Genomic DNA, 54,511 nt, shown 5'->3' with positions numbered 1-54,511 from the left:
GCATGGGCCGGAGCGGCAGGGCCGGCGAGAGTGTTGCCGGCGATGGCCGCCACACCCACACCCACGCCGGCGACGCCGGCGGCGGTGAAGAAGTTGCGACGGTCGAGGCCGTTCTCGGCGCTCCTGGAGATGGCGGATGTGATGAATCGCTTGTCGAACATCGATGTTCCCTTTCTGGGTACTGCGACGCAGGCGGCGCGCTTTGTGAACGGAGTCGACCCCAGATATCGACCCCACGCGTCGGGAGGGAGGAATCCCCCTCTCGCCGCTGACGTTAGACCCCCGGGGGCCTCCCGGCATAGGGCATTGCGCGAATTGGCTCGATTGCTACGCGCTGTTTACCCTGGGGCATGCTCACTCGCCGCGACGCCGCCCTCCGCCTCGACATCCCGCTCGAGATGGCGACGCGCCACGGCATCCCGTCGCGCCTGACCGAAGACGAGCTGGCGGCGATCGAGAGCGATCCGCCGCAGTGGCTCGTGCAGTCGCGTGCGAACCGCACGGGTGCCAAGAAGGTGTGGGTGCACCTGGACTGCGTCGTGTGCGGATTCGCCGAGGACGCTCGTCCGAAGAAGTGGTGGCCCGACTGGACCTACCTGATGTGCGACTACCACTCGCCGTTCCAGGCGCCGGAGCCCACGGCCGGCTTCGCGCGGACAGAGGTCGAGGGCGTCGGCAGCCGCTTCATCGCACTGGTCGACGAGCGGTCGTAGCGCCTCAGGCCTCGGAGCCGGCCTTCGAATCCTTCGCCTCGGCCCTGGCCTGCGCTTTGGCCTCGGCCTTCGCCTCGGCTGCCTTGCGGGCGGCGATGAACTCCCGCTCCTTTGTCAGCGACTCGATGGTCGCCGCGTCGAGGAAGTCGATGAAGGGGTTCGTCTGACCGGTCTTCTGCTCGACGATCATCGCGTAGGCGGTCGCCGCGCTTCGAAGCTCGGCGGCGGCGCGGCCGGCCTTCTTGAGCGGGATGGGCTTCAGCCCGACGATCTGCGCGTGCTTCTCGAGAGCGTGCGTGAGGTCTTTCAGGGCGGTGTCGATCTTCTTGGTCACGGGGCCATTGTGGCGGGTCAAGGTGAACAGGCAAACCGGCCTCGGGATCTTTTCGGTATCGCACACCTGTCGGGCGGTCCGAGTGCGTGGAATCTGCGGGGTCCGGGCCCGCATCCTGCTGATTCCACGCACCCGCCGGGTCGCTCGGTGGCGCGGGTCCGCTAGAACGCCGCGGGGCCGCTCCGGTCGATGAAGGTGCCGGTGGGGCCGCCGACCGGGAGCGTCGCGAGCGTGACGATCGCGTCGGTGCCCTCGGTCACCGTCTGGTGACCCGAGTTGCCGTTCAGGTCGGTGGCCGTGTAGCCCGGGTCGGCCGCGTTGACCTTGATGCCGTCGAGCGCGCGGGCGTACTGCACGGTGAGCATGGTGACCGCCGACTTCGACGAGTTGTAGATCGGCGCGACGACCTTCGACTCGATGCGGTTCGCGTCGTGGACGGAGTCGAACGAGCCGAGACCGCTCGTGACGTTGACGATCGTCGGGTTGGCCGACGCCTGCAGCAGCGGTAGGAACGCGTGGATGGCCCGCACGATGCCGAACACGTTGACGGCGTAGACGCCCTCGAAGTCGGCGCCGGTCAGCTCGGCGGCGGGCTTCGACTGAGGGCCGGTGACGCCGGCGTTGTTCACGAGAACGTCGAGGCCGCCGGCGGCTGCGACCGTCGCGGCGGCCGCGTCGACCGATGCCTGGTCGGTCACGTCGAGCTGCACGAACGTCGCGCCGAGCTCGTCGGCGGCCTTCTGGCCGCGCTCGGCGTCGCGGGCGCCGATCCACACGCTGTGCCCGGCCTCGATGAGGCGGCGGGCGGTCTCGTAGCCGAGACCCTTGTTGGCTCCTGTGATGAGTGTCGTTGTCATGGCTCCATGGTGCTCGTCGTGCCTCGGAGTGCCCAGGCCCCCGTCGACGGTAGGACTCGCGATACCAGCCGCGGTCCCGAGTTCCTGCGCACAATAGAGGGGTGCAAGATCCTCACGGCGAACTCGCCTCGCTCCTGAAGTCGTGGCGCGAGCGCCTGTCGCCGGGTGCGGTGGGCCTCCCCGCAGGAACGGGCCGCCGTGCGACGGGCCTCCGCCGCGAAGAGCTGGCGGCGCTCGCCGGGCTCAGCGTCGACTACGTCGTGCGGCTGGAGCAGGGGCGAGCGCGCAACCCGTCCGACCAGGTCGCGGCCTCCCTCGCGCGGGCGCTGCAGCTCACCGATCACGAGCGCGACCACCTGTACCGCGTCGTCGGCCTCCTGCCTCCCGGCGACGGCATCGTGTCGAACCACATCCCGCCGAGCGTCCAGCGCCTGATCGCGCGGCTCGGCGAGACGCCGGTCGCCGTCTTCTCGGCGACGTGGGACCTCCTGACCTGGAGCCCGCTCTGGGCGGCGCTGCTGGGCGACCCGTCTCTGGCCCCGGCGCGGGAGCGCAACCTGGTGCGAGCCGTGTTCGCAGGCTCCGACCTGGCAGGCGGAGCGGGCTTCCGGGTCCGGCAGGAGCTCGGCACGGAGCACTTCCAGGGCTCGCTCGTCTGCGATCTGCGCGAGGTGCAGGGCAGGTACCCCGGCGACCCGGCCGTCCGGTCGCTGATCGACGGCCTGATGGAGACGAGCGAGCTGTTCCGCACGATGTGGGCGTCGGGCTCCGTCGGCACCCACGTCTCCGAGCACAAGTACGTGACGCACCCGCTCGTCGGCGAGATCGAGCTCGACTGCGACGTGTTCTCGGTCGCGGGGTCGGACCTCCGTATCGTCGCCTACACGGTGCCCGCAGGCAGCCCCGAGGAGTCGAAGCTCGACCTGGTGCGCGTCGCCGGGCTCACCGCCGCCGCCCGTCCCTAGCCCCGTGCCGCCCCAGAATTTCAAGGAGATTTTCGCAGAACTGCCCCGGATCGCACCTGACTGGCGCCATCCGGGGCATTTCTCCTTGAATTTCTGAACCGGGTCAGCGCACCGACTTGATCCGCGTGATCGTGAACGCGCCCAGCACGGCCATCGCGATCGAGATCGGGAAGATGAACGTGTACGACCCGGTGGCGACGGCGATCGACGAGGTGATGATCGGGCCCAGGGTCTGGCCGAGAGTCGTGGCCAGGTTGAGGATGCCGAGGTCCTTGCCGGCCTCTTCCTTGCTCGGCAGCACGTCGACGTTCAGCGCCTGGTCGACCGACGAGTAGACGCCGTAGCCGAGGCCAGCGATGCCGGCGTACAGGAACATGCCCATCGTCGTCGGCCAGATCCACGGCATGGCCACTCCGACGGCGAACAGCACCGATGCGACGACGACCGGTACCTTGCGGCGGCCGATGCGGTCCGAGATCGGCCCGGAGCCGAGCGAGGCGACGAGGCCGACGACGAGCGTGATGATCGACATGACCGAGATCGTGGCGGCCGACTCGGCGACGGTCTGGCCGATGTACTGCTGCACGATGTAGAGCTGGTAGGCCGCGATCATCTGGTAGCTGATGAGCATGAAGAGCCGGCCGACGAAGGCCTTGTAGAAGTCGGGGGCGTGGCGGGGCGGGCGGAACGACTTTCCGAGCTCCTTGAAGCCTCCGGCCTTGGCGGGCAGGTCGAGCGCCGACTTCTCACGCGGCCAGACGATCACGGCCAGCACGCCGGCGAGCAGCATGAGCGCGCCGCCCAGGAAGTAGCCGGGCACCGTCACGGTGATGAACGCCGCTCCGACCAGGGCGCCGATCGGGTACCCGATGGTGACGCCGGCACCCCAGAACGCCGACATCGTCCCGCGAGCGGAGAGCGGCACGCGGTCCGAGATCACGGCGACGGCGGGGGCCAGCATCATGTTCAGGCCGACGAGCGCGAACGAGTAGACGACCGTGATGCCGACCGGGTCGTCGATGACTCCGACGGCGGCGAGCGCGACTCCGCCGAGCACTGCGCCGCCGACGATCCACGGCGTGCGACGGCCGAAGCGGGTGCGGACGCGGTCCGAGAGATTGCCGAACACGAGGTTCGAGACCAGCGAGACGACGGCGGTGATGGCGTTGATCGTGCCGAACCAGGCCTCGGGCGACGCGACCCCGATGTCGGTGAGGCGCTGCGGCAGCAGCACGTTCGCGACCATGGCGAGGCCGACCGCCCAGAACAGCCCGATGATGATGAAGCCCGCGCCGAAGCGGACGAGACGGGGGCGAGTCGGGATGGCCGTCGTCTCAGGCGCTTCGGTCGCGGTCGGCGACGGCCGTGACGCGGACTCCGGGATGGTCGGGTGGGAGCTCATGAGAGTGCCTTCTAGGGTCGATTCGACGTGCAGGGGGGAGGAGGAGAGCGGGGCGGGTCAGACGCCGGTGGCGTCGTACCCGTCGAACGCGACGGTGCCGGCAGTGGCGTACAGGCCGATCACGCGGCCGGTGAAGGAGGCGGCCGTCTCGGCGGTCAGGTAGCGGCCGTCGACGGACGCGAGGCGGAGCTCCTGATAGGCACCGCCCGGCACCCCGGACGACGCCCAGAGCGACACGAAGTCGCTGGTCATCATGTCGGGGCCGAACCCGTCGGCCTCGGGTGCGGCCGAGTCGAGGTGGAGCGTGACGGGCCCGGCGGGCAGGCGGCCGGACCACTCCCGGCTGAAGCTCGGCACGGAGGCGCGGGCTGTCACGACGACCTCGTCGCCGTCGGTGCGGGCCTCGATCTCGTAGTGGGCCTGCTGGTCGTAGCGCACGCCGAGGCCGCCGGTGCCGTTCGAGACGTCGACCGTGGTCTGCGACGTGACCGACCAGGTCAGCTGGCGGCGACCGACGAAGACGGGGTGCGCGTCGTCGAGGGTCGATCCGTCGCCGGTCAGGGTGAGCACGCCGCGCTCGGCGTCGATGGCGGCGATCTCGGCGGGGGTGCGGCGGACGGCCATCCAGCGGTCGTCGAGCGGAGCGTCGAAGCGCACGGAGTCGGCGATCGGCCTCTGCTCGGAGAGGAGGACCGGCTGGGCGACGGGCCAGTCGTCGATCCAGTCGACGGTCGACACGAAGGTCTCGCGGCCGAGCGGTGAGAACGCGCGGGTGCCGCCGCCGGGGCGGACGCCGAGCAGGACGATCAGAGTCTGGCCAGCGGGGCCCTCGACGAGGTCGCCGTGGCCGGTGTTCTGTACGGGTCGGATCGTGCTCCGCGCCGTCAGGAAGGGGTTGGCGTCGTAGGCGGTGAACGGACCCTCGGGCGAGGTGCCGCGGGCGATCGAGACGCCGTGGCCGCGCTCGGTGCCGCCCTCGGCGATCATCAGGTACCAGTACTCGCCGCGGTGGTAGAGGTGCGGCGCCTCGGGGAACATGAAGCCCGAGCCCGACCAGAGCGAGCGGGGCTCCTCGAGGATCGCGCCGGTGGCGAGGTCGACCTTGACCTGCTGGATGCCCAGGTGCGTGCCGAGCTCGTCGCCGCTCATGACGAGGCCCGAGTAGGTGACGTAGGCGGTGCCCTCGTCGTCCCAGGCGAGGTCGGGGTCGATGCCGTTCAAGCCCTCGACGACGGTGCCGTCGCTCCACTCGCCCGCGGGGTCGGTGGCGGTGAAGACGACGCAGCCGCGCCCGGCGGGGATCACGACGATGACGTAGAAGACGCCGTCGCGGTAGCGGATGGTCGGGGCCCAGACGCCGAGGCCGGTCGGAACCTCGGTGACGGCCAGCTGGCCGAGGCGCGTGCCGACGTTGCCGACCTGCTCCCAGGTCACGAAGTCGTGGCTGCGGTAGACGGGCAGGCCCGGGTAGTACTCGAAGGTCGAGGTGACGATGTAGTACGCCCCGTCGGCCGCGACCACGCTGGGGTCGGGGTTGAATCCGGGCAGGATCGGGTTGGGGTAGATGGCGCTGCTGGTGTCGTCGTCGTTCACGGCATGCTTCCTTGCACTAGGGCTTCGTTGCGCTCCGAGCGGTGGCGGCGCGGTCGTTGCGACGCTGCATCGTCATTGCGACACGGCACTGCGCGAAACATTTTCGTCTTGTTTCGCTCAAAAGCGACTCTAGGTCGGTTTTGAAGCCGCGTCAACACGGCTACGAGCCCTCACATCCGCTTCGGAAAAAGGGCAAGCCTACGCAGGAACTGGCGAAACCTTTTCGCTACTATGGACCCCATGCCCGAAGCCCCCCGCCGCCGCGCCACCCTCGACAGCGTCGCCGAGGTCGTCGGCGTCTCGAAGGCCACCGTCTCGAAGGTCCTGAACGACCGGCCCGGGGTCTCGGAGGCCACCCGCCTGCGCGTCCACGACGCCGTCCGGCTCCTCGACTACGCCCCGACGACGCGAGCGCCGGAGTCGGGCGGACGTCGTCGCATCCTCGTGCTCTTCGACACGCTCGCGAACCTGTACTCGCTGCGGATGCTCGACGCGCTGCTCGCCGGGGGCCACGCCGCCGGCGTCGAGATCGTCGCCGACGTCATTGCGCCGCTCGACCCGGGGCCCGCGTCGCGCCTCGAGCCGCACCGGATCCGTGCGCTCTGGCAGCGCGGCTACGCCGGGCTCCTCGTCGTGACGACCCAGCTCTCGCGCGACGCGCTCCGGGTGTGCGCCGAGCTGGACCTCCCGGTGGTCTCGATCGACCCGCCCAACGCGCTCGATCCCGACGTCGCAAGCGTCGGCTCCAACAACTGGTCGGGAGCCATGCAGGCCACCGAGCATCTGCTGGGCCTGGGGCACCGCCGGATCGGCTTCGTCGGAGGCCTGGCCACGCACGCCGGGCTCCGCGAGCGGCGCGCCGGCTACCGGTCGGCGCTCGAGGCGGCGGGGCTCGACGAAGACTCGGCGCTCGTCTCGGAGGACGGCATGGTCAGCGCCGGGCCCGAGGCGGTGCGGATGATGGACCTCGTCGACCCGCCGACCGCGTTCTTCGTGTCGAGCGATCCGGGCGCGCTCGCCGTGATGCGCGAGCTCGCGCGCGCCGGACTCCGCGTGCCCGACGACGTCAGCGTCGTCGGCTACGACGACACGTACGCGGCCTTGCCGGCGCCGGTCCTGCTCACGACCGTGCACACGCCGCTCGACGAGATCGGCCGGACGGCCCTGTCGACGGTCCTCGCCATGATCGAGGGCTCGGCGCCGCTCTCCCACCACCTGCAGCTGGCCACGTCGCTCGTGGTGCGCGAGTCGACGGCGGCGCCCCGGGGCTAGTCTCTGCAACGCTGGGGAGGGTCGCGGCCCCGCGGGGCGGCGGCGGCTCTAGCCGACGACCGGCACTGGCAGGTTGGCCTCGACGAGGGCGACGAACTCGTCGGCGGCCGGGCTCTCCTGCGGGCGGACGCGCGCGACGACTCCGCCGCCGGGCGCGACGAGGTACTTCTCGAAGTTCCACTTCACGTCACCGGCCTCGCCCGAGGCGTCCTCGACGGCGGTGAGCTCGTCGTAGATCGCGTGCCGGTCGTCGCCGTTCACGTCGACCTTCGCGAACACCGGGAAGTCGACGCCGTAGGTGGCGACGCAGAATTCCTGGATCTCCTCGTTCGAGCCGGGCTCCTGCCCGTTGAACTGGTTGCACGGGAAGCCGACGACCTGGAGGCCCTGGTCGCGGTACTTCTCCTGGAGCTGCTGGAGGTCGCCGTACTGAGGGGTGAGGCCGCAGCGGCTGGCGACGTTGACGACGAGCAGCAGCTTGTCGCTGTACTCGGCGAGGGAGGTGGTGGTACCGGACGCGGTCTCGACGGGGATGTCGTACAAGCTCATGCGCCAGATTCTACGTCCGACAGCCGTCGTTTTGGCGGGTCGGCTCGGCGCGTGCACCCTGGGGTGTCGAGCGAGACCTCTCGGACGTACGCGAGATGGCCGCCGCCGTCGCCTCCGGGCGGGGAGGCGACGGCGGCGGCCATCTCGGGGAGCGGACGCTACGCGTCGCGGCGCTTGACCAGGATCACGGCGAGGATGCCGGTGACGACGACCCAGCCGATCATGACCAGGAACCCCAGGCCCTGGTCGAGCGAGACGATTCCGTCCGTGATGCCGGCCTTGCCAGCGCCGTAGCCGTACATGAGCCCGCCGGCGTTCGAGGGCGTGAAGGCGGCCACGTTGGCGGCCCACTTGGCGTTCGTCAGGCCGGTGAAGATCGACAGCACGATCGGGACGACGAACAGGAGTCCGATGCCGGCGGCGATGCCGCCGGCGCTCGAGCGGATGATCGCGCCCAGGAAGTACGAGATCAGCCCGGCCAGGGCGAGGAAGCCCGCGCCGCCGACGAGGGCGAGCCAGAACGTGCCGTCCGACCAGTCGATCGAGATGTTGCTCGACGAGTCGAGGAGCGGTGTCGCGACCAGCGAGGCGACGATCAGGGAGACGAGCCCGACGATGAACGTGACGACGCCGAACACCAGGGCCTTGCCGAGGAGCGCTCCGAGTCGTCGCGGGTCGGCCGTGAAGGTCGACTTGATCATCCCGGTGCCGTACTCGCCGGTGATGACGAGCGCACCGAGGACGGCGGCGATCAGGACCGTGAAGTTGATGCCGAGCGTCACGGCCGTGGTCGCCGCGCTCATGCCGGCTTCGCCCGCAGCCGCATCGGCGGGGCCCTGGGAGGCGCCGCCGGTGAGGTCCTGCGCGGCGATGAGGGCAGCGAACCCGATGTTGAGCACGAAGATCAGCGCGAAGCACCAGAACGTCGAGCGGAGGCTGCGGAGCTTGATCCACTCCGAGCGGAGGAGCCCGGCGAAGGTGAGGTGCGAGAGGCTCGCGTGGCTGGTGAGACGGGCGGGTGCGGTCGCGGTACTCATCGGACTGCCTCCTTCTGGGTGTCGGTGGAGACGGCGGCGGCGTCAGGCACCGAGGTGTCGCGGTACTCCACCTCGTCCTGGGTGAGGCTCATGTAGGCGTCCTCGAGGGAGCCGGAGAGGGGGGTCAGCTCGTGCAGGACGACGCCGGAGGAGGCGGCGAGCTCGCCGATGCGGGAGGCCGGCAGGCCGTGGACCTCGAGGAGGTCGGCCGCGGTCCCGGTGACCGTGATGCCCTGGCCCTGGAGGAGTGGGGTGAGGGACGAGGCGTGCGGGGTGCGGACGCGGACTCCGTCGCCTTTGGCTCGGGCGAGGATCGTCTCGACCGACTCGTCGGCGATGACCCGGCCGCGGCCGAGCACGATGATGTGGTCGGCGGTCTGGGCCATCTCGCTCATCAGGTGCGACGAGAGAAAGACGGTGCGGCCCTCGCGGGCCAGGTGCCGTGCCAGGGTGCGGACCCAGACGACGCCCTCGGGGTCGAGGCCGTTGACCGGCTCGTCGAGGATCAGGGTGGCCGGGTCGCCGAGCAGGGCGGCGGCGATTCCGAGGCGCTGGCCCATGCCGAGCGAGAAGCCGCCGACGCGCTTCTTCGCGACCGACTCGAGGCCCGTGAGGGCGATGACCTCCTTGACGCGCTTGGCGCCGATACCGTGGGTGGCGCCCATGGCGAGGAGGTGGTCGTAGGCGCTGCGGCCGCGGTGCACGGCCTTCGCGTCGAGGAGCACGCCGACCTCGCGGAGCGGGGCGCGGTGATCGGCGTAGCGCTTGCCGTTGACCGTGACGCCCCCCTCGGAGGCGCGGTCGAGACCGACGATGAGGCGCATCGTGGTCGACTTGCCGGCGCCGTTCGGGCCGAGGAAGCCGGTCACCATGCCGGGCTGGACTTCGAACGACACGTGGTCGAGAGCCACGCGCTCGCCGTACCGCTTGGTGAGGCCGTCTGCGATGATCATGCTGTCTTCTCCGTGCTCTCTGATTCCATGCTCACGAAGCTACGCAGAGCCCGGCCGCCCGGCATCGTCCCGGGGTACCACGGGGGTACGCCGGGAGGACTCACCTGGGCCACGCCCGGACGGCACCGGGGGAGCGCTACCGCTTCGGCTTGGTGAACTCGCCGTCGGCGAAGTCGCGCGTCGAGCGGTCCTGCATCACGAAGTGCTGCTTCTTGCCGGTGGCGGTGTACGGCAGCTCGTCGACGAACGCGTAGAAGCGCGGGCGCTTGAAGTCGGCGAGCTCGGCCGACGCGCGGCAGTACGCCTCGAGCTCATCGGCAGCGGCCTGGTCGTCGGCGGGGAGGCCGTCTCGGCGGACGACGTAGGCCACGACGATCTGGCCCCACTCGGTGTCGGGCAGGCCGCAGACGATCGAGTCGGCGACGCCGCCGTGCTGCGCGAGGAGCTCCTCGACCTGCACCGGGTGGACGTTCTCGCCGCCCGAGATGATCATGTCGTCTTTGCGGCCGACGACGGTGATCACCTCGTCGTCGTTCCAGGTGGCGAGGTCGCCGGCGAAGAACCAGCCGTCGCGGAACTTCTTGGCGTCCTCCTCGGGGTTGTTTCGGTAGGCGTAGCCCGACTTCACGCTCCGGACGGCGACCTCCCCGATCTCCTTGCCGTCGGTCGCGACCTGGTCGGCCGGGTCGCCGAGCCCGGTGCTGCGGACGGCCACGACCACGACGTCGTCGTCGATCGACGCGCGACCGGCGGCGCCCGCGTAGGTGGTCAGCTCGTCGCCCGGCAGGAAGGTGTTCCAGAACGCCTCGGTCGTGCCGTAGCCGTTCGAGATGTTCGGCGTCAGAACCTTCTGGTAGCGGAGGGCGGCGTTCCGCTCGAAGGGGGCGCCCATCGTGACGATCCCCTTGAGGGTCGAGAGATCGCGGGGCGTGGCCTCCTGCTCGTCGGCGAGCCGCTCGAGGTTGGTGGGGGCGCCGATCACGTACGTGACGCCCTGCTGCTCGACGAGGTCCATGACCAGCCCGGCATCGAAGCGCGGCAGCGTCACGGCCTCGGCGCCCACGTAGAAGACCGTGTTCGGGCCAGCGCAGTAGGTGCCGCCGCGGTGGAACCACGGCGACATGTTCATCGTCTTGTCCTTGGGCGTCAGCGACATGTTGATGATCACGTCGTGCGCCGTCAGCACCTCGTTGAGGCTCGACAGCGGGACGGCCTTCGGGCGGCCGGTCGTGCCCGACGTGTAGAGGCGGGTGGTCTCGTCCCAGGTCGAGCCGTCGGCGGGGGCGGTGAACGACGGCGCCCCCTCGACGAGCAGCTCGTCGAAGCCGATCGCGCCCTCGACCGCGCTGACGTCGGCGTCGCCCACGGCGACCAGCACGCTCGGCCGGTGCGAGGCGAGCTCGAGCGCCTGCGCGATGAGTGCGGCGTCGGCCGCCTCGAACACGAAGACCAGCGGCTTCGAGTCGTCGAGGATGAAGGCGGTCTCGCCTGGGGCGAGCCGGAAGTTCATGGGCGACCCGACCGCCCGGAGGCCCTGCGTCGCGACGTACAGGAAGGCGAACTCGGGCCGGTTCATGAGCTGGTAGCAGACCACGTCGCCCGTGCCGACGCCGCGGTCCGCGAGGCCCGCGGCGAGCTGGCCGGTGACCTCGCCGAGCTCGGCGTAGGTCCAGCTCTGCCCCGTCTCGGAGTCGGTGAGAGCCGTGCGGCTCGCATAGCGGTGGACGTTGCGCTCGACACCCGCTGCGTACGTGAACCGGCTCTCGAACACCCCCTTCAGGACGGAGGGGTCGTAGTCGCTGTTCGACGTCGTGGTCATGGCGTGCCTTTCTGTGCGGGCGCCACCCGGCGCGGCCGCCTCGCTCGATGCCGACATCGTGTTGCGTCGTGCACCGACATGTCTACCCTGGCCTACCGTCGAGGGCCCGTCGAGGGCTCAGCCGGTCGTGCTCAGCCGGTCCTGTCGGGGACTTCGCCGCCGGTCTCGTCAGGCTCGAGGAAGTCCTCGTAGCTGGGCCCCGGATCGGGAGCCGGCGCCGCAGTGGGCAGGCCGACCGGTCCGTGAGGCGTCGACCGATGGTGCTTGCCGAGATGCTCGACACGCACGGGCGGGACGCGGGGATCACTCGAGTAGCTGCTGGTCATGAGCGTTCCGAACCGATCCCCCGAGGGTTCTCGTAGCGCTTCATACCAGGCATAGTGGCAGACCGACCCGTCCATGCCAAGTCGGAGGCGCGGGGATTGACCGGCGGCGGTGGGAGCCGCTAGACGCTGCGCGGGTGGAGGAACGCACCCGCAGCGAGCGAGAGCGAGAGGAGGTCGTCGACCCCGGCCAGCTCGCGAGCCGAGTGCATCGACAGCAGGGGAGCGCCGACGTCGATCGTGCGGATGCCCAGGAGGGTCGCGGTGAGCGGTCCGATGGTCGACCCGCAGGGCACGGCGTTGTTCGAGACGAACGGCTGGAACGGCACGCCCGCCTGCTCGCAGGCTCGCGCCCACTCGGCCGAGCCGACGCCGTCGGTCGCGTAGCGCTGCTTCGCGTTGATCTTGAGCAGCGGCCCGCCGTTCGGCACCGGCAGGTTGCCGGGGTCGTGTCGCTCCGGGTAGTTCGGGTGCACCGCGTGGCCGGCGTCGCTCGACAGGCACCACGACGCCGAGAACGCGCGGAATCGATCGCTGTCGGTGGCACCGAGGCCGGCGGAGATGCGCGTGAGCACGTCGGCCAGGATCGGGCCGCTCGCACCGCTCGTGCTGGCCGACCCCACCTCCTCGTGGTCGAAGGCGGCCAGGACGGAGATGGAGGCGGCGGCGGCGAGTTCCTGCGCCCCCTCGATCAGGGCGGTCAGCCCCGCGTGCACGCTCGAGAGGTTGTCCATGCGGCCGGCCGCGAGCAGCTCGCCGTCGAAGCCGATGCGCGCCGGTGCCGCCGTGTCGGCGACGAGCACGTCGTGGCCCAGCACCTCGTCGGCTCGGACCCCCGCGATGTCGGCGAGGGCGCCGAGGATGTCGCCGCCGCGCCCGCCCGACGAGTCGAGGCCGACGATCGGGTGCAGGTGACGCTGCGGGTCGAGCTTCAGCCCGTCGTTGACCCCGCGGTCGAGATGGATCGCCAGCTGCGGGAAGCGCAGGACCGGCCCCGTGCGCACCAGGTGGACGGCGCCGTCGCGGGTGACGAGGCGGCCGGCGAACTCCAGGTCTCGGTCGAGCCACGAGTTCGAGAGCGGACCGCCGTAGACCTCCACGCCCGCCTGCTGCCAGCCGAAGCTGCCCGTGTCGGGGTTCGGCTTGAGCTTGAACGAGGGCGAGTCGGTGTGCGCGCCGACGATCCGGAACGGCGTCGTCGCGGTCGCCCCCTCCGGCTGCACCCAGGCGATCACGGCGCCGTCGCGCACGACGAAGCGCCGACCGGCCGACGTCGGCCAGGCGTCGCCCTCGGCCAGGCGCTCGAAGCCGGCCGCCGTGAGACGCGCCGCGGCCTCCTCGGCCGCGTGGTACGACGACGGCGATGCCGAGATGAACGCGGAGAACGAGTCGATGTGGTCGGTGAGAGAAGTCATCCCGACCAGAATGCCGCATCGTAGGCTGAGAGGCATGCGCCTGCTCCTCATCCGCCACGGTCAGACCACTGCGAACGTCGGGGGGATCCTCGACACGAAGGCGCCCGGGCCGAGCCTGACCGAGCTGGGGCGCGAGCAGGCGGCGGCGCTCCCGTCGGCGCTTCAGGACGCCGGCATCGAGGCGCTCTTCGTGTCGACTCTTGTGCGCACCCACCAGACGATGGCGCCGTTGGCCGCCGCCCTCGGCATCCAGCCGATGCCGCTCGACGGACTCCGCGAGGTCGAGGCCGGCGACCTCGAAGACCGAGCCGACCAGGAGGCGTACGAGGGCTACATCGACCCGGTCCACCGCTGGGCGGAGGGCCATCTCGACGTGCGGCTGCCCGGCGGTCCGAGCGGACACGAGTTCTTCGCCCGGTACGACGACGCCGTGGCCGAGATCGCCGCGAGCGGCGTCGCCGTCGCGGCCGCCGTCAGCCACGGTGCCGCCATCCGCGTGTGGGCGACGACGCGCGGGCTGTCGGACGACGGCTCCTTCTTGCGCGAGCACGAGCTCGGCAACACCGGCGTCGTCACGCTCGACGGCTCGCCCGACGCGGGCTGGGCCCTGGTCTCATGGGCCGGATCGCCCGTCGGCGGCGTCGGCGCTGGCGTGGCCGCCGACCCTACCGGCCGCGGCTGAGCTGCGGCTTCAGAGCGGCCTGATCGGCCGCCGCCGTCCCGGGCCGTGCCGATGACGTGCGCATCGGGCTTCGACGCCGGTCGGCGTCGGCCCTAGGGCACCTGCGAACGCTGCACCTCGACGTACGTGCGGATCAGGTCCGAGACCTCGTCGACCGGCAGCAGCGACGAGCTGTGGTCCTGCTCGACCAGGTCGAAGAACGCGGCGCTCGGCATGCGCTTCGCCGCCGCCTGCGACTGCTCGTAGCGGGGGTGGTCGTGCGTGCCGGCGATCAGGAGGCTCGGCACCGTTATCCGCTCAGTCTCGACGTCGGTGATCTCGGGCTGCTCCTCGACGGCCTCGAAGAAGGCGCGCAGCGCCAGCGGGTCGTTGGCCCGGAACGCCTGAGCGGTCGCCGGGTCGACCTCGCGCCCGCGGAACGCGCCCCATCGCGTCAGGAACTCGTCCATCCCTCCGCTGTCGAGCGCATCGCGCCACGTCGGGAAGAACGTCGACGAGATGCGACCGTGCATGTCGCCGAACGAGCCGCCGATGGTGGTCAGAGTCAGGAAGCGCGCCGGCTCGTCGAGCGCGAGCCGCAGGCCGATGCGCGCGCCGATGGAGTAGCCGACGTAATGCACCGGTCCGAGCGCGGCCGCGTCGAGCACTGCGTCGACGTCCGAGGCGAACGCCGCGGGCACGTACGCGCTCGCGTCGTGCGGCTTGCCGCTGCGGCCGTGGCCCCGCAGGTCGAGCGCGATCACCGTGAAGTCGCTCTCGAGGTCGCGCAGGTAGCCGAGGCCCCGCCACGTGCCTTTCGAGAGCCCCGACCCGTGCACGAGCAGGAGCGGCTCGCCCGCCCCCGAGACCTCGTATGCGATCTCGGTGCCGTCGAAGGGGCTCGGAGTCGTTGCGCGCATCCGGCCATTCTCGCAACTCCCGAGGGTCCGCCGTGCCACCATGGCCGCATGACGACTCCGGGATACAGCGCCGAGCAGGTCCGTCGGGCCGAGGCGCCCCTGCTCGAGGCGGGCGAACCCCTGATGAGGCGTGCCGCTGCCGCGCTCGCCGACGAGGTGCGCGCCGTCCTGAGCACCCGCGGATCCGTACCCGGCGTGGTCCTGGTGCTCGCAGGAACGGGAGACAACGGCGGCGATGCGCTCTTCGCCGCGGCGTCCATCGCTGCCGACGGCACGGACGTGCGGATCCTCACCACGGGCTCGCGCGTCCACGACGCCGGGCTCGCCGCCGCCGTCGCTGCGGGCGCGTCGGCCGACGCGCGCGAGGCCATGCCCGGCTCGGCCGAGTTCGACGGGCTGCTCGAGGGGGTGGACGTCGTGGTGGACGGGATCCTCGGCATCGGGTCCGGAGGAGATCCTGCGCTCCGTGGTCGGGCCGAGGAGGTCGTCGAGGCTGTGCGCCCGCGCGTGATCACGCGGATGATGGGCGCGCCGTCGGTCGTCGCGGTGGATCTGCCCTCGGGCGTCGGGTGCGACGACGGGTCGGTGCCCGAGCCCGGAGCCGTGCTTCCTGCGCTGGTGACCGTGACGTTCGGCGCCGTGAAGGCCGGGCTGCTGCTGGCGCCCGCGTCGGGCCTCGCCGGGCGGGTCGTGCTCGTCGACCTCGGCCTCGACCTCGCGGGAGAGAAGCCGCTGGTGCCGGCTCAGGCCCGCGAAAACGGCTCAGCCCCCCAGGAACTCCCGAGGGGCTGAGCCGAAGCGGCGGGTTCGGCGCTACTTGCGCACCACCGACAGGGGCTCGGTGATCGACTCCAGGCCCTGTCGCTCGGCGTTGACCCCGAAGATCAGGGCGATGACGCCTCCGATGATCATGATGGCCGCGCCCAGGTAGTAGCCCGCGGTGAGCGGCCCCCGGTCGGTGCCGTCGCCGACGAGCACGCCGTAGATGAGCGGCGCAAGGGCGCCGAAGATCTGGGCGAGCGCGAAGAAGTACGAGATCGCCTGGCTGCGGATCTCGAGGGGGAAGATCTCGGACACGGTCAGGTACGCGCTGGACGCACCGGCGGACGCGAAGAAGAACGCCACGCACCAGAAGATCGTCTGCGTCGTCGCGGTCAGGAGGTCGGCGCTGAAGAGGGCCGCCGACACCGCGAGCACTGCTCCAGAGATCACGTACGTGCTGAAGATCATCTTGCGGCGGCCGATGGTGTCGAAGAGCGGCCCGAGCACGAGGGGCCCGACCAGGTTGCCGATCGCGAACGGGAAGAAGTACACCTGGGCGCCGCTGTCGCTGAGGCCGTAGAAGTTCGTGAGCACGAGCGCGTAGGTGAAGAAGATCGCGTTGTAGAGGAACGACTGCGTGATCATCATGGTCGCGCCGACGAGCGTGCGGGTCGGGTACTGCTTGAACAGGACCCGAGCGATCGTCCGGAACGGGATGCTGCCCGTCGCCTTGACCTCCATCGCGAGCTTCGGGTCGACGTCTTCGAGGTGGCCGCCCTCGTGCTTCACCCGCGACTCGATGTCGTCGACCGTCGCCTCGGCCTCTTTTTGGAAGCCGTGAGTCATCAGCCACCGGGGGCTCTCGGGGATGTTGCGGCGGAGGAAGATGATCAGGATTCCGAGGACCGGCCCGATGAAGAACGCCAGGCGCCAGCCGACGTTGACCGCGAAGATGTCGTGGTTCAGGAAGAAGTAGTTGGTCGCCGCTCCGAGAGCCGCACCGCCCCAGTAGGTGCCGTTGATGGCGATGTCGACGCGACCGCGGTACTTGGCCGGGATCAGCTCGTCGATCGCCGAGTTGATGGCGGCGTACTCGCCGCCGATGCCGAGGCCGGCGACGAATCGGAAGACGAACAGGAACCAGACGGCGGGCGAGAGGCCCGCGACACCCGATCCGACCAGGTAGATCACCAGCGTCAGGATGAAGAGCTTCTTGCGCCCCAGGCGGTCGGAGAGCCGGCCGAAGACGATGGCTCCGACGACCTGGCCGATCAGGTACGTCGTACCGAGTGCGCCGACCTGCCCGGAGGACATGTTGAATTCCTGGGCGAAGCCGTTCGACGCCACGATCTGGATCTCGAGACCGTCGAGCACCCACGAGATGCCGAGGCCGACGATGATCGACCAGTGGAACCTGGTCCAGGGGAGTCGGTCCATCCGGGCGGCGACGAGGCTCGTCACCGGACCCTTGCTCTGGCTTGCCGTCGTGCTCGACATGTCTGCTCCTTCGCGCATTGCACCTCGGGTGTTGCGTGGAGCAACGCGGTGCACGGTAGACCCGCGGAGGCGTCGTGTCCGCCCGGGGCGAAAAGCGCGTCGGTTTGTGGATCTAGAGCGCGGCGCACTCCATGCACACCGGTCCGAGCTTCGTCTCGTGGTCGAGCTGGATGCGCGGACGGACGAGGAAGCACTCGACGCAGGTGAACTCGTGCTCCTGGATCGGCAGCACGATGACGTCGAGCGCCTCGTCGACGATGGAGGCCTCGAGCTCGAAGCCGTCGGCCGAGTCGCCGTCGTCGAGGTCGGCCGTCAGGCCGGTCGGCTTGGTTGCTCGGGCGTCGATGGAGACGACGTTGTCGTCGGTGTCGGGGGCGTTGCGTGGGGCGTCGTAGTCGGCAGCCATCGGGATCTCCTGTGGGTCTGGGGGAAGCGGTCGGGCGGTCAGCCCGCCGCTACTATAGGCGGCATCAGCTGGTTGTCGCGCCATGTTCGCCGACGGCTGGCGTGCATGTCGGCGATCGGCTCTCGACGACGAGAAGAATCAGGAGCGCGCGGTCTCGATCATCGCGACCACGTGCGGCGTGCTCCAGCGCAGGAGAGCGTCCGAGGGCGGCTTCTCGAGGTCCTCTCCCCAGATCGCCACGGCCGCACCCGACATCGGAGCAGGAAGAAGCGAACCGGAGTCGCCGTCCCATGTCCGGAGCGACCAGTTCGTGCGGAGATCGGCGACGGTGTACGCGCTGTCGGCCTCGTCGAGATCGCTCGGCACCTCGTAGAGGTAGTACGAGTTGTAGTTGAGCAGGTCGATCCCCGCCGCCGAGAGATCGTTCGCGCTCGCCCGGTGCTTTCTCCGTTCAAGGCGCTCCGCCTCGTCTTCGGTATCTCCATCGAAGCTCCAGTAGGTGACGCGGACGCGCGGATCCAATCGCTTCACCGCCGTCCGGTCGATCCCGTCGTTCCAGGCCCACACCTGACGATTGCCGACAGCGGCCGCCATCGCATTCAGCCATCTGACGCGTTGATCGGCGGTGACGCCGCCTCCCCATTCGTCTCCGCCGATGTGCACGGTGCGACTGGACGGGAAGGTCCGCGTCACCTCCGTGTACAGCTCGGTCGCTAGCGCCAGACTTCCCGGCGCCGAGGTGTCGAGCTCGCTTTCACCCGAACGAATGCGATCGACCCACTTGGTGCCGTGTCGAGCCTCGAGAAGGGCGAATGCGGCAGCCATGTGACCGGGAGTGTCGATCTCGGGCACGAGCGCGATGCCTCGCTTCGCTGAGTAGTCGGAGATCTCGCGAGCCTGCGCGGCGCTCAGAAAGGGACGGCCGGTCACTCGACTCGTGTAGACGCCGTCGTCGAGATCGGCATTCGCGGGGGTCTGGCCGAGGACTCTGCTCTCGATTCCGACGTTCTGGTCGTCGGTGAGGTGCAGGTGCAGAAAGCGGCCGCCGTTCTCGGCGAGGAGGTCGATGTACTTCTTGATCAGCGCCACCGGGTAGTAGGCCCGAGCGACATCGAGCATCACACCCGTGTCGGGACGTGCCCGTGTCGCGGGCGAGGTCCTGACACTGGCCGCCGACGCGCGGCAGTTCTGCGTCGAGTACACGCCAGTGCAGGCGAGGACCGCGTACTTCCCTTTCGCCGCGCGGGCAGGAGCACGGTGGATCGCGCGGACCGTCGCGTTCGCGCCCCCCGCGAGTGACTTCACGGTGACCTGGCCGAGCGTGTACTTCTCGGTGCCTGCGGCCAGGTAGAGCCAGGCGCGGAGAGCCGGCTTCCGCACGGAGGAGCTGTTCGTGATCTTCAGGGTGGTGCGCACGGACGTGCCGGTCGAGGTGGCGGTGACCTTGGTGATCTTCAGCGGTGACGCCTTCGAGCTGAGGGCGGCGAGCGTCACGGCAGAGGCGTCAGGCGTCGCGGTCTTCGCTGATCCTGCGAATGCGCCGATGCCGACCAGCGCCGCAGCCGACATCGAAATCGCCACTCCGGCAGCGATGATCCGGCGGGCGTGACGAGGCGCAGGCGCTCCGTCCGCTACGAATCGATCTCTCTTCCGACGCACCACGACGCTCCCCCTCAGCATGACCATCGTTCGCCCGAGCCGCGACATTCCCCTCAGAGAGATCGAGACACCGCGCGCGACGGACCGAATTCCCATCGTAGAGCTGTCCCATCGTCAGTCGGCATCAGCACACGAAGCTGCGATCGCGACGTGGCGTGCGCGCGCCGCGCTCCGCCTGGCAGCACGACTGAACGAGAGCGCCTCTGCGGATCGCCGCCATCATCTCGATTCCACCGTGCGGCCACTCCGCGTCGCCTGAGTGCGACTGCGGTCACGATCGCGCTGCCGCCTTCGCTCGGGCCCTCGTCCATCGGAGCCCTAGGCTCCTGCCATGGTCATGATCGAGCCCGTTTCCCCCGATGCGCCTGCGGCATCGACGATCGTGCGGGCCTACATGCTCGACGTCGCGTCTCGATGGTTCAATCGGCCGGCAACGGCTCGGGAGGTCGATCAAGCCCTGCTCGACGAGCCCTGCGACGACCTCGACGGAGACGCGGGGGTGCTCTTCCTCGCTACTGAGGACGACCAGCCGATCGGCTGTGTCGGCGTGCGGTTCACGGCCGGAGTGGCGGAATTGACGAAGGTCTTCACGCTGCCGGCTCACCGGGGGAGAGGAGTCGGCTCACGTCTCCTGCGAGCTGCCGAGGAGGCGTGCAGGGAACGGGGGATAAGCACTGTCCGGCTCGATACCCGCGCCGAACTCGGAGAGGCGTGCGCCCTGTACGAACGCCTCGGCTTCGAGTCCGTCGACGCGTTCAACGACGAGCCGTACTCCGACCGTTGGTACAGCAAAGGCTCTCGACCGTGGGGCACGTCAGTCGATGACCGAGCAGCCCGTGGCAGGCTACGGCCATGACTGACTCGCCTGTCTCCCGATCGACGCTGATGGAACAGGACCTCGGTTCTGTGATGAGCGTCTCGCGCGTCGAGGTGCGACGCATATCGATCGAGGCCTTCACTGCCGGCGGAGCTCACATGCATAACGGGCCGGTCTTCGGCACGATCGAGAGCGGCTCTGTCACCTTCCAGATCGGTTCCGAGCCGGAGTCGGTCCTGCGGGCCGGCGATGTCTTCTACGAACCCGCCGGGACCGTGGTCTCGAAGTTCGACACCCGGAACGAGCCCGTGGTGTTCCTGGGCTACTTCCTGCTTGCCGACGGCATTGCGCCTGAGATCGAATTCGTCTCGCAGAGCTGACCCTCAGTCGATCCGATGAGCAGCTCGGAGATGACCGGCTGACACGCAGTCGCGGCAATCGCCACGCCGATCGGCGTCAGTGCCGCTCCAGGATGGCCAGGAACTCGTCTGCCCATTCGAGGTTTCGCTGGAGATTGGCCCGTCGGAGTCTCGTATCGGCGATGTAGGCATTGAGCTCAGCCTGAATCGCCGCTCGTGTCTCCGGTGTCCGTGCGGCGGTGATCCGATCGATGACGTCGAGAACGTCCGCCATCTCCTCGAGTGCGAATCCGAGGGGTTTCATGCGCCGGATGATCAGGAGCCGCTCGAGGTCGTCGGCGGTGTAGAGCCGGAATCCTCCGTCGCTGCGGCCCGTGGGATGGAGCAGGCCGACATCGTCGTAGTGACGGACCGTCCTCGTGGAGAGGCCGGTGCGTTCGGCGAGTTCGCCGATGTGCATCGTCGAACCGGCGTCGGCGTCGTCCACATGTCCTCCTCTGCACCGTGCGGTCGTGCGGGACTGATCGTAGTTCCCCCGACTTCCCGTGCACTGCTCGGTCGATTCGCTGCGACCTCGACCCGGTGGACACCAACCTTTCCGCGACGGTAAGGTTGGCCGCAGACCGACCCTTCCGTCGCGGAAGGGTTGCACGCCGGCTGCCTGAGGCCGGTCTCTGAGTTTCCGCACCTCTCGGTGCGGGGTGCGCGTAGACGCGCGCCACGCGAACGACACCATCGCGGGCGCAGCGCCCGCACCCCATCGCAAGGAGAGACTCCCTTTGACCACGACCGCGTCCGTGCCCGTGCCCGCGCACACCAGTCCCAGCGTCCTCAGCGCGTTGAAGAATCCGCGTCTTCTGACACGCGAAGCCCTGGCGGGTCTCGTCGTCGCCCTGGCCTTGATCCCGGAGGCGATCTCGTTCTCGATCATCGCGGGCGTCGATCCGCGCGTGGGGTTGTTCTCCGCGTTCGTGATGGCGGTCGTCATCTCGATCGTCGGCGGGCGCGCCGCCATGATCTCCGGCGCCACGGGAGCGATCGCCCTCGTCGTCGCCCCGGTGATGAACCACCACGGTCTGGACTACCTCATCGCGACGGTCATCCTGGGCGGCGTCTTCCAACTCGTCCTCGGCGGCCTGGGAGCAGCGAAGCTCATGCGCTTCGTACCGCGCTCCGTGATGGTCGGATTCGTCAATGCGCTGGCCATCCTCATCTTCACCGCGCAGCTTCCGAACATCATCGGAGTGTCGTGGATCGTGTGGCCGATGACCGCCGCCGGGATCGCGGTCATCGTTCTCCTGCCCCGCCTGACGAAGGCGATCCCCGCGCCGCTGGTCGCGATCGTCCTCGTTACCGTCGTCACGGTTCTCGCATCGATCGCGATCCCGCGCGTGGGCGATGAAGGGAAGCTCCCGGACAGTCTCCCGACCCTGTTCGTCCCGCACGTCCCCCTCACCTTCGAGACGTTGACGATCATCGCCCCCTACGCGTTCGCGATGGCCCTCGTGGGGCTCCTCGAATCGCTGATGACCGCGAAACTCGTCGACGAGGTCACCGACACGGGATCCCGGAAGACCCGTGAAGCACTCGGGCAGGGCATCGCGAACATCTGCTCCGGATTCCTGGGCGGAATGGGCGGCTGCGCGATGATCGGCCAGACGATGATCAACGTCAAGGCCTCGGGTGCCCGCACCCGCATCTCCACCTTCCTCGCCGGCGTCTTCCTCCTGGTTCTCGTCGTCGGATTGGGTGACGTCGTTGCCGTCATTCCGATGGCCGCTCTGGTCGCCGTCATGGTGATGGTCTCGGTCGGCACCTTCGACTGGCACAGCGTGAAGCCGTCGACCCTGAGGCGGATGCCCGTCGGCGAGACCATCGTCATGGTCCTCACGGTGGTGGTCGTCGTCGCCACCGAGAACCTCGCGATCGGCGTCGTCGTCGGAGTGATCGCAGCCATGGTCGTCTTCGCGAAACGGGTCTCGCGCTTCGCGAGCGTCACCCGCAGCATCGAGACTCACGCCGACGGCACCCGGCGCGCCATCTACACCGTCGACGGGGAGCTCTTCTTCGCCTCCAGCAACGACCTCACGACCCAGTTCGACTACGACGGGGATCCAGACGGGATCGTCATCGACATGGCCCGTTCTCACGTGTGGGACGCCTCCACCGTCGCTGCCCTCGACGCCATCGAGACCAAGTACCGGGCGCACGCGAAGACGGTCGAGATCCGCGGTATGAACGACGCCTCCCGGGCGTTCCACGGTCGCCTTGCCGGCAACCTCGGCGCCGGCCACTGACCCCCTCCTGCGCAGGAACTCCCGTGCAGCCCAACCGCCGTCCAAGCAATCACCCCCGACGCCGCATGGCCCCTGCGGCGGAGCCGCCAGAGGGCACCACTTGTTCCGCCGACGCCGCATGGCCCCCGCGCGGAGCACGAGGGCCATCCGGTGAGAGACGGAGCCCGCGGCGCAGCCGCCGTAAGGCACCACTAGCTCCGCCGACGCCGCATGGCCCCCGCGCGGAGCACGAGGGCCATCCGGTGAGAGACGGAGCTAGTCGGCCAGAATCGTATAGAGCGCCCGGCGCAGCTCGTCGAGCTTGTCCTTGCCGGCGCTGCGCTGCTCGGGGGTGGCGTCGAAGGCGAACTGCTTGATGACGCCGGCGAGCTTGATGGCCGAGCCGATGAACTCGTCGTGGCGGGGGTCGGCCTCGGTGGCCTCGCCCCACGCCTTGGCGATCTCGTCGCCGTGCTCGGCGACGTAGGCGGTGCCTTCGTCGGTGAGCTGGTACATCGACTGACGGCCCTCGCCGGTGACGGCGATGAGGCCCTCGTCGACGAGCTGCTGCAGGGTCGGGTAGACCGAGCCCGGGCTGGGACGCCAGGCGCCTTCGGTGCGCTCGGCGATGGACTTCATCAGTCCGTAGCCGTTCGCGGGGGCGTCACCGAGGAGCGACAGGATCGCGAGCCGGACGTCGCCCTTGCGAGCGCGGCCGCGGCCGCCGCGGCCCGGGCCAAAGCCCATGCCGGGGCCGCCGAACGGGAAGCCGGGGCCCATGGCGCCGGCTGCGGCACCGAAGCCGCCCATGCCGGGGCCGAAGCCGCGGCCGCGGCCTCGGAAGGGACCGAACTCGGGACGCTCGTGGTGGGTACGGGTTGTGTCTTTCTCAAAGAAATCGTGCGTGTTCATGGAGTACTTCTTTCGGTAGGTGCAGAGGGCGACGCTGTCGGGCTCTGCAAGTTCGGTGGACCGCCGGGCGTTCCTGCCGGGCGATAGCTCAAAGATATATCGTGATAGTTCGTTAAGCAAGCCCCGACTGAAACTTTCTTCCAGGCGCTGGCAGACTGGCCCGATGGTCAAGGGATCCGACACCACCGTCAGCGTCACGCGCGTCCAAGCCGGCGACGTCTACGTGCGCGTGTCGTCGATCGGCGACAAGGGGGTCCGGCCGTTCGTGCTGGTCCCGGGTATCGGCGTCGCGAGCAACTACTTCGAGAGGCTCGCCCCGAACCTGAATGAGTTCGGCCCTGTCTACGCGGTCGACCTTCCGGGCTTCGCGGGCGTTCCGCACCCGGAAGACGCCATGACGATCCGCCAGTACGCCGACCTCGTCGGAAAGGTCATCGACGAGCTCGAGCTCGTCGATCCGGTGATCGTGGGCCACTCCATGGGCACGCAGGTGGTGACCGATCTCGTCGCGAGGCGTCCTGAGATCTCGACCGTCGTCCTGATCGGGCCGGTCATCAACCCGGCTGAGCGCGTCCTCCTCAAGCAGGGCCTCCGATTCGCCCAGGCCGCTGTCCACGAGCCCGGCCGCGTGAAGGCGCTCGCGTTCTCGGCCTACCTGTTCTGCGGCGTGAAGTGGTTCTCGCGGATCCTGCCGAAGATGATGACATTCCCGATGGAGCGCGCGCTCCCGCACGTGAAGGCCGACACGCTAGTGATCCGCGGCGAGTTCGACGCGGTCGCTCCGAGCGACTGGGTGCGCCGGGTCGGCGAGCTCCTGCCGTCGTCGCGTCTGTGGGAGATCCCCGGGGCCGCCCACTCGGTCATGTACGCCCACGCCGAGGAGGTCGCGAAGCTGTGCGTGGAGCACGCCGAGCAGCCCATCGAGTACGACGAGGGCGGCGTGCTCAGGGTGTTCCGTCACGAGGGCGAAGGCGAGGCCGGCGAGATGTTCGACCCCTCGGCCGCCGACGTGGTCGCGTCGGTCCGAGGCCGGGTGCGCGAGTCGATCGGCATGGTGACCGGCGACGACGATCTGATCGCCGAGGGCAAGACGGAGCACGGCGAGGCGATGCAGCGCGCGCACGCTCGCGCCGAGGGCGAGCACGAGGCAGAGGGCGGCGCGAAGGACGCCGCCGGGGCGGGGGAGCCCGCCTAGCGGTAGTTGCCCGGCCAGTCGAAGGCCGGAGCGGGCTGCGCGCGGGTTCCTGCCGCGTGGATGACGAGGTCGATGTCGTCGAGGTTCCGCAGCACGATCGACGAGGGATCGCCGGCCCGCCGATGGCCGTCGACGAACACCGTCAGGATCTCGCCGATGTCGCCGCCCTCGGAGCCGATGTGGCGGGCGTCAAGCCGGACGTCCCACTCGGTGAAGAACTGACCGAGGGTGAAGTCGCGGCGCTCGGGCGACTCGACGTGGATGATGCCCGACGTGTCGTGCGTGTGGAGCGACGTCGCGTAGCCGTGGCTCTCGTCGAGCCCGATCTGCGCGGCGACGGCCAGGGGCACGCCGTCGACGGTGATCGTGAGGTGCGTGTGGACGTGCTCGGCCAGCTTCGCGCCGTAGACGTTCTGCAGGTCGGCGGCGGCGCTGAGTTCCTGCTGGCGATCACCCGTCGGGGCCGGCCACGGCGGCGAGCTCGCGGCCCCGTGCGACAGCTGCGTCGAAGTGGCCCGGTCGTGCGTGACGCCGATGGCGGCGACGATGCCGACCACCGCGAGGATCACGAGCAGGAACTCGAGGCGGTACCGCGGGCGGGCCGATGCCACTCCGATCAGCTCCCCACGACGAGCGGGACGAGGAGTCCGGCGATCCACGCCGCGAAGAAGACGGCCACTCCGACGAACAGGAAGGCGAAGCGGCGGCGCGACGGGTGGCCCGGGCCAGAACCCCAGATCGCCGCACGCTGCATGACCCGGTGCGCCTCGTAGACGACCTTGTCGACGGCCGACTCGCTCCGGTCGAGCGTGCCGTCGCGGTCGAGGGCGACGATGCGCTCGGCCTCATCGAGCGTCATGCGGGTGACGCTGCGGCGGGGGCGGGAGGTCATGGGTCAAGCGTGCCACCTGCGGGGCTCGCTGGGGCGCCTAGTTCGGCTGCACTCCGAATGCGCGCGCGAGCCGGTCGATCTTCTGGGCACGGCCGAGGCGGGGCAGGTCGCTGCCGTCGCGGATGATCCGGCCCCGGCCCTCGAAGTCGGCGAGGAAGTCGCGGGCCCACGCCGTGTCGGACGGCGTCGGCGAGATCACCTCGTTGATGACCGGGAGCTGGTCGACGTCGAGGCACAGCTTGCCCGTCAGGCCGAGGTTGACCGCGATGGTCGACTGCTCGCGGAGCACGCCGTGGCTCGAGCCGACCGTGGGGCCGTCGATGGGGCCGGGCAGGTTGCCGATGCGCGAGGCCACGACGAGGCGGGAGCGCGGGTAGGCCATGGCCATGTCGTCGGCGCTGGTGCCGGTGTCACGGCGGTAGTCGCCCGAGCCGAACGCCAGGCGGAACGCGCCGCGCGCGCTGGCGATGCTCGGCGAGAGCTCGATGCCGAGGGCCGACTCGACCAGCGCCAGCACCGGTGTGACGCCGTGCAGGCGGTCGAAGGTCTCGGTGACGTGCTCGCCGGCCTCGGTCTTGGCGAGCATCACGCCCTGCAGGCCGGGGAGCCCGACGAGGGCGTCGACGTCGTCCGACCAGAAGTCGCTCGACCGGTCGTTGATCCGCACCCAGGCTCGACCGCCGTTCGACAGCCAGGCGACCACGTCGTCGCGGGCGGCCGGCTTGCGCTTCGGGTCGACGGCGTCCTCGATGTCGAGCACGATCTGGTCGGCGCGCGACGAGCCGGCGGAATCGAACGACTCCGGCCGCGTTCCCGGCACGAGCAGCCAGGAGCGGGCGATCTCGGGGTCGGGGCGCGAGCGGCCCGTCGCGGGCTGCGAAGTGGTGTCGGTCATGGTGCCTCGTCGTTCGTCGTCGATCGGTGCCCCCACGCTAGCGGGCGGCGGCGGCATCGGCCGGTTCGTGACGCGGGCGCGCGGGAAAGGGCCGGGGGCGGCCCGGGACGGCGCCGGCGCGGGTTCGGCGGCAGGCGGCGGGGGAGAGCGGCGGGCGGCGCGGGGCGGGGTAGCGTCCCCGGAGACCGATCACGAGGAGCGATCATGACGGATCCGAACACGCCGGCCGGCGCCCCGCACGGCGAGGCCGAAGAGCAGAGCAGAACAGCGCAGGGCGGTGCCCCTTCGCAGGACGATGCCTCCGCGCAGGACGGTGCCCTCGCGCAGGACGGTGCCCTCGCGCAGGAACGTAGCGCCGACCCCGACGACACGTCCTTCGCCGCGCCCGCCCCCGCGTGGACCGCCACCCGCGCCCCGGAGGCCTCCGCCGAGACGGAGCGGCCCGCCGCCGAGCAGTCGGCAGCCGAGGCGGAGTCCGAGCCCGTCGGTCCGAGCCAGTCGGAGCCCGCCGGCGGGCAGCCCGCGTCCGAGCAGCCGGTGGATGAACCGGTGCACGCTGCCGAGCAGCCGGTCGACGAGCCCGTGCGCACCCCTGAGCAGCCCGTCGACGAGCCCGCCCGTTCCGCCGACGAGGCCGTTTCCGAGCCCATCGCCGTCGGCTCCGCGCCCGGCTCGTCGCCGGAGCCTGCCGCAGCCGAGCGAGCCTCGACGCCCGAGCCCACCTCGACGCCCGAGCCCACCTCGACCCGCGAGCCCACCTCGACGCCTGAGCCGGACGCCGCTCCCGCGGCGCCGAGCGTGCCGCCGCTCGCGCAGCCGACGTCGGCGGCTCCCGCCGCAGCCTCGGCCACCGGCGCGCTGCACGACGACAGCGCGCTCCGGGCCGCCGAGGCGGCCCGCTCGGGGGAGGCCGGAGTTCCTGCGCTCGCATCATCGGCATCCACCCCCGCAGGCGCCGATGCGAACGACGACCTCGACGACACGCGCATCACGGCGCCGAACGGCGCCCGCGCCTCGTCGTGGACCCCGCCGCCTGCGCCCGTCTCGCCGTCGGAGGGCGCCGCTCCCGCGCCGGTGACGACGCCGACGCCGTACGCGCCGCCGACCCAGACGGTTCCGGCCGTGACCAGCACCACGCCGATCTCGAGCCTCGGCACCTCGCCGGCCGAGAGCCTCGGGTTCGCCGACGGGATCGCCTCGGACGACGACTTCACCCCCGAGGAGCTCGCGCAGCGGCGCGCGTTCCACGGCGAGATGGTGTTCCGGCAGAAGCAGGAGTTCTCGGGCTTCAACTTCGGCGCCGCGTTCTTCGGATGGCTCGCCGCGACGGGCCTGGCAGTCCTGCTCGGCGGGATCGCCGGCGGCATCGCGCAGGCCTCGGGCTTCGTGCAGAAGCCGCTCCTCGACGGAAGCGTCGACACGATCTCGTCGTCGGGCACGACCCTGAGCGTCCAGACGCTGCAGATCGTCGCGCTCGGAATAGCGCTGTTCGTGATGCTGATCTCGTACTTCGTCGGCGGTTTCGTCGCAGCGCGGATGGCCCGGTTCTCGGGTATCAAGCAGGGCTTCGCGGTGTGGCTGTGGGGCGTGTTCCTCGCCATCATCTTCTCGGTCGTGGCCGTCGTGATCGGCAGCCAGAACTCGATGATCGCCGACTACCGCGACCAGCTCGGGCCGCTGACCATCGACGACTTCATCACCGTGCCGGCACTGATCGTCGAAGGTCTCATCATCGTGCTGTCGATCGGCGGCGCCCTGCTGGGCGGCCTGACCGGAACCGTGTTCCACCGCCGGGTCGACCGGTTCGGCATCGAAGAGGTCTGACGCCCGCAGGGCTGGGTCAGACGGACAGGACTACGGACTAGAGGTACGTGATGCTGGCGGGTGCGTCGAGGCCCGCCAGCAGGTGCACGTGCGCCTGCCACAGGTCGTCGAACAGCAGCTCGCGGAAGATGTGCTGGTCGTACGTCTGAGCGGCGTCGCCCGTCTCGAACGGCTCGCCGACCCGTGTGCCCACATGCACGGACACGACGTGCGAGCTCGGCGTCGTCGTCCGCGGCAGGCTCGTGTCGCGGCCGTTGGCCGCGTCGGCGACGGCGCGCTCGGCCGACCCGCGGATCAGATCGCGGTGCGAGTGCAGCAGGAAGGCCGCGTCGCGCATCCAGGTCTCGAGCCGGGCCAGCTCGGCGGAGTCGAATGCGTCGGCGGGGAACGACGTGGCCGAGAAGATCCCGATCTCAGGAAGCGTCTCCCACTCGAGCAGGAGCCTCGTGAAGGTCCCCGCGCGCGGCATCAGGAGAAGGCGGCTCGACTCGGCCGTCGCGGTGTAGTGGAGATCGGGCTCGACCAGGAGGCCGTCGATGTCGATCGCGGCGCCGAAGGCCGCATCGGGCAGCGACAGCCCGACCGTCAGGTCGCGCCAGAGCGGGGTGGCCGCCGTCACGCTGAGCCCCCCACGTCAGGCCCGCAGGATCGCAGGCAGCACGAACACGGCGAAGATCAGGAAGGCCGCCGAAGCCCCGAACACGATCCACGTGGTGGCGGGAAGGCTCGCCTGACCGGCGTCGGCCCGCTTCTGCAGACGGCGGTGGCGCGCGACGGTCTGCACCACGATGAGGAGCACGATGCAGGCGACGAGGAGCGAGACGATCAGGACGGTCACGCCGACCATTGTCCCAGGTGTCGCCTGCGGGAAGCACCGGGATCGAGGCGGCTCACCCCAGATCGGGAGGCATTCCGAGACAAAAGACACCCGTGGCCCCGAGGAGTTCGCTATGGTGTGCAAGCGACTCGGCTGGTTACCGGGCGCCCAGCGTCGATGGGGACGGTGCGTTCGTCCTTCTCCTGATCCGAGTGGCGGCCGCGCCGAGCATTCCCTTCGACCTCCGTGTGCCCTCGGCTTCGTGCCGGGGGCACACGTGCGTCCGGAGTCCTCTCGTCCATCCCGGCTGCCATGTCGGTGGCTCGGAGTACACCGGACCCATGACCGACGCGACCGATCCACTCGCCCACCTCGACCTCGTCACCCTGCCCGGCAGCGAGCGCGCCCCCGCGCCCGGCGTCCAGCCGGCGGCCGCGACCCTCGACGACTCGGCGCTCGTCGAGGCCACGCTCATCCTGCGGCGGGCCAACCCCGTCGATCCCGCTGTCGTCGAGGCCGGCGCCGTCGATCGAGACGCGTACCTGCGCGACCACGGCGCCGCCCCGGCCGACGTCGACCTGCTGCGAAGCACCCTCGAGTCGCTCGGCGTCACGGTCATCGCCGTCGACGCGGCGAGCCGACGGGTCCGGGTCTCGGGGAGCGTGCGGGTGATGTCGGCCGTCTTCGGCACCTCGCTCGACGAGGTCGCGAGCGAGGCGCCGGTCGCAGGTGATGGCCCGGTCGCGGGTGACGGCCCGGTCGGAGGTGACGCGCCGGTCGGAGGTGACGCGCCGGTCACGGACGACGCCGGGCCCGACAGCGCCTCGCCTCGCGCCGTCCACCGGCACCGCACCGGAACACTCAGCGTTCCGAGCGCCCTCGACGGCGTCGTCACCGCCGTCCTCGGGCTGGACGACCGCCCCCAGGCGCGCGCCCAGTTTCGGGTAGCCCCCGCGACGGCGGGGGCCGCCTCCTTCACGCCCGTCGAGCTCGGCGAGCTCTACGCGTTCCCGGCGGGCACCGACGGCGAGGGCCAGACCATCGCCATCGTCGAGCTCGGCGGCGGCTTCGGGCAGGCCGATCTCGACGCGTACTTCGGCGGGCTGGGCATCGCGACGCCGTCCGTGACTGCGGTCGGCGTCGACGGCGGCTCCAACGCGCCGGGCGCTGACCCGTCGGGCGCCGACGGCGAGGTGCTGCTCGACATCGAGGTGGTCGGCGCGCTGGCGCCCGAGGCCGCGATAGTCGTCTACTTCGCGCCCAACACCGATGACGGCTTCGTCGACGCTGTCGCGACGGCGGCGCACGCGACGCCGACTCCGGCGGCGATCAGCATCAGCTGGGGTCAGAGCGAAGACCGCTGGACCGCACAGGCGCGCTCGTCGTTCGACGACGCCCTCGTCGATGCGGCCGCGCTCGGAGTCACGGTCACGGCTGCGGCGGGCGACAACGGCTCGAGCGACGGGCAGACCGACGGCGCCGACCACGTCGACTTCCCCGCGTCGAGCCCGAACGTGCTCGCGTGCGGGGGCACGAGCGTGAGAGCGACCGGCGGCGCCATCGCCGCCGAGACCGTCTGGAACAACGGCGCCGGCCGCGGCGCCACCGGCGGCGGGGTCAGCCGTGCCTTCGCGCGGCCCGGCTACCAGTCGTCGAGCGGCGTGCCCGCGTCGACCCAGCCCGGCGGCGGCCGCGGCGTCCCCGACGTCTCGGGCAACGCCGACCCGGCCACGGGCTACGAGGTGCTGGTCGACGGCACGCGCTCGGTCATCGGCGGCACCAGCGCCGTGGCTCCGCTGTGGGCGGCGCTGGCCGCGAGGCTCACGCAGGCGCTCGGGGCACCGCTCGGGCTCGCCCAGCCGAAGCTGTACGCAGCGGCCTCCGCGTTCCGCGACGTGACCGAGGGCGACAACGGCAGCTTCTCGGCCGGTCCGGGGTGGGACGCCTGCACCGGCCTCGGGTCGCCGAACGGCGAGGCGCTACTCGCGGCACTCCGCGGCTGAGCCGGGTCTCCCCGGGCGCCGGTCGTCCTGCACGTCTAGCATCCGAGGCATGGCCCCCTCGAAGACCTCGACCCTCCTCATCCTCGGCGCCTCGGGCGACCTCGCTGCACGGCTCCTCATGCCCGGCCTCGGGACGCTCCTGACGCACGACCGCGACCGCCGCGTGCAGCTGATCGGCTCGGGCGTCGAAGACCTCAGCCCCGAGGAGTGGAAGCAGCGGGTCGCCGACTCCTTCGCGAGCGAGGGGGCGAAGGGGGCCGCCGTGCAGGCGGCGCTGCGCTCGACGACGTACATCAAGGCGGATGTCACTTCGGAGGAGGGGCTGGCGGGGCTGCTGAGTTCCTGCGCCTCACCGCCCGCGATCTACTTCGCCCTGCCGCCGGCGATCACCGAGAAGGCCTGCGCGGCGCTCCAGAAGATGGGGGTGCCCGAGGGCACGTCGCTCGCGCTCGAGAAGCCGTTCGGCACCGACGAGCGGTCGGCGAAGAAGCTGAACGCGCAGCTGCTGAAGATCGTGCCCGAGAACCGGATCCACCGGGTCGATCACTTCCTCGGCCGGTCGACGGTGCTGAACCTGCTGGGACTCCGGTTCGCGAACCGCCTGATCGAGCCAATGCTGTCGAGCCGCGATGTCGAGAGCATCGAGATCGTCTACGACGAGCAGCTCGGCCTCGAGAACCGCGCGCGCTACTACGACCACGCCGGGGCGCTCGTCGACATGATCCAGAGCCACCTGCTGCAGGTGATGGCCGTCCTCGTGATGGAGGCGCCCGCCACTCTCGGGGCGGCCGACGTGCGCGACCAGAAGCAGCTCGTGCTCCGGGCCACGCACCTGTGGAACGACGACGCGACCACCAGCCGCCGAGCGCGGTACGGCACGGGCACGATCGAGGGGCGCAAGCTGCCCGCTTACAAGAAGGAGCCCGGGGTCGACCCCGATCTCGGGACGGAGACGCTCGCCGAGATGACCGTCGAGGTGCGCAACATGCGGTGGGCCGGCGTGCCGATCCTGCTGCGCTCGGGCAAGGCCCTCCTGACTCACCGGCGCGAGATCATGATCACGTTCAAGGCGCCGACGCACGTGCCGCCGGAGTTCCACACCCGCACCACCGCCGATCGCCTCCGCATCGCGATCTCGCCCGACACGATGAGCCTCGAGCTGAACGTCAACGGGCCCGGCGACCCCTACACGATCGACCGTGCCAGCCTCGAGGTCGACTTCGGCGAGGGCGACCTGCCGGCCTACGGCGAGGTGCTGCAGGGGATCCTCGACGGCGACGCGGCCCTGTCGGTGCGTGGCGACGCGGCGGTCGAGGGCTGGCGGATCGTCGAGCCGGTGCTCAAGGCCTGGCGCGCCGGGAAGGTGCCGCTCGACGAGTACCCGGCGGGCACCGACGGGCCGAAGAGCTGGCGCTGAGCGGCGCCGCGCCGGAGCCGCGTCAGCCCTGGTAGCGCTCGAGCACGCGGCGGAAGAATGCGTCGGAGGCCGTCTGCTTGACGACCGACGGCACCAGCTCGGCGGTCTCGTACAGCTCGGTGGCGCGCTCGAACTCGCCGGTGATGAAAGCGGCGACGGCTCCGGGTGGGCGGCCGACCCCGAGTTCCCGCGTCGTGCGCTTCTTCTCGAGCAGCTCGGCGGTCTCGGCCAGCACGTCGGCGGGCGGGTCGCTCTCGGCGAGCAGGGTCGAGAGGTCCATCGGCGCCACAGCCGAGTCGGGGTTCGACACGAGCCACCGCAGGGTCGTCGCGGCGCGGAGCGAGTAGAAGATGCGCTTCAGCTTCATCGGGGCGTCGGTGTCGGGCCAGTGCTTGATGCCGGTGTGCAGGTAGTGGCGCCCGGTCAGCGCGCGGTCGGCCACCTCGGAGGCCAGGTGCAGGAACTCCTCCCGGAACCACTCGTCGCCCCGGTACACGATCGGCGACCTCAGCCATTCGACGACCACCGCGTTTCCGCGGGCCAGGAGCCGCACGGCCTTGGCGAGGTCCCAGCCGTTCACGTCGAAGATCTCGTCGAGCGGCGTCTCGATCACGTCGCGCTCGGGCCAGAGCGACAGGTAGCGGTCGCGACCGCGCACGAAGAAGAACCGGCAGTCGTAGTCGCTGTCGGGTGAGGGGAAGCCCCACGCCCGGCTGCCGCTCTCGATGGCCCAGGGCACGACGACGTCGTGGTCGGCGATGACCGCGTCGAGTCGGGAGTCGATCTCGGAGACGACGTCGGGGTCGAGGGAATCGGGCACGCTGCGCATCCGTGCACGCTACCGGAGGCGGGTCCTCGACACGCGACGGGTGGCGCCGAGTTGCCTTCAGATGGCAGGAACTCCCGGCCGCCGCCCCTCCCGGCCCGCCAGAATGGAGCCATGACCACGACGCCCCGCCCCATCGCCCTCGTTACCGGTGCCTCGCGCGGAATCGGGCGCGCCATCGCCGTCGACCTCGGCCGCACCCACCACGTCATCGTGCAGGGCCGCGATCAGGGGGCTCTCGACGCCCTGGCCGCCGAGCTGCCGTCGGCCACGACCTGGGCGGCCGAGCTGACCGGCGACGGTGCGCTCGACGGATTCCTGGCCGCCGGGCCTGACGGTTCGCTCACGACGCTCGACGTGCTGGTGCACTCGGCCGGTGTCATCGGCGGGTCGACCGTCGAGGCCACGTCGCGCGACGAGTGGCGCCGAGTGCTCGAGGTGAACGTCGTGGCCGTCGCCGAGATCACGCGTGTCGCCCTCCCCGCCCTCCGTGCGGCACGGGGCACCGTCATCGTCATCAACTCGGGTGCGGGATTCACCTCTCGGGGCGACGGCGGCGTCTACGCCGCCAGCAAGTTCGCCGTCCGGGCCTTCGCCGACGCCCTCCGACAGGAGGAGCGCGCCCACGGCGTCCGCGTGAGCTCGGTCCACCCCGGGCAGGTCGACACCGACATGCAGCGCGAGATCCAGGACTCCAGGGGCAACGCCTACCAGGCCGACAAGTACCTCGGGGCGGGCGACATCGCGGATGCCGTCCGCATGGTCGTCGACCTGCCGCCGCGGGCCGTCGCGGAGGTCGTCTCCGTCCGCCCCCTGGCGCTCGGCTGACGATGGACGTCCCGACGCCCTCGAGCTTCCTGATCCTCCACGGCTATGAGAACCATCGGCCGCCCGGGCACTGGCAGCGGTATCTCGCGGAAGAGCTCACAGTCCGCGGACACGACGTCCGCTACCCGCAGCTGCCGGATCCCGACGCCCCCGACGAAGCCGCCTGGCTCGAGGTCGCGCTCGCGAACCTGGCGACGCTCACCGAGGGGCCGGTCACGGTCGTCGCCCACAGCGCCTCAGCGGTGATGTGGCTCCGGGCCTGTTCGCGAGCGGATGCGGACGGCTTAGAGGTGCCCCGGGTGGCTCGCGTGGCGGTGGTCTCGCCGCCCGAGGCCGACGTCATGCTCGCGATCCCCGCGGTGGCGGCGTTCGCCTGGCGACCGACGGGCGAGCCGCTCGACCTCCGCGCCGACGAGGCGCTCGTCGTGATCGGCGGCGGCGACGAGTTCGCGCCGCACGGCGCGGCCGGGATCGCCCCGCATGTGGCGGCCCCTGTGGTCGAGGTTCCGGGCGCAGGTCACATCACGCCGACCTCCGGCTACGGCGAGTGGCCGGCGATGCTCGACTGGTGCCTCGGCCTGCCCGCCTTCCATCCCTCGCACTCACCCGGCTGAGGAGTCGCTGGTTGCTCAGCCAGACCCCGGCGAGAGCAACCAGCGACCCCTCACCACCGCTAGATCGAGCATTCAGCTCACGTGCACGTCGGGGCGACGAGAGCGCTCCTTCTCCGCGCGCCGCAGCACCTCGCGGGTCACGGGCGCCACCTCGCCGACGCCGGTCACCAAGAAGCGCAGCATGTTCGAGATCGGGCTGCCTTCCGTCCACTCGAAGTAGATGTCGGGCACGACGCCCGTCACATCGCGGATCTCGAGCAGGATCGTCGCGATCGTGTTCGGCACGTTGCCGCTGCGGACCTTCAGCACGCGGTACCCGTGCACCGAGTACCCGCACACCTCGAGGTCCTCCTCGAAGTTGGAGGAGTCGTCGGGGTAGACCTCGAGGAACATGATCGGCGACCGCATGGGAATGCCGCTGGCCTTGCGCTCGTCGGCGAGCTTGGTCTTGTACTCGAGCCGTGAGCCGTCGTCGGGCTCGTTCGACACGATGCGGACGGCTCCGTACTCGTCGGCGTCCTCCTGCACGAATGCCAGGGCGGCGGCGTCGAGCGAGACCGAGGTGGCCCGGAGCTGGAACGAACGGCGCACGCGCGACAGGATCGACACGACGACGATCCCGGCGATGAAGAGGGCCGCGATGCGCACGCCCTCGGGGCGCTCGATCACGTTCAGCACCGTCGTGTAGCCGAAGACGGCGACTGCGACACCGAAGCCGATGGTGCGCTTCTGCTGGCGCTTGTGCAGGGCCGACAGGAAGACGGCGACCGAGGCCGACGTGATGAGCACGAGCACTCCGGTCGCGTAGGCGCCGCCCTGAGCGTCGACGTTCGCGTCGAAGGCGAGAGTGATGATGAAGGCGATGGCGGTGAAGACCAGCACGAGCGGGCGGACCGCGGCGGCCCAGTGCGGGGCCATGCCGTAGCGGGGCAGGTAGCGCGGAACCAGGTTGAGGAGGCCGGCCAGGGCCGAGGCGCCGGCGAACCAGAGGATCGTGATGGTCGAGATGTCGTAGACCGTGCCGAATCCATTGCCCAGGAACTGGTGGGCGAGGTAGGCCAGCGCCCGCCCGTTGGCCTGTCCGCCCGCCTGGAACTCCTTCTGCGGGATCAGCAGCGTGGTCGCGATGCTCGACGTGATCAGGAAGCAGCTCATGACGATCGCGGCCGTGGCCAGCAGGCGCTTGGCGCCGCGGATGCGGCCGAGCGGACGCTCGGGGGTGTCGTCCGTGTCGCCGGTGATCTGAGGCATGACGGCGACGCCGGTCTCGAAGCCGGAGAGACCCAGTGCGAGCTTGGGGAACACCAGCAGCGAGATCCCGACGATCGCGAGCGGATTGGAGTGCTGGGTGGTGAGCGCCTGCCACCAGTTCCCGATCACCTGCGTGTTCTCGCCGACGTGCACGAAGGCGACGACGATGACGACGGCGTTCAGCACCAGGTAGAGGCCGACCAGCACGACCGCGATGCCGATCGCCTCCTTGAAGCCGCGGAGGAAGACGACGGCGAGCAGCGCGATCAGGAAGAGCGTGAGCGGTACCTGCGCCCCGTGGAACCAGCCGGGCGCGTACGGGTTCTCGATCGCATGGGCCGTCGCGTCGGCCGCCGACAGGGTGACCGTGATCATGAAGTCGGTGGCCGCGAAGCCGAGCAGGATCAGCACGAACAGCTTGCCGCCCCACCACGGCAGCAGCCGTTCGAGCATCGCGATCGAGCCGGAGCCCTTGAAGCTCTCGCGGGCGACCCGGCGGTAGACGGGGAGCGCGCCGAGCAGGGTCAGAAGAACGAGCACGATGGTCGCGAACGGCGACAGCAGGCCCGCGGCGACGGCCGCGATCGCCGGCTGGTAGCCCAGCGTCGAGAAGTAGTCGACGCCGGTGAGGCACATGACGCGCCACCACGAGTGGGTCTTCTCGGGTGCCTCGGCGTGGGGGCCGGGGTGCACCCCGGAGCGGTCGCTCAGGCCGTCGAGCATCCAGGCCCGGAGGGAGTTCCTGCGCAGGGCCTTGATCTGACCCTGCTCGAGGGCGTCTGTCTGACCGGTTCGGTCGGTGGTGGTCACGGTGCAGTTCTACTCGCCGAAAGTGAATCCGGAGGGGAGGCTAGGCCCAGACGCCCGAGGTTCCGCGTCGGTGGCTGCCCAGCAGGTGGGTGTCGACGATGCCCGTCGCCTCCATCAGCGCGAACATCGTGGTCGGGCCGACGAAGCGGAAGCCCTTCTTCTTGAGGGCCTTCGACAGGGCGACCGACTCGGGCGACGTCGTCGGGATGTCGGCGAGGGTCAGGGGCTCGGGCGTGACCTCGGGACGGAACGACCACACGAGGTCGACGAGCCCGCCCTCGTCGCGAAGCGCGATCACGGCCCGGGCGTTGTCGATGGTGGCGTCGACCTTGAGCCGGTTGCGCACGATGCCGGCGTCGGCCATCAGCCGTGCGCGGTCGTCGTCGTCGAAGGCCGCGACGACCTCGGGGTCGAAGTCGCGGAACGCCGCACGGAAGTTCTCGCGCTTCTTCAGGATCGTCGCCCACGAGAGGCCCGACTGGAACGCCTCGAGGCTCAGCCGCTCGAACAGGCCGCGCTCGTCGCGCACGGGCATGCCCCACTCGGTGTCGTAGTAGGCCTGGAGCACGGGGTCGGTCGAGGCCCAGATCGGGCGGGAGAGGCCGTCGGGGCCGACGACGAGGGGTTCCGGGGGCATACTCCAAGCCTAGGAGGGGCCTCCGACGTTCCTGCGCCCGGTATTCTGGGGCAATGCGTCTGGCGAGTGTCCCCGAGACGACTGCGCCTCTCACGAGTGCTGTAAGGCCTGCGTCGACGCGGGTCGACCTGCACCAGCACCTGCTGCCGGTCGAGTTCCTCGACGCTCTCCGCTCGCGCTCGGCTCTGCCGCGCATCGTCGACGACTGGACCCTGCTGACTGAGGGCGAGTCGCCCTACTCGGTGAACCCGACGGCGCACGACGTCGAGAGCCGCCGCTTCCGCGAGCTGGCCGAGGGCAAGGGCGACGTGCTTCTGTCGCTGCCGGGCAACCTCCGCGTCGAGGAGCTCCCGTTCGACGACGCCCGCGAGCTCATCGCCGTCTGGCACCGGTCGGCGCTCGAGCTCGGCGAGCCGTTCCGCGTCTGGGCGGCCACCCCGATGAACGAGTTCGACCTCGACGGCGTCGCCGCGATCCTCGCCCACGACCGGGTCGTCGGGCTGCAGGTGCCCGCGACCAGCCTGGCGTCGGCGGCCGATCTCGAGCGCCTCGAGCCGGTCTTCTCGATCGTCGAGCGCGCAGGCAAGCCCGTGCTCTTCCACCCGCGCCACGTCGTCGCGGCCCCGAACCACGGTGTCGCCACAAGCGACACCCTGCCGCGGGCCGAGCAGCTCAAGACCGCCTGGAACACCTGGGCCGACGGCGGCCGCGACCGGCACCCCGCCCTGCGCGTGGCGTTCATCGCGCTAGCCGGGCTCGCGCCGCTGGCGCACGCCGCAGCCTCGGCACGGGGCGGACGCGTGCCGAAGAGCGATCCCAACGTCTTCTACGAGACCAGCGCCTACGACGAGCGCGCGATCGACGCGATGGCGCGCATCGTCGGCGTCGCTCCGCTCGTGCACGGCTCCGACCGGCCGTTCCGCCAGCCCCGCGACCCCGAGCTCGGCCGCCGCTTCAACCACGCCGTCTTCTCGCAGAACCCGCGCGCGCTCCTCGCCGGCCCGCCCTCGTAGGTGCCCCGGGCGCAGGAACTAGCGGGCCGTCGTGAACCCGCCCTCGCCCCGTACCGGCACGTCGCCCACCTCCACGCCGTCGACGCGTGCGGCGGCCGGCCCGCCGTCCCGAACCCACGCGAGCAGCTCGGCCACCCGGTCGGGCGTACCCTCCGCCTCGATCTCGACGCGGCCGTCCTCGCGGTTGCGCACGAACCCCGCCACCCCGATGCGGTTCGCCTCGTGCTCGGTCCAGTAGCGGAATCCGACGCCCTGGACGACGCCGTCGACCAGCAGGCGGCGGCGGATGAGGTCGGTCACGCCTGCACCCTACCCACGCGGAGCACGGAGCGTCCTCCGATGCGTGCCGCGTAAGCTCACCGCCAGTGGGTGCTCGACGAGCACCTTGACACACGGGGGCCGCGACGGAGCGGCCCCGACCTTCGAATGAAGGAGTCGCACCATGTCCGACACCGCTTCCATCCGTCTCCCGCGCACCGCTTCGGTCCGCACCCGTCCGGCCAAGGCGGCTCGCGCCGCTCGTCCGGCTCGCACCATGGCCTCGCCCCGCGCGGCCTACCCCGCCGGCACGTACGTCGTGGTCGACGCGGAGTACGCGGCACGCCCCGCCGGCACCTTCACCGGTGCTCCTGCGGTCGGCCGCGCCGACGGCACGTTCGTGTCGGTCGATGCGCTCGGCGCTCGCGGCGCCGGGTCGTACGTCGACTGAGCTCGCACCCTTCGGCGTTCGCGACGACGGAGATCCTCTACCCCAGCCCCGCCGATCGGCGTCGGGGGAGGCCGGCGGCGAGGATCTCCGTCGCGCGGCCTACGGGCGGCGTCGCGTCCGGACCCTCGCGGCGACCATCAGGGCCACGCCCGCGGCGAGCAGCAGCCCGCCGGCGGCGAACGGCAGCTCCGGGGCCGAGCCGGTCATGGCCAGTTCAGCCGGGTCGTCTGCGGCACCCGCGATGACCGGGGTGGGAGAAGGGGCCGGAGAGCCTGAGACCGGAGGCGCGGGCGGGGCCGGCGGAGCAGGCGCCGCGGGCTGGGCCAGCGGTGTCGCGAGGGCGCCCGATGTCGTGGGCGTCGTGAACTCGATCGGCTGGTCGTCAGCCCCGTCGACGACGATCGTGTACGGCTGGCCGGGCAGCAGCTCGGCCGTGAATCCGCCGTCGGCGTCGGTCGTCGTGGTGGCGGTCGGCGCGTCGTCGCCGTCGCGGGTGATCACGATCGGGGTGTCGGCCGCAGGCTCTCCGCTGGGCGTGACGATGGTGGCGGTGACCTCGACCGGCGGGATCGTGAAGTCGAAGTCCAGGCCGGGGGTGTCGGCGTCGAGCGTGTCGAATGTGATCGGATCGGCGGCCGCTGCCTGCGGGGGAGTGGCCACGGAGACCGTGTATCCGCTCGTCGAGACCAGGCCGGGCACGCTCCAGGTGCCGTCGCCCGCCGTCGTGGTCGTCGCGACCGCCGTGCCGGAGGCGTCGCGGATCGTCAGCTTCGCGCCGCCGTAGGCGGCACCGTTCACGCGGACGGCGCCGGACGCAGCGAACGTCTTCGTGGCGAACCAGGTCTGGTAGACGGGGAAGCCCGAGCGCCACTGGTAGGTGATCGTCAGGGTCTCGAGGGGCACGGACGGGCTGAACCAGCCCGAGGCGCCCTCGGTGTCGGTGGCCGTGGCGTTTCCGGTGAGCGTGGCCCTAGCCGGGTCCCAGGTCGGGAGGTCGTGGGCCTTGGAGGCGTCGCACGAGGGGCCGCCCGCGCGGTCGCAGTAGTTGTAGGCGCCCTGGAACCCGAGCGCGTCGACCGGGACGGCGTCGCCGTTCACATCGGTCGCGGTGATGGTCGCGGCATCGGCGTCGATGTCCCCGACGACGAACGACCAGCCCGAGGCGGGGGTCGGAGTCGCGAACGTGTAGGTGGTGACCGCGGGTGACGCGGCGTTGTTTGCGTTAGGTCGCTGGTTCAGGTACGGCTTGCCGCGGCTGGTGCCGTAGACCTCGCCCACCGGGGTCACGTTCGCCTGCCACGTGGACACGCCGCTCGGGGTCGTGGCCGCGCTCGACGTGCTCGTGAAGGCGGTCTCGGGGAAGCCGCCCGGCAGAGACATCGTGCCGGTGTACGCCTTGCTGGAGCCGGCCACGGCGAAGGTGCCCCACGCGCCGGCCTCGGCCGCGCTGGCCGGGGCGGCGCTCACGAGGGCGAGCGCCCCGACCGCGGCGGCAGCGACGATCACGGCCCCGACGCGAGAACGAATGGACGAGACGGTGATCATGGCGTGCGCCTTCCCCTGGCAACAGTGACTCTGTGGGGTGAGCTTAAATCACACCCGCCACATCTGTCACCCGGGGCTGTACCCCGTTGCCGCTACCTCTTCTTGACCTTCGAGACGACGTCCTCGTTGAACGAGGTCTTGGCCGCCTTCTCCTTCTTGTCGAGGCGCTTCTCCTTGAGGGAGCGGGCGGCGGGTTTCGCGGTGTCCTTGCGGGCGGATTTGTCGGCCATGGTGGTGCCTCCGTTCAGAACCTGTGCGGTTCCGTGGCCCCCGAGGCTACGGCGCTTGCAGCGCGTTCTGACCCGGGGCAGGCGGATTGGCAGGTTCACGGCCGCGCGCCCGGTCGGCGGCCAGTGACAAGCTGTGGCCATGACCGAGGTCGCTCGACGCCGCCTGCGCGCTCAGGGTGTCGCCGGGCGCGGATTCTCGAGCGTCCCCGAGGCGGCGTCGGGCTTGCTGGCCCTCCAGGCGCAGGATCTCCATGCGGTCAAATGGGCCCTGGCGCTCCGCTCGACCGGTTCGCTCGCCGACGTCGATGCGGCCCTCGACTCGGGCGCCATCGTGCGCTCCTGGCCGATGCGCGGCACCCTCATGTTCGCCGCCCGCGACGACCTGCGCTGGCTCACCGAGCTGCTCGGGCGGCCTCGCTCGGCGGCGTGGCCGTCGACGACGGCGACCTCGAGCCCCCGGGTGGCACGGCGTCGCCGGTTCGTCGCGGCGACGTGCGGCTGCTCGGGGCGTTCGACGAGTTCCTGCTCGGGTACGCCGATCGCACGGCCTCGTTGAGGCCGGAGCGCTTCGCCCGGGTCGTGGCCGGGGTCGAGCGGCGGGCGGCCGACTACGCCCGGTACCTCGGGCGAGAGCTCGACCTGTCGGTCGGCGCCGCCTGACGTCGATCGGCGTCCGTCCGCCTCTCAGCGCATGTGCGCCCCGTGGTGCGGCCGCGACGGCCACCAGAACGCGTTGCCGGTGACGAAGACGAGCGCGGGCACGAGCACGGTCCGCACCACGAGGGTGTCGAGCAGCACGCCGATGCAGACGATGATCCCGACCTGGGTCAGGGCGACGACCGGCAGCACTCCGAGCACGGCGAAGACGGCGGCCAGCAGCACGCCGGCGCTCGTGATCACGGCCCCGGTCGACGAGAGGGCGCGGATCATCCCGGGGCGGGTGCCGTGCAGGGCGGACTCCTCGCGCGCCCGCGTCGTCAGGAAGATGTTGTAGTCGACGCCGAGCGCCACCAGGAAGAGGAATGCGAACAGCGTCACCGACGAGTCGAGCGCGTCGAAGCCGAAGACGTGCGTGAACAGGAACGTCGAGGCGCCGAGGCTGGCGAAGAACGTGGCCAGGACGCTCGCGATCAGGAGGATCGGCGCGACGAGCGACCGCAGGAGCAGGAGCAGCACCACGAAGACGATGGCCAGGATGATCGGGATGACGAGGTCCTGGTCGTGGTTCGCGGCGTTCTGGGTGTCGAGGGCGGTCGCGTCGGTCCCGCCGACGAGAGTCTGCGCCAGAGAGCCGTCGCCGTCGGCATAGCCGTCGCGCAGCCGCTCGATGGTGCGGAACGCGGCGTCGCTCTCGGGCTCGGCCGTGAGCGAGACGCTGATCTCGGTGCGTCCCGCGTGGGCGTCGCCCGCCGTCGCGCTCGAGACGCCGGTCGTGCCCTTCGCCAGCTCCGTGGCGTCATCGGCGACCGAGGTCGGAGCGAGGACGGTCGTGCGGCTGGTCAGGCCCGCCGAGAACGAGCGGTCGATGACCTTCTGCGCTGTCACGCTGGCCGGGTCGCCGAGCAGCTGCGCCGTCTGCGAGAGGCCGACGGCGTATCCCGACAGTCCGAGCGCCAGGACCCCGAGGCCGACGACGGCCACGACGGAGACGACGACGGGTCGATGCGAGACGCGGGTGCCGAGACCGGCCCAGAATCCGCGCGGAGTATCGCCCGTCTCGGGAGTCGTGTCGGCGACGCGAGGGATGAACGGCCAGAACAGGCGACGTCCGCAGATCACCAGGGCCGCGGGGAGGGCGACGAGGGCGAACACCATCGCGACGACCACGCCGACGGCGCAGGCGAAGCCGAGAGCGCGGTTGGTCGACAGGGCGGCGAGCAGCAGGGTCAGGAGGCTGAGCGCCACCGTCCCGCCGCTGGCGGCGATGGCCGGCCCCGCGCTCGTCACGGCAGTGCGCATGGCGGCGAAGCGGTCGGGGGTGCGCGTGAGCTCCTCGCGGTACCGGGCGACGAGCAGAAGGGCGTAGTTGGTGCCCGCCCCGAAGACGAGGACCGACAGGATGCCCGAGATCGAGGCGTCGACGGTGAGGCCGAGCGGCTCGGCGAGGGCCTTGACGACCACCCCGGCGAGCCCGTCGGCAGTGCCGACGACGGCGAGCGGCACGATCCAGAGCACCGGGCTGCGGTAGGTGATGATCAGGAGGGCGGCGACCACCAGCACCGTCACGAGCAGCAGCCGGAAGTCGGCGCCGGCGAACGAGTTGCTGACGTCGTCCTGGAACCCCACCGGGCCGGTGAGCTGAGCCGTCAGGCCGGACGGGAGCGACTTGGCGGCCGCGGTGCGGAGGTCGGCCGCGGTCGTGCCGACGTCGTCGGACGACGAGACGGGCACCGCGACCAGGGCTGCCGAGCCGTCGTCGCTGAACTGCGGGCGGACGGCCTCGGGTGTGGTCGAGAGCGTCGCGAGGGCGGTGGCGCGCTCGTTGATCGCGGTGCGGTCGGCAGCGGTCAGATCGTCGCCGCCGCGGTCGTAGACCACGATTCCGACGGTCGTGTCGGCGGAGGGGAACGCCGCGAGCAGGGCCGACACCTTCGCCGACTCGGCGCTGGCGGGCAGGCCCGACGGCGGGTACGAGTCGGAGGCCGGCTTCGGCAGGAAGGCGAAGAGCAGGGCGACGGCGATGGCGGTCAGCCCCAGGACGAGCCAGGAGCTGCGGCGGGAGCGGAAGGCGGCGGAGAAACGGCGAATGATGAGATCCTTCAGCAAATCGATGTCTTAGTCACTGAGAAGTCTAGATGCTAAGAGTTCTACTCCGTTCCGGTAGATTCTGCAACGAGGAGGTTCTCCCGATGAACCCGAGCACACGACCCGACTCCGGTCGGCGCGCCGAGATCGTCATGCGCCTGCAGATGCTCATGACCGAGTCGCGTCACGTCGCCACCGCGTTCTCGACACAGCACGGACTCTCGTCGAGCGACCTCGACGCACTCCTCTACGTGATGCACCAGCAGGACGCCGGCTCGCCGGCCACGCCCGGCGGCATCGCCGAGGCGCTCGACCTGACCTCCGGGGCGGCGACCGGCATCATCGACCGGCTCGCCCAGGCGGGGCACGTCGTGAGAACGCGCGATGAGCAGGATCGGCGGATCGTGCGCGTCCATTTCGCCGAGCCCGCCCGCGACGTGGCACGCGGCTTCTTCGCCCCGCTCGGACGCCTCACCGACGACGTCATGGCCGGCTACTCGCCCGACGAGCTCGACGCGGTGACGCGGTTCCTGGGCGAGATGGGCGACGCGATGCGCGAGCACGGGCGCGGGGGAGCGGCGGCGGGGTAGTTCCTGCGCCGGGCTACCGTCTCGGCCGCCGGTCAGCGATCCCGGTGTCTGATCTCCGCCTTCCGCACCGTGAAGCCGCCATCCTGTGCGAACAATCCCACTCGGCCGTCGGTCCGGTCGTACAGACGCGTGCTCAGGGCGACCCCGCCATCGATTACGGCGACGCAGATGTCATGGTCGAAGTGGACCTCCAGTCGGTGCGTGCCTGCCGGGAGTGCGACTGATCTCTCGAGCTCGACCGCGTGGGGAACGTCGCCGAGCACCTGCCACTGCTCGTCGCCGGTTCGTCCTCGCGGCCATCGATCCAGGACCATCCTGTTCCGCTGCGGTTCGAGACGAAGCGCGTAGCCCTCTTCGCCGTCGTCGGAGGATCGCAGCAGGACCCCGCATGACTGAGAGCCAGGCTCGATGTCGATCTCGACGGCGAAGATGCTGTCGGGCTCGAGGACGGGGCCGAGCCAGGCGGAGAATCGATCTCGCGCGCCAGCTCCGACTCGAGGATCTGCGCCATTCGCAGCAGTGAACTGCTCCGTGACATCGATGTCCGCGCCGTAGGCGTCTTTCACCGCGTCGGGAAGGTCGAAGGCCAACGATCCGTCGGAGCGCTGATGCGCCTGGAGGATGGACATCGTGCCCGCCCACTGCCACGCGCCGTCATCTCGCTCGCCCTGCTTGGAGGCGATCCATCCGACGAAGAAGCGGTTTCCGCTGAGCTCCACGGTCTTGGCCGCGTAGAAGGCTCGGCCGTCGATGGTGTCATCCGCTGGGGCATGCCAGGGGCCGTCCGGAGTAGCCGAGACGCGATAGCGGGTGCAGAACGAATCCGTGAACTCCGAGTACACGAGGTACCACCAGTCGCCCCACTGGAAGACATCTGGACACTCCTGTGTGATGAAGCGGTGGGGCTCCCATGCGGTCCCGGCGTCGCGCCAGGTCACGAGGTCGTCCGATTCGAGACGGGCTACGACACCCGAGCGGCGGAACGGCTTGTCGATACGGCGAGCGGCCATCAGCATCTGCCAGGGTCCGCCCTCGGACGGGCGGAAGACGAACGGGTCTCGCCAGTCCTGAGGTGCGTACTCGGGCCCTGCGGGCAGATCCCAGTCGGGGTGCTTCGTCCACTGCGTGAGATCGCCCTGCGAGGTGGCGTGGCAGACGACCTGCGCATCTCCATCGGTCCCGTCTCGACTCACCCTGATGCGAGGGTTGTGTCCCGTGTAGAACAAGTGGAAGAGACCGTCAGAGTCGCGTACGACACTGCCGGTATAGCAGTCGAAGTCGGCAGCATCGGGCCCGCCCGAGGGCAGGATGACTCCCCGGTCGACGAATTCGACGAAGTCCGTCGTCGTGACTGCGGCCCAGGGCATGCCGAACGGCCGCTCCAGCGGGGGTTCGGAGGGTCGTTCGTCGAGGAGATAGAAGAGCCATGCGGTGTCGCCGACGGCGAACGGAATGACGTCTCCGACCCACGCGGACGGCGGACGGAAATGCGTCGATGGGCGATTGCTCACTCGAATCCTCTTGTAGGGGGTGCTGACAGGGATTGCCGGGGGATGAATCTGCACGACACGATGTGCCGCACAGGTGCCCTGCCTTCGAGCAGGAGCATCGCCGCCTCGAAGCCCATGCGCTCGTGAGGCAGCGCGACAGTCGTCAACGACGGATGCATCTGATCGGCGAGGTCGGGCTGGTCGTCGAATCCGACGATGCTGATGTCTCGAGGGCAGCTGAGGCCGCGCGCCTGTGCGGCCATCATGGCGCCCACGGCCATGCGGTCGTTGCCGCAGACGAACACGCTCGGATGGCCCTCCTCGAGGGCAGACGTGGCAAGCTCGTACCCGGATCCGACCTGGTAGTTGCCGTACTCGAAGCGGATGCCGGACGGATCAACTCCCGCTTCCGCAGCGGCGTCGAAGAGCCCGCGGACGCGTTCCCGGCAGGCGAAATCATCCTCGGGGCCGCCCAGGAAGACCACATCGCGATGGCCTGACTCGAACACCGCCATGGCGGCGTCGCGGCCTCCCCGGTACTCGTCAGCGAGCACGACGGCGGCCGTGGTGTCCGTCTCGGGGAAGCAGTTGACGAAGACGACCCGGGTTCCATCCGGGACGTCGATGGGATAGACGATCTCGGGGCCGGGCGCTGCGTAGATGAGGCCGGCGACACCCTGGCGCACGAGGTTCTCGACCGCGGCCTTGCCCCCGTCGGGCGTCTGCTCGGTCTCGACGACGAAGCAGACGTAGCCCGCGTCCTGCACTGCTCGTTGGATTCCTGTGATGATCCGACCGGCGTAGGGCTGGGAGACGACTCTGTCGGCTATCACGCCGACCGTGTAAGACCGATTCGAGCGCAACGCCTGCGCGGCACGGTTGGGCTGGAAGTCAAGATCTTTCGCGGCCTGGATGACGCGCACGCGGGTCTCGTCGGCCACCGACACATCGCGCCGATCGTTCAAGACGAACGAGACCGTGGGCTGGGATACGCCGGCGGCCCGAGCGACGTCTTTCATTGTCACGCGCCTGGCCGGCTCGGGTGCTTCACGGCTTGCCATCTGGGCCTCCTTGTCTGTCTCATCATGGCAGAGGCAAATACGTATTGCCTAGTCACTGCCACTTGTGTAAGGTCGTGCCAGCAAATACGTATTGGCTCACCACGAGGTGGGCCGGACAGCGCTCAGAGAGGAGCGGGTAATGGTCTCAGCATTTCAATCACCCATCGATCGTCGAACCCTTTTCAAGGCAGGCGGGGCGGGGCTGGCCCTGGCAGGACTGACGAGCCTCGCCGCCTGCTCGACGAACACCGGAGGCGGGGGCGGCGGAACCGTCACCATGCTCTACTTCGGCGAGCAGAGCGCTGCGACGACGTTGCAGAAGGCGATCGAGCCGAAGATCAAGGCGCTGGACAAGAACGCGAGCTTCCAGGTCACGGCGATCAACGGCACCGACTGGAACGACTTCCTCGCAAAGGTTCTGACGCAGATCGCCGCAGGCAACGCCCCCGACATCGTCAGCGTCGCAACGGAGGGTCAGCAGCTGCTCGCCTCCAAGGACCTGCTGGTCCCCCTCGACAGCTACGTGACGAAGGACCTGTCGTCTCTCGACACCTACTTCTCTGGTGTCCACCCGGTTCTCGTCGAGTCGACGATGTACGAGGGCCACCTCTACACGCTCCCCGACAGCTTCAACGCCGGCAGCATGTTCTACTCCACGAGCGTCTTCGAGAAAGCCGGTCTGGATGCACCCAAGAGCAACTGGACGATGGACGACTTCCATTCTTCGGCTGGCAGCATCGCCAAGATGGGCGGCAACACGAACGCCTTCGACTGGGTCGTGCGCCTGTGGGGCAGCTGGACCTCGTTCCTGTACGCCAACGACGGCAACCTGCTCGAGGAGGGCAAGTACTCCGGCGGTGACTGGCTCTGGAAGAGCGACGCCTTCAAGAACAACGCCATCGGCGTGAGCGGTCGCAACGGCGGATGGAAATGGGGTCAGCCGACAGCCAATTCCGACGCTGCCGTCGAGGCGCTCGAGTACATGATCGACCTCCAGAAGTCGGGCTACTCGCCGTCGCCCGATGTCGGAGGCGGTGCGACCCTTCAGGGACTTTTCGCCTCGGGCCGGATCGGCATGGCCATCGGCGGAGGATTCTGGGCCGGCGGCCTCCACAACGCGGGCATGAAGGACGGCAGCTTCGACGTCGTGAACTTCCCGACCTGGAAGAGCAACAAGTCGCTCTTCGGTGCCGGCGGCTACGGCATCTTCAACTCCTCGAAGAAGAAGGACCTCGCCTTCGAGGTGGTGAAGCTCATGGTGCAGCCGTCGACTTTCGACACTCTGTGGCCGGGCAATGTGACCACCCCCGCCCAGAAGCCCCTCATGACAAGCGCCCGGTACGCTTCCACCGGACCTGCGCACTGGTCTACGTTCTACGACCAACTGGACAACTCGGTTCCGATCTCGGCACCGCCGTACTACAACGCTCTGGCGACATCGCTGAATCAGCGCACCACGGAGGCCATCTCGTCCGGCAACGCCAAGAAGGCTCTCGACGGCATGCAGGCCGATTTCGAGCAGGCAGCGAAGCAGTCGTCCTGATGTCAGCCACTCTCGAACGCCGCGATGGCTCGGCCACGGGCCCTCGCCGCGTGACCCCGCATGCACGCCCGGGTGCCAAGAGGGCACGCCGTCGCGAAGCCACATTCGGCTTTCTCATGATCGGGCTCGCCGTCATCTTCGTGGCGGTCTTCACCCTTGCCCCGATCGTCGCGTCCCTCGGGTTGTCCTTCACATCGTGGGACGTCTTCACGCCTCCGAAGTTCGTCGGTCTGGACAACTACACGCGGCTCTTCACCGATGGGCAGGTGCTGGCATCGTTCGGCGTCACGATCACCCTCGCCCTGGCAATCGTGATCCTGCAGATTTCTCTCGGGATGCTGCTGGCGGTGTTGGCCAACAACCGGCGCCGGAACGCCACGCGGGTGTTCTTCCGCACGTCGTTCTACCTGCCGTTGCTGGCATCGACGGCCGCCGTGTCGATCTTCATGGGCTATATCTTCGACACCAAGTTCGGCCTCATCAACTACTACCTCGGCGAGCTCGGCCTCTCGGGCGTGCACTGGTTGAACAATCCATTCTCGGCAAAGGTCACCATCGTCCTCGTCGTCGTGTGGCAGCAGGTTGGCTTCACGTTCGTCCTCTTCGTCGCAGCCCTCATGTCCGTGCCCGTCGATGTGCAGGAAGCCGCGGCCATCGACGGGGCCGGTCCGTGGCGCACGCTGTTCAGGATCAAGATCCCGCTGATCAGCCCGACGATCCTGTTCGCGACAGTCATCGCGATGATCAATGCGATGCAGCTGTTCGACCAGCCCTTCATCATGACGAAGGGCGGGCCCGGGACGGCCACCACGACCGCGACCATCGCGATGTACCAAGCCGGGTTCCAGAACCTCCAGTTCGGATTCGCCTCCGCCATCGCCATCCTGCTCCTGGTCATCATCGGCATCATCACGGGCCTTCAATTCATCGCCGCACGAAAGCTGGTGTTCTACCAATGACGACAGAAATCCTCCACCCGGTCCCCGCTCTCGACGACAACAAGCCCCGTGTCGACGGCGTCGTCCGACGCAGGAAGCCCCTTGTCACGGTCGGCAGCGCCCTCGGCCTGGTAATCCTGATCATCGCCGCCGTCTTTGCCCTCGGTCCGCTCCTCTGGACCCTGACGACATCGCTTCGGACGCCCGCCGCGTCGTTCAACAATCCGCCGCAGTGGTTTCCGGTGGACTGGGACTTCAGCAACTACGCCGCCGTGTTCCACCAGCTGCCGATCGGACAGTTCTTCTTGAACAGCGTCGTCGTCACCCTGCTCATCGTCGTCGGGCAGACGGTCACCTGCAGCCTGTCGGGGTACGCCTTCGCCATGATCTCGTTCCCGGGGAAGAACACGATCTTCGGGATCTTCCTCGCGACGATGATGGTGCCGATCCAGACGATCATCATTCCGGTCTTCGTGATCCTGAAAGACATCGGCCTCACCGGCTCGATCGCGTCTCTCATCATCCCGGCCCTCGGCAGCGCGTTCGGCACGTTCCTGATGCGGCAGTACTTCATGCAGATGCCCAAGGAACTCGGGGAAGCCGCTCGGATCGACGGTGCCAGCCAGTTCGGCGTCTTCCGGCACATCTACATCCGCATGGCGAGCCCCGCTGTGGCGACCCTGGCGATCCTGAACTTCTCGGGCTTCTGGGCGGAGTACTACCGCCCTCTGATCTTCCTCAACCAGCAGAACACCTTCACGCTCCCGCTGGGACTCGTGGCCCTTCAGGGCAACCTCGGCACCGGCTCGATCTCGGTCGTCCTCGCCGGCGTGATCCTGACCATGATCCCCAGCGTTCTCCTCTTCATCCTCGCTCAGAGGTACTTCATCGAAGGCGTGACGGCAGGATCATCCCGATGAACGAGACTCCGGCCGGATCCACTTCGGCGCGCAGGGAAGGACCTCCGTCAATGACACGCACAGCCGATCACCACCTTCCGCGGTTCCATGTCCGCCTTCCGCGCGGGTACGTCAACGACCCCAACGGACCGATCGACATCGGTGGCCAGGCGCACCTGTACTTTCAGTCTCGACCCCGGGTCGACATCGAGATACCCGTCGAGTGGGGCCACGCGACCAGTGACGATCTCGTTCACTGGCGCCTTCACCGCCCAGCCATCGTGCCTGTTCCGGGTGGTGCGGACTCGGGCGGTGCCTGGTCCGGCAACACTGTGCTTCACAGCGGAGCCGTCAGGGCCTACTACTCCGGAAAGGTCGACCACAATCCCTTCCAGTCGGTGCTGATGGCCGAGTCCCTCGACGACGGCGCCACCTACGGGCCGCCCCGGCAGGTCGTCGCCGACCCGGCCGCCGACGAGGGGATCACGATGTTCCGGGATCCCTTCGTGTGGTACGACGATGGCGCCTGGTCGATGGCTGTCGGCGCTGCCGCCGACGACCAGACGGCATCGATCCGCCACTACCGGTCCGCTGACGGAGTCGACTGGGAGTACGTCGGCGATCTCGCGTCGATGCCCCGAGGCATCGTCAACGACGTCGACACCGGAGAGGGATGGGAGTGCCCCCAGATCCTCTCGGTGGGAGGCTCAGAGGTTGCGATCGTGGCCTCGTGGTCACACGCGGCCGGCCCGGGCGACGTCTTCGCCATCGCCCTCGACGGGCCGCAGATCCCGCACAGGGTCGATGACGGCCACAATTTCTACGCCGCATCCGTCATGCGGACGAGCTCATGGGGCCCGGTCTTGTTCGGGTGGGTCACTGAAGGACGCCCGATGGACTGGTCTGCGGCCGCAGGATGGTCGGGTGCGATATCGGCACCGCGAACGACTTGGTTGCAGGACGGACGGCTCGCCTCCGAGCCGCATCCGGCTCTGAGGTCGCTCCGACTCGGCGACTCCCGGTCCGGCCGCAATGCCACTATCGGGGCTCAGGCCGAGGTGGTTCTCCCGGTCGCCGAGACGGGCGTGCTCCGGCTGCGCTTCTCCGATACCGAGTACCTCCTCATCGCCGTCGATGCAGAAGCCGACTCGATCTCGATCGACCGGAGGCACGCCAGCTCGGACACGCGGGCTGACGCGAGGCCGGCCATCGCGAGGGATGCGTTCGCCCCCTCGACCGCTCGACCCGCCGTGCGGATCCTGATCGACGGATCGATCGTCGAGGTCTTCACGAGCGCCGGAAGATCTCTGACGACCCGCGTCTATCCGACGACGGCTCCGCCCTGGACTGTCGACGGGCCCGCCGAGGCGATGGTGTGGGATCTCGAGAGTGCATTCTCCCTCGAGCGCGAGCGCGAGCGCGAGCGCGAGGGCGCCGCCGTGGCCGATCCCGACCACGTCCTGGCCAGACGATGACCGAATCGGACACGGAGTGAACGGGGCGGCGATCGTGATCGCCGGGGAAGCGCTCGTCGATATCGTGACCGGGCGAGCAGGTAGCGAGATACCCGGGGGAAGTCCTGCCAACGTCGCTCTCGGGCTGGGCCGCCTGGGCGCCGACGTCGAATTCGCGACGTGGCTGGGGAATGACGACCGAGGACACCGGATCGCGCATCTGCTGGAGGCATCGGGAGTACGACTCTCGGCGGGCGCCTTCGGAGCTCGGCGGACCTCGACGGCGACAGTGCATCTGACCTCCGGGGGCCAGCCGAGCTACGGCTTCGATGTCGAGTGGGACCTCCCGCGCCTGGAGCAGATTCCGAGATGGCTTCACATCGGCTCGATCGGCGCGTTCCTCCAGCCGGGTGCCGGCAAAGTCCTCGAACTGGTCCGGAGGACGACGGCGTCGGGCGGCACCGTGTCCTTCGATCCGAATATTCGCTCAGATCTCCTCGAGGAGGTCCCTGACGCCCGGGGCTGGTTCGAGCGCCTCGCTCAGGGCGCACAGGTGCTGAAACTCTCGGATGAGGACGCCGAGTGGCTCTATCCCGGCTTCGACACCGATCGTGTTCTCGACCACCTCCTGCGACTCGGAGTATCGCTGGCGGCTCTGACGCTCGGCGGGGAAGGAGCTGTCCTCTCAACGTCCATCGCGCGAACCCGGGTCGCGGGGCGCTCGGTCGCCGTCGTGGACACCGTGGGGGCGGGAGACACGTTCATGGCGGCGCTGATCTGGCAGCTCTTCGACCGATCCGTGCCGTGGTCGTCTCTGACCGAGACGGATCTCACCCGGCTCGGCACTGTGAGCGCCGCAGCGGCGTCCATCACGGTCGGGCGGCGTGGCGCCGACCTCCCGAGCATCGGCGACCTGCGCAAGACCATGCGTGACGTTCACGTGTGACTGCTCGATGCGTCGAGGTCTCCGCTTCGGCCGTCCCGCCGCCCCACCCGAAAACCTGCCGCGCGGCAAGGGTAGCCTCGGAGCATGTCTTCGACGTATGTCTCGGCGCTCGACTTGTTCTCCGTCGGTATCGGCCCCTCCTCGTCGCACACGGTGGGGCCGATGCGCGCGGGGCGGAGGTTCGCCGGCGAGGTGGCGGGTTCCTGCGCCCCGGGCTCCGTGGAGGCGCTCGAGGTGACGCTGTACGGATCGCTCGCGGCGACCGGGATCGGCCACGGCACGCCCGACGCGGTGATCGGCGGGCTGATGGGGCTCGATCCCGAGACGTGCGACCCGGCGGCCGTGCGCGGGCTGGCCGAGCGGACCACCGGCACGCTGCCTCTCGACGGCGTCGGCGAGGTGGGGTTCGCCGGCGTGCGTCTCGCACCCCTCACGCGCCTGCCGGCGCACCCCAACGCGCTCTCGTTCGAGGTGCGCTCGACGACGGGCGAGACGGTGCGCCGCGACGTCTACTACTCGGTCGGCGGCGGGTTCGTCGTCAGGGAGGGCGAGCCCGACCAGGCGCTTCCCGACCGCGAGGCCCCTCTCGGATTCGACACGGCCTCCGAGCTGCTGGCGCTCTGCGACGAGCACGACGCCCCGATCGCCGACATCGCCTGGCGCAACGAGGTCGCCCTGCACGGGGCCGACGCCGTGGTCGCCGGGCTCGAAGCGCGCTGGGCGGCGATGGAGGCGTGCATCGACGCCGGCTTGACCGCGACCGGCGTGCTCCCCGGCTGGATGAAGGTGCCCCGGCGAGCCGCCGACGTGGCCGCGCGCCTGTCCGAGGTGTCGGCGACCGACCCCGATGCCCCGGCTCGCTGGCTGCAGGCGTTCGCGCTCGCCGTCAACGAGGAGAACGCGGGCGGCGGCCGGGTCGTGACGGCACCCACCAACGGAGCCGCCGGGATCATCCCCGCCGTAGGCCTCTACGCGATCCGCTTCCTCGGCATCGAGCGCGCCGCCGTCGTGCGCGACTACCTCCTGACCGCCGCCGTGATCGGCTCGCTCTACAAGCGCAACGCCTCCATCTCAGGAGCCGAGGCCGGCTGCCAGGGCGAGGTCGGGTCGGCGTCGTCGATGGCCGCCGCCGGCCTGACCGCGGTGCTCGGCGGCTCGTGGCGCCAGATCGAGAACGCGGCCGAGATCGCCATGGAGCATCACCTCGGCCTGACCTGCGACCCGGTCGGCGGGTTCGTGCAGGTGCCCTGCATCGAGCGCAATGCGATCGCGGCAGGAACGGCGGTCTCCGCCGCCCGGCTCGCCCTCCTCGGCGACGGGTCGCACTTCGTCAGCCTCGACACCGTCGTCGAGACCATGCGCCAGACCGGCCGCGACATGTCGGCGAACTACAAGGAGACCTCGGCGGCCGGCCTCGCCGTCAACGTCATCGAGTGCTGACCCGCTCGAAGTGGCGGGGCGGGGAGAGGGACGGGGCTAGCGGGCCAGGAGAGCCTCGACCCCGGCGGCGGTGAGTGCCAGTTCCTGCGCCACCGGCTCGCCGTCGAGGGTGGCCACCGGGGCGATCTGGCGTCCTGACGAGGCGAGCCACAGGGCGGTCGCGGCGTGGAGCTCGTCGACGGTGATGGCGCGGTAGGCGGTCGAGCCGCCCCGTGACTCGACGTCGGCGAAGAACGCCGCCTGCGTGGTGCCCTCGAGCACGCCGAGCGAGTCGGGCGTGGTCACGTAGACGCCGTCGAGGAGTGCGATGACCGTCGAGTTCGGCCCCTCGAGCACGATGCCGTCGGTCGACACGAAGATCACGTCGTCGGCCCCGCGGCGGGCGGCCTCGCGGAGCG

Annotated in this window: 56 protein-coding genes (2 of these 56 only partly in view); 24 read left to right on the top strand and 32 right to left on the bottom strand. The window is 69.9% G+C overall.

The window, feature by feature from the left end:
• Positions 1-161: the start of a ferritin-like domain-containing protein gene (locus AC3CBB_RS10735; RefSeq protein ID WP_123505308.1), read on the bottom strand. It extends 787 nt beyond the left edge of the window; only the first 161 of its 948 coding nucleotides appear in the window; it begins with the start codon at positions 159-161; the stop codon falls past the left edge of the window.
• 189 nt (positions 162-350) lie between these two features.
• Between AC3CBB_RS10735 and AC3CBB_RS10730 the strand changes: the two genes are divergently transcribed.
• A complete protein-coding gene (locus AC3CBB_RS10730; protein WP_488624559.1) occupies positions 351-713 on the top strand; it encodes a hypothetical protein in 363 nt (120 codons plus the stop codon).
• 4 nt (positions 714-717) lie between these two features.
• Here the strand turns inward: AC3CBB_RS10730 and AC3CBB_RS10725 are convergent, their stop codons facing one another.
• Both AC3CBB_RS10725 and AC3CBB_RS10720 read right to left on the bottom strand, forming a co-directional pair.
• Complete coding sequence (locus tag AC3CBB_RS10725) at positions 718-1,047, bottom strand: hypothetical protein (RefSeq protein ID WP_488624558.1); 330 nt, start codon at positions 1,045-1,047, stop codon at positions 718-720.
• Positions 1,048-1,208: 161 nt separating this feature from the next.
• Positions 1,209-1,904: an SDR family NAD(P)-dependent oxidoreductase gene (locus AC3CBB_RS10720; RefSeq protein WP_488624557.1), complete on the bottom strand. Its 696-nt coding sequence runs from the start codon at positions 1,902-1,904 to the stop codon at positions 1,209-1,211.
• Between the two features lie 101 nt (positions 1,905-2,005).
• On the opposite strand from AC3CBB_RS10720, the gene AC3CBB_RS10715 reads away from it, so the two are divergent.
• Positions 2,006-2,869 carry a helix-turn-helix transcriptional regulator gene (locus tag AC3CBB_RS10715; RefSeq protein ID WP_123505305.1) on the top strand — a complete coding sequence of 288 codons (864 nt, stop codon included), beginning with the start codon at positions 2,006-2,008 and terminating at the stop codon, positions 2,867-2,869.
• Positions 2,870-2,972: 103 nt separating this feature from the next.
• Here the strand turns inward: AC3CBB_RS10715 and AC3CBB_RS10710 are convergent, their stop codons facing one another.
• Both AC3CBB_RS10710 and AC3CBB_RS10705 read right to left on the bottom strand, forming a co-directional pair.
• Entirely contained in the window at positions 2,973-4,271 is a 1,299-nt protein-coding gene (locus AC3CBB_RS10710) for an MFS transporter (protein WP_488624556.1), read from the bottom strand.
• Positions 4,272-4,328: 57 nt separating this feature from the next.
• The gene (locus tag AC3CBB_RS10705) at positions 4,329-5,864 is read right to left on the bottom strand and encodes a glycoside hydrolase family 43 protein (protein WP_488624555.1); all 1,536 of its coding nucleotides are present in this window, start codon (positions 5,862-5,864) and stop codon (positions 4,329-4,331) included.
• 240 nt (positions 5,865-6,104) lie between these two features.
• Here AC3CBB_RS10705 and AC3CBB_RS10700 point away from each other — a divergent pair, with 240 nt between their 5' ends.
• The gene (locus AC3CBB_RS10700) at positions 6,105-7,136 is read left to right on the top strand and encodes a LacI family DNA-binding transcriptional regulator (RefSeq protein ID WP_488624554.1); all 1,032 of its coding nucleotides are present in this window, start codon (positions 6,105-6,107) and stop codon (positions 7,134-7,136) included.
• 48 nt (positions 7,137-7,184) lie between these two features.
• Here the strand turns inward: AC3CBB_RS10700 and AC3CBB_RS10695 are convergent, their stop codons facing one another.
• The 6 genes from AC3CBB_RS10695 to AC3CBB_RS10670 form a co-directional block, all read right to left on the bottom strand.
• Positions 7,185-7,685 carry a glutathione peroxidase gene (locus AC3CBB_RS10695; RefSeq protein WP_123505302.1) on the bottom strand — a complete coding sequence of 167 codons (501 nt, stop codon included), beginning with the start codon at positions 7,683-7,685 and terminating at the stop codon, positions 7,185-7,187.
• A gap of 158 nt (positions 7,686-7,843) precedes the next feature.
• Complete coding sequence (locus AC3CBB_RS10690; protein WP_123505301.1) at positions 7,844-8,722, bottom strand: ABC transporter permease subunit; 879 nt, start codon at positions 8,720-8,722, stop codon at positions 7,844-7,846.
• Positions 8,719-9,675, bottom strand: a complete 957-nt coding sequence (locus AC3CBB_RS10685; RefSeq protein WP_123505300.1) for an ABC transporter ATP-binding protein — start codon at positions 9,673-9,675, stop codon at positions 8,719-8,721. The genes AC3CBB_RS10690 and AC3CBB_RS10685 overlap by 4 nt, the downstream gene beginning before the upstream one ends.
• Positions 9,676-9,811: 136 nt before the next feature.
• Positions 9,812-11,494 carry a class I adenylate-forming enzyme family protein gene (locus tag AC3CBB_RS10680; RefSeq protein WP_488624553.1) on the bottom strand — a complete coding sequence of 561 codons (1,683 nt, stop codon included), beginning with the start codon at positions 11,492-11,494 and terminating at the stop codon, positions 9,812-9,814.
• Positions 11,495-11,625: 131 nt separating this feature from the next.
• Positions 11,626-11,820, bottom strand: coding sequence for a hypothetical protein (locus tag AC3CBB_RS10675; protein WP_488624552.1), 195 nt, complete (start codon positions 11,818-11,820; stop codon positions 11,626-11,628).
• A gap of 119 nt (positions 11,821-11,939) precedes the next feature.
• Positions 11,940-13,232, bottom strand: a complete 1,293-nt coding sequence (locus AC3CBB_RS10670) for a M18 family aminopeptidase (RefSeq protein WP_123505297.1) — start codon at positions 13,230-13,232, stop codon at positions 11,940-11,942.
• Between the two features lie 34 nt (positions 13,233-13,266).
• Here AC3CBB_RS10670 and AC3CBB_RS10665 point away from each other — a divergent pair, with 34 nt between their 5' ends.
• Positions 13,267-13,914, top strand: coding sequence for a histidine phosphatase family protein (locus AC3CBB_RS10665; RefSeq protein WP_488624551.1), 648 nt, complete (start codon positions 13,267-13,269; stop codon positions 13,912-13,914).
• Between the two features lie 92 nt (positions 13,915-14,006).
• Here the strand turns inward: AC3CBB_RS10665 and AC3CBB_RS10660 are convergent, their stop codons facing one another.
• Positions 14,007-14,813 carry an alpha/beta fold hydrolase gene (locus tag AC3CBB_RS10660; protein WP_488624550.1) on the bottom strand — a complete coding sequence of 269 codons (807 nt, stop codon included), beginning with the start codon at positions 14,811-14,813 and terminating at the stop codon, positions 14,007-14,009.
• A gap of 48 nt (positions 14,814-14,861) precedes the next feature.
• Here AC3CBB_RS10660 and AC3CBB_RS10655 point away from each other — a divergent pair, with 48 nt between their 5' ends.
• Entirely contained in the window at positions 14,862-15,605 is a 744-nt protein-coding gene (locus tag AC3CBB_RS10655; protein WP_488624549.1) for an NAD(P)H-hydrate epimerase, read from the top strand.
• 21 nt (positions 15,606-15,626) lie between these two features.
• On the opposite strand, the gene AC3CBB_RS10650 is transcribed toward AC3CBB_RS10655, so the two are convergent.
• The 3 genes from AC3CBB_RS10650 to AC3CBB_RS10640 all read right to left on the bottom strand — a co-directional run bounded on the left by AC3CBB_RS10650 (position 15,627) and on the right by AC3CBB_RS10640 (position 19,059).
• Positions 15,627-17,072: an MFS transporter gene (locus AC3CBB_RS10650; protein ID WP_233579890.1), complete on the bottom strand. Its 1,446-nt coding sequence runs from the start codon at positions 17,070-17,072 to the stop codon at positions 15,627-15,629.
• A gap of 112 nt (positions 17,073-17,184) precedes the next feature.
• The gene (locus AC3CBB_RS10645) at positions 17,185-17,478 is read right to left on the bottom strand and encodes a DUF4193 family protein (RefSeq protein WP_199738217.1); all 294 of its coding nucleotides are present in this window, start codon (positions 17,476-17,478) and stop codon (positions 17,185-17,187) included.
• A 138-nt stretch (positions 17,479-17,616) separates the two neighbouring features.
• Complete coding sequence (locus AC3CBB_RS10640; RefSeq protein WP_488624548.1) at positions 17,617-19,059, bottom strand: family 20 glycosylhydrolase; 1,443 nt, start codon at positions 19,057-19,059, stop codon at positions 17,617-17,619.
• Positions 19,060-19,468: 409 nt separating this feature from the next.
• Between AC3CBB_RS10640 and AC3CBB_RS10635 the strand changes: the two genes are divergently transcribed.
• Positions 19,469-19,993 (top strand): GNAT family N-acetyltransferase, encoded by a 525-nt coding sequence (locus AC3CBB_RS10635; RefSeq protein WP_488624547.1) that lies wholly within the window; start codon positions 19,469-19,471, stop codon positions 19,991-19,993.
• Positions 19,994-20,022: 29 nt separating this feature from the next.
• Positions 20,023-20,334 carry a cupin domain-containing protein gene (locus AC3CBB_RS10630; protein ID WP_158614160.1) on the top strand — a complete coding sequence of 104 codons (312 nt, stop codon included), beginning with the start codon at positions 20,023-20,025 and terminating at the stop codon, positions 20,332-20,334.
• Between the two features lie 76 nt (positions 20,335-20,410).
• Here the strand turns inward: AC3CBB_RS10630 and AC3CBB_RS10625 are convergent, their stop codons facing one another.
• A complete protein-coding gene (locus tag AC3CBB_RS10625) occupies positions 20,411-20,773 on the bottom strand; it encodes a MerR family transcriptional regulator (RefSeq protein WP_488626740.1) in 363 nt (120 codons plus the stop codon).
• Positions 20,774-21,092: 319 nt separating this feature from the next.
• On the opposite strand from AC3CBB_RS10625, the gene AC3CBB_RS10620 reads away from it, so the two are divergent.
• Positions 21,093-22,610, top strand: coding sequence for a SulP family inorganic anion transporter (locus tag AC3CBB_RS10620; RefSeq protein ID WP_488624546.1), 1,518 nt, complete (start codon positions 21,093-21,095; stop codon positions 22,608-22,610).
• Positions 22,611-22,865: 255 nt separating this feature from the next.
• Here AC3CBB_RS10620 and AC3CBB_RS10615 read toward each other — a convergent pair whose 3' ends face one another.
• Positions 22,866-23,501 carry a PadR family transcriptional regulator gene (locus AC3CBB_RS10615; RefSeq protein ID WP_488624545.1) on the bottom strand — a complete coding sequence of 212 codons (636 nt, stop codon included), beginning with the start codon at positions 23,499-23,501 and terminating at the stop codon, positions 22,866-22,868.
• Between the two features lie 163 nt (positions 23,502-23,664).
• Between AC3CBB_RS10615 and AC3CBB_RS10610 the strand changes: the two genes are divergently transcribed.
• A complete protein-coding gene (locus AC3CBB_RS10610) occupies positions 23,665-24,696 on the top strand; it encodes an alpha/beta fold hydrolase (protein WP_488624544.1) in 1,032 nt (343 codons plus the stop codon).
• Here the strand turns inward: AC3CBB_RS10610 and AC3CBB_RS10605 are convergent.
• Genes AC3CBB_RS10605 through AC3CBB_RS10595 form a run of 3 tightly spaced genes read right to left on the bottom strand, consistent with a single transcriptional unit; the run spans position 24,693 to position 26,483 of the window.
• A complete protein-coding gene (locus tag AC3CBB_RS10605; RefSeq protein WP_488624543.1) occupies positions 24,693-25,307 on the bottom strand; it encodes a hypothetical protein in 615 nt (204 codons plus the stop codon). The two genes, AC3CBB_RS10610 and AC3CBB_RS10605, sit on opposite strands and share 4 nt — an antisense overlap.
• 5 nt (positions 25,308-25,312) lie before the next feature.
• Complete coding sequence (locus AC3CBB_RS10600; protein WP_488624542.1) at positions 25,313-25,588, bottom strand: hypothetical protein; 276 nt, start codon at positions 25,586-25,588, stop codon at positions 25,313-25,315.
• A gap of 37 nt (positions 25,589-25,625) precedes the next feature.
• The gene (locus tag AC3CBB_RS10595; RefSeq protein WP_488624541.1) at positions 25,626-26,483 is read right to left on the bottom strand and encodes an HpcH/HpaI aldolase/citrate lyase family protein; all 858 of its coding nucleotides are present in this window, start codon (positions 26,481-26,483) and stop codon (positions 25,626-25,628) included.
• Positions 26,484-26,687: 204 nt separating this feature from the next.
• On the opposite strand from AC3CBB_RS10595, the gene AC3CBB_RS10590 reads away from it, so the two are divergent.
• A complete protein-coding gene (locus tag AC3CBB_RS10590; protein WP_488624540.1) occupies positions 26,688-28,307 on the top strand; it encodes a YrzE family protein in 1,620 nt (539 codons plus the stop codon).
• Positions 28,308-28,344: 37 nt separating this feature from the next.
• Here AC3CBB_RS10590 and AC3CBB_RS10585 read toward each other — a convergent pair whose 3' ends face one another.
• Positions 28,345-28,926 (bottom strand): hypothetical protein, encoded by a 582-nt coding sequence (locus AC3CBB_RS10585; RefSeq protein WP_488624539.1) that lies wholly within the window; start codon positions 28,924-28,926, stop codon positions 28,345-28,347.
• Positions 28,927-28,941: 15 nt separating this feature from the next.
• Positions 28,942-29,145: a hypothetical protein gene (locus tag AC3CBB_RS10580; RefSeq protein WP_488624538.1), complete on the bottom strand. Its 204-nt coding sequence runs from the start codon at positions 29,143-29,145 to the stop codon at positions 28,942-28,944.
• A 320-nt stretch (positions 29,146-29,465) separates the two neighbouring features.
• On the opposite strand from AC3CBB_RS10580, the gene AC3CBB_RS10575 reads away from it, so the two are divergent.
• A complete protein-coding gene (locus tag AC3CBB_RS10575; RefSeq protein ID WP_488624537.1) occupies positions 29,466-31,127 on the top strand; it encodes a S53 family peptidase in 1,662 nt (553 codons plus the stop codon).
• A 49-nt stretch (positions 31,128-31,176) separates the two neighbouring features.
• Positions 31,177-32,544 carry a glucose-6-phosphate dehydrogenase gene (locus AC3CBB_RS10570; protein ID WP_488624536.1) on the top strand — a complete coding sequence of 456 codons (1,368 nt, stop codon included), beginning with the start codon at positions 31,177-31,179 and terminating at the stop codon, positions 32,542-32,544.
• A 22-nt stretch (positions 32,545-32,566) separates the two neighbouring features.
• On the opposite strand, the gene AC3CBB_RS10565 is transcribed toward AC3CBB_RS10570, so the two are convergent.
• Positions 32,567-33,373 carry a nucleotidyltransferase domain-containing protein gene (locus tag AC3CBB_RS10565; RefSeq protein WP_488624535.1) on the bottom strand — a complete coding sequence of 269 codons (807 nt, stop codon included), beginning with the start codon at positions 33,371-33,373 and terminating at the stop codon, positions 32,567-32,569.
• A gap of 111 nt (positions 33,374-33,484) precedes the next feature.
• Here AC3CBB_RS10565 and AC3CBB_RS10560 point away from each other — a divergent pair, with 111 nt between their 5' ends.
• Both AC3CBB_RS10560 and AC3CBB_RS10555 read left to right on the top strand, forming a co-directional pair.
• On the top strand, positions 33,485-34,198 hold the full coding sequence (locus AC3CBB_RS10560; protein ID WP_488624534.1) for an SDR family oxidoreductase: 714 nt from the start codon (positions 33,485-33,487) through the stop codon (positions 34,196-34,198).
• 2 nt (positions 34,199-34,200) lie between these two features.
• Positions 34,201-34,812, top strand: a complete 612-nt coding sequence (locus tag AC3CBB_RS10555; RefSeq protein WP_488624533.1) for an RBBP9/YdeN family alpha/beta hydrolase — start codon at positions 34,201-34,203, stop codon at positions 34,810-34,812.
• Positions 34,813-34,884: 72 nt separating this feature from the next.
• On the opposite strand, the gene AC3CBB_RS10550 is transcribed toward AC3CBB_RS10555, so the two are convergent.
• Both AC3CBB_RS10550 and AC3CBB_RS10545 read right to left on the bottom strand, forming a co-directional pair.
• Positions 34,885-36,786 carry an APC family permease gene (locus AC3CBB_RS10550; RefSeq protein ID WP_488626739.1) on the bottom strand — a complete coding sequence of 634 codons (1,902 nt, stop codon included), beginning with the start codon at positions 36,784-36,786 and terminating at the stop codon, positions 34,885-34,887.
• Positions 36,787-36,913: 127 nt separating this feature from the next.
• Positions 36,914-37,510, bottom strand: coding sequence for a DNA-3-methyladenine glycosylase I (locus AC3CBB_RS10545; RefSeq protein ID WP_123505279.1), 597 nt, complete (start codon positions 37,508-37,510; stop codon positions 36,914-36,916).
• Between the two features lie 53 nt (positions 37,511-37,563).
• Between AC3CBB_RS10545 and AC3CBB_RS10540 the strand changes: the two genes are divergently transcribed.
• On the top strand, positions 37,564-38,523 hold the full coding sequence (locus AC3CBB_RS10540) for an amidohydrolase family protein (protein WP_123505278.1): 960 nt from the start codon (positions 37,564-37,566) through the stop codon (positions 38,521-38,523).
• Positions 38,524-38,541: 18 nt separating this feature from the next.
• Here AC3CBB_RS10540 and AC3CBB_RS10535 read toward each other — a convergent pair whose 3' ends face one another.
• Entirely contained in the window at positions 38,542-38,823 is a 282-nt protein-coding gene (locus AC3CBB_RS10535; protein ID WP_123505277.1) for an acylphosphatase, read from the bottom strand.
• A gap of 142 nt (positions 38,824-38,965) precedes the next feature.
• Here AC3CBB_RS10535 and AC3CBB_RS10530 point away from each other — a divergent pair, with 142 nt between their 5' ends.
• Positions 38,966-39,232, top strand: coding sequence for a hypothetical protein (locus AC3CBB_RS10530; protein ID WP_123505276.1), 267 nt, complete (start codon positions 38,966-38,968; stop codon positions 39,230-39,232).
• Positions 39,233-39,331: 99 nt separating this feature from the next.
• On the opposite strand, the gene AC3CBB_RS10525 is transcribed toward AC3CBB_RS10530, so the two are convergent.
• Complete coding sequence (locus tag AC3CBB_RS10525) at positions 39,332-40,777, bottom strand: hypothetical protein (protein ID WP_488624532.1); 1,446 nt, start codon at positions 40,775-40,777, stop codon at positions 39,332-39,334.
• 92 nt (positions 40,778-40,869) lie between these two features.
• Entirely contained in the window at positions 40,870-41,007 is a 138-nt protein-coding gene (locus tag AC3CBB_RS10520; RefSeq protein WP_488624531.1) for a hypothetical protein, read from the bottom strand.
• Positions 41,008-41,146: 139 nt separating this feature from the next.
• Between AC3CBB_RS10520 and AC3CBB_RS10515 the strand changes: the two genes are divergently transcribed.
• Positions 41,147-41,563, top strand: a complete 417-nt coding sequence (locus AC3CBB_RS10515) for a DNA glycosylase AlkZ-like family protein (protein WP_488624530.1) — start codon at positions 41,147-41,149, stop codon at positions 41,561-41,563.
• A gap of 128 nt (positions 41,564-41,691) precedes the next feature.
• On the opposite strand, the gene AC3CBB_RS10510 is transcribed toward AC3CBB_RS10515, so the two are convergent.
• On the bottom strand, positions 41,692-43,773 hold the full coding sequence (locus AC3CBB_RS10510) for an MMPL family transporter (RefSeq protein WP_488624529.1): 2,082 nt from the start codon (positions 43,771-43,773) through the stop codon (positions 41,692-41,694).
• 83 nt (positions 43,774-43,856) lie between these two features.
• On the opposite strand from AC3CBB_RS10510, the gene AC3CBB_RS10505 reads away from it, so the two are divergent.
• On the top strand, positions 43,857-44,342 hold the full coding sequence (locus AC3CBB_RS10505; protein ID WP_488624528.1) for a MarR family winged helix-turn-helix transcriptional regulator: 486 nt from the start codon (positions 43,857-43,859) through the stop codon (positions 44,340-44,342).
• Between the two features lie 32 nt (positions 44,343-44,374).
• Here AC3CBB_RS10505 and AC3CBB_RS10500 read toward each other — a convergent pair whose 3' ends face one another.
• Positions 44,375-45,853 carry a GH32 C-terminal domain-containing protein gene (locus AC3CBB_RS10500; protein ID WP_488624527.1) on the bottom strand — a complete coding sequence of 493 codons (1,479 nt, stop codon included), beginning with the start codon at positions 45,851-45,853 and terminating at the stop codon, positions 44,375-44,377.
• Positions 45,850-46,851 carry a LacI family DNA-binding transcriptional regulator gene (locus AC3CBB_RS10495; RefSeq protein ID WP_488624526.1) on the bottom strand — a complete coding sequence of 334 codons (1,002 nt, stop codon included), beginning with the start codon at positions 46,849-46,851 and terminating at the stop codon, positions 45,850-45,852. The genes AC3CBB_RS10500 and AC3CBB_RS10495 overlap by 4 nt, the downstream gene beginning before the upstream one ends.
• Before the next feature lie 181 nt (positions 46,852-47,032).
• Here AC3CBB_RS10495 and AC3CBB_RS10490 point away from each other — a divergent pair, with 181 nt between their 5' ends.
• The 6 genes from AC3CBB_RS10490 to AC3CBB_RS10465 all read left to right on the top strand — a co-directional run bounded on the left by AC3CBB_RS10490 (position 47,033) and on the right by AC3CBB_RS10465 (position 54,113).
• Positions 47,033-48,436, top strand: a complete 1,404-nt coding sequence (locus tag AC3CBB_RS10490; protein WP_488624525.1) for an ABC transporter substrate-binding protein — start codon at positions 47,033-47,035, stop codon at positions 48,434-48,436.
• Between the two features lie 116 nt (positions 48,437-48,552).
• Positions 48,553-49,395, top strand: coding sequence for a carbohydrate ABC transporter permease (locus AC3CBB_RS10485; RefSeq protein ID WP_488624524.1), 843 nt, complete (start codon positions 48,553-48,555; stop codon positions 49,393-49,395).
• Positions 49,392-50,294 carry a carbohydrate ABC transporter permease gene (locus AC3CBB_RS10480; protein WP_488624523.1) on the top strand — a complete coding sequence of 301 codons (903 nt, stop codon included), beginning with the start codon at positions 49,392-49,394 and terminating at the stop codon, positions 50,292-50,294. Before AC3CBB_RS10485 ends, AC3CBB_RS10480 begins: the two co-directional genes overlap by 4 nt.
• Before the next feature lie 50 nt (positions 50,295-50,344).
• Entirely contained in the window at positions 50,345-51,748 is a 1,404-nt protein-coding gene (locus tag AC3CBB_RS10475) for a glycoside hydrolase family 32 protein (RefSeq protein WP_488624522.1), read from the top strand.
• 16 nt (positions 51,749-51,764) lie between these two features.
• Positions 51,765-52,673, top strand: coding sequence for a carbohydrate kinase family protein (locus AC3CBB_RS10470; protein WP_488624521.1), 909 nt, complete (start codon positions 51,765-51,767; stop codon positions 52,671-52,673).
• Between the two features lie 84 nt (positions 52,674-52,757).
• A complete protein-coding gene (locus AC3CBB_RS10465) occupies positions 52,758-54,113 on the top strand; it encodes an L-serine ammonia-lyase (protein ID WP_488624520.1) in 1,356 nt (451 codons plus the stop codon).
• Positions 54,114-54,149: 36 nt separating this feature from the next.
• On the opposite strand, the gene AC3CBB_RS10460 is transcribed toward AC3CBB_RS10465, so the two are convergent.
• Positions 54,150-54,511: the end of an aminodeoxychorismate lyase gene (locus AC3CBB_RS10460; protein WP_488624519.1), read on the bottom strand. The gene runs 499 nt beyond the window's last position; the window shows 362 of its 861 coding nt (coding positions 500-861); its start codon lies beyond the right edge, outside the window — the gene reads right to left on this strand; its stop codon occupies positions 54,150-54,152.

Source organism: Frondihabitans sp. OV104 (assembly GCF_057787745.1).
Note: the sequence above shows the minus strand (reverse complement) of the source record. Positions and strands in the feature narration are given on the sequence as shown.

What these genes read in the sequence shown, in the direction of transcription:
- AC3CBB_RS10670 (WP_123505297.1), bottom strand. Translation starts at nt 13,232, where the DNA reads ATGACTTCTCTCACCGACCACATCGACTCGTTCTCCGCGTTCATCTCG.
- AC3CBB_RS10520 (WP_488624531.1), bottom strand. Translation starts at nt 41,007, where the DNA reads ATGGCCGACAAATCCGCCCGCAAGGACACCGCGAAACCCGCCGCCCGC.
- AC3CBB_RS10730 (WP_488624559.1), top strand. Translation starts at nt 351, where the DNA reads ATGCTCACTCGCCGCGACGCCGCCCTCCGCCTCGACATCCCGCTCGAG.
- AC3CBB_RS10645 (WP_199738217.1), bottom strand. Translation starts at nt 17,478, where the DNA reads ATGGCTGCCGACTACGACGCCCCACGCAACGCCCCCGACACCGACGAC.
- AC3CBB_RS10630 (WP_158614160.1), top strand. Translation starts at nt 20,023, where the DNA reads ATGGAACAGGACCTCGGTTCTGTGATGAGCGTCTCGCGCGTCGAGGTG.
- AC3CBB_RS10675 (WP_488624552.1), bottom strand. Translation starts at nt 11,820, where the DNA reads ATGACCAGCAGCTACTCGAGTGATCCCCGCGTCCCGCCCGTGCGTGTC.
- AC3CBB_RS10495 (WP_488624526.1), bottom strand. Translation starts at nt 46,851, where the DNA reads ATGAAAGACGTCGCTCGGGCCGCCGGCGTATCCCAGCCCACGGTCTCG.
- AC3CBB_RS10635 (WP_488624547.1), top strand. Translation starts at nt 19,469, where the DNA reads ATGGTCATGATCGAGCCCGTTTCCCCCGATGCGCCTGCGGCATCGACG.
- AC3CBB_RS10650 (WP_233579890.1), bottom strand. Translation starts at nt 17,072, where the DNA reads ATGTCGAGCACGACGGCAAGCCAGAGCAAGGGTCCGGTGACGAGCCTC.
- AC3CBB_RS10570 (WP_488624536.1), top strand. Translation starts at nt 31,177, where the DNA reads ATGGCCCCCTCGAAGACCTCGACCCTCCTCATCCTCGGCGCCTCGGGC.
- AC3CBB_RS10555 (WP_488624533.1), top strand. Translation starts at nt 34,201, where the DNA reads ATGGACGTCCCGACGCCCTCGAGCTTCCTGATCCTCCACGGCTATGAG.
- AC3CBB_RS10695 (WP_123505302.1), bottom strand. Translation starts at nt 7,685, where the DNA reads ATGAGCTTGTACGACATCCCCGTCGAGACCGCGTCCGGTACCACCACC.
- AC3CBB_RS10490 (WP_488624525.1), top strand. Translation starts at nt 47,033, where the DNA reads ATGGTCTCAGCATTTCAATCACCCATCGATCGTCGAACCCTTTTCAAG.
- AC3CBB_RS10660 (WP_488624550.1), bottom strand. Translation starts at nt 14,813, where the DNA reads ATGCGCGCAACGACTCCGAGCCCCTTCGACGGCACCGAGATCGCATAC.
- AC3CBB_RS10710 (WP_488624556.1), bottom strand. Translation starts at nt 4,271, where the DNA reads ATGAGCTCCCACCCGACCATCCCGGAGTCCGCGTCACGGCCGTCGCCG.
- AC3CBB_RS10525 (WP_488624532.1), bottom strand. Translation starts at nt 40,777, where the DNA reads ATGATCACCGTCTCGTCCATTCGTTCTCGCGTCGGGGCCGTGATCGTC.
- AC3CBB_RS10575 (WP_488624537.1), top strand. Translation starts at nt 29,466, where the DNA reads ATGACCGACGCGACCGATCCACTCGCCCACCTCGACCTCGTCACCCTG.
- AC3CBB_RS10610 (WP_488624544.1), top strand. Translation starts at nt 23,665, where the DNA reads ATGGTCAAGGGATCCGACACCACCGTCAGCGTCACGCGCGTCCAAGCC.
- AC3CBB_RS10655 (WP_488624549.1), top strand. Translation starts at nt 14,862, where the DNA reads ATGACGACTCCGGGATACAGCGCCGAGCAGGTCCGTCGGGCCGAGGCG.
- AC3CBB_RS10690 (WP_123505301.1), bottom strand. Translation starts at nt 8,722, where the DNA reads ATGAGTACCGCGACCGCACCCGCCCGTCTCACCAGCCACGCGAGCCTC.
- AC3CBB_RS10615 (WP_488624545.1), bottom strand. Translation starts at nt 23,501, where the DNA reads ATGAACACGCACGATTTCTTTGAGAAAGACACAACCCGTACCCACCAC.
- AC3CBB_RS10685 (WP_123505300.1), bottom strand. Translation starts at nt 9,675, where the DNA reads ATGATCATCGCAGACGGCCTCACCAAGCGGTACGGCGAGCGCGTGGCT.
- AC3CBB_RS10545 (WP_123505279.1), bottom strand. Translation starts at nt 37,510, where the DNA reads ATGCCCCCGGAACCCCTCGTCGTCGGCCCCGACGGCCTCTCCCGCCCG.
- AC3CBB_RS10485 (WP_488624524.1), top strand. Translation starts at nt 48,553, where the DNA reads ATGATCGGGCTCGCCGTCATCTTCGTGGCGGTCTTCACCCTTGCCCCG.
- AC3CBB_RS10465 (WP_488624520.1), top strand. Translation starts at nt 52,758, where the DNA reads ATGTCTTCGACGTATGTCTCGGCGCTCGACTTGTTCTCCGTCGGTATC.
- AC3CBB_RS10565 (WP_488624535.1), bottom strand. Translation starts at nt 33,373, where the DNA reads ATGCGCAGCGTGCCCGATTCCCTCGACCCCGACGTCGTCTCCGAGATC.
- AC3CBB_RS10680 (WP_488624553.1), bottom strand. Translation starts at nt 11,494, where the DNA reads ATGACCACGACGTCGAACAGCGACTACGACCCCTCCGTCCTGAAGGGG.
- AC3CBB_RS10515 (WP_488624530.1), top strand. Translation starts at nt 41,147, where the DNA reads ATGACCGAGGTCGCTCGACGCCGCCTGCGCGCTCAGGGTGTCGCCGGG.
- AC3CBB_RS10530 (WP_123505276.1), top strand. Translation starts at nt 38,966, where the DNA reads ATGTCCGACACCGCTTCCATCCGTCTCCCGCGCACCGCTTCGGTCCGC.
- AC3CBB_RS10540 (WP_123505278.1), top strand. Translation starts at nt 37,564, where the DNA reads ATGCGTCTGGCGAGTGTCCCCGAGACGACTGCGCCTCTCACGAGTGCT.
- AC3CBB_RS10550 (WP_488626739.1), bottom strand. Translation starts at nt 36,786, where the DNA reads ATGCTCGACGGCCTGAGCGACCGCTCCGGGGTGCACCCCGGCCCCCAC.
- AC3CBB_RS10480 (WP_488624523.1), top strand. Translation starts at nt 49,392, where the DNA reads ATGACGACAGAAATCCTCCACCCGGTCCCCGCTCTCGACGACAACAAG.
- AC3CBB_RS10590 (WP_488624540.1), top strand. Translation starts at nt 26,688, where the DNA reads ATGACGGATCCGAACACGCCGGCCGGCGCCCCGCACGGCGAGGCCGAA.
- AC3CBB_RS10700 (WP_488624554.1), top strand. Translation starts at nt 6,105, where the DNA reads ATGCCCGAAGCCCCCCGCCGCCGCGCCACCCTCGACAGCGTCGCCGAG.
- AC3CBB_RS10475 (WP_488624522.1), top strand. Translation starts at nt 50,345, where the DNA reads ATGACACGCACAGCCGATCACCACCTTCCGCGGTTCCATGTCCGCCTT.
- AC3CBB_RS10505 (WP_488624528.1), top strand. Translation starts at nt 43,857, where the DNA reads ATGAACCCGAGCACACGACCCGACTCCGGTCGGCGCGCCGAGATCGTC.
- AC3CBB_RS10720 (WP_488624557.1), bottom strand. Translation starts at nt 1,904, where the DNA reads ATGACAACGACACTCATCACAGGAGCCAACAAGGGTCTCGGCTACGAG.
- AC3CBB_RS10560 (WP_488624534.1), top strand. Translation starts at nt 33,485, where the DNA reads ATGACCACGACGCCCCGCCCCATCGCCCTCGTTACCGGTGCCTCGCGC.
- AC3CBB_RS10595 (WP_488624541.1), bottom strand. Translation starts at nt 26,483, where the DNA reads ATGACCGACACCACTTCGCAGCCCGCGACGGGCCGCTCGCGCCCCGAC.
- AC3CBB_RS10665 (WP_488624551.1), top strand. Translation starts at nt 13,267, where the DNA reads ATGCGCCTGCTCCTCATCCGCCACGGTCAGACCACTGCGAACGTCGGG.
- AC3CBB_RS10625 (WP_488626740.1), bottom strand. Translation starts at nt 20,773, where the DNA reads ATGCACATCGGCGAACTCGCCGAACGCACCGGCCTCTCCACGAGGACG.
- AC3CBB_RS10600 (WP_488624542.1), bottom strand. Translation starts at nt 25,588, where the DNA reads ATGACCTCCCGCCCCCGCCGCAGCGTCACCCGCATGACGCTCGATGAG.